Origin of the sequence: Phycicoccus sp. Soil748, assembly GCF_001428025.1 — a bacterium.
Classification (GTDB): Bacteria; Actinomycetota; Actinomycetes; order Actinomycetales; family Dermatophilaceae; genus Pedococcus.
Genome location: NZ_LMSC01000001.1, coordinates 1 through 57,671, shown reverse-complemented (window position 1 = coordinate 57,671; position 57,671 = coordinate 1). Strand labels below are relative to the sequence as shown.

Below are 57,671 nucleotides of genomic sequence, written 5' to 3'. Positions count from 1 at the left end.
CGAACACGTGGGAGGTCGTCGACGGCAAGGTCAACGCGTTCGAGGGCGGCTACGCCGCATACGTCCTCGCGAAGGCCGAGCGCGAGCGGATGGCCCAGGTGACCGCCGAGCGGCGCGACAACCTGCTCCGCAAGGAGCTCGCCTGGCTTCGTCGCGGGGCGCCCGCCCGCACCTCAAAGCCCAAGTTCCGCATCGAGGCCGCCAACACCCTGATCGCCGACGAGCCGCCGCCCCGCGACGACGTGGAGCTCATGCGGTTCGCGACGACGCGCCTCGGCAAGGACGTCGTCGACCTCCTCGACGCCACCGTCGCGCTCGGCGACCGGGTGCTCCTCGACCGGATCACGTGGCACCTCGCGCCGGGTGAGCGGGTCGGCATCGTCGGCGTCAACGGCGCGGGCAAGTCGACGCTGCTGCGCGCGGTCGCCGGCCAGCTGCCGCTCGCCTCGGGCAAGCGCAAGCAGGGCGTCACCGTGCGCCTCGCCTACCTCACGCAGGAGGTGCGCGAGCTGGAGCGGTATGCCGACTGGCGCGTCATCGAGGCCATCGAGGACGTGCGCAAGTACGTCCGGCTCGGGGCCAAGGAGGTCTCCGCGTCACAGCTCGCCCAGCGGCTCGGCTTCACCGGCGGCCGCCAGCAGACGCGGGTGTCCTCCCTCTCGGGTGGCGAGCGGCGCCGGCTCCAGCTGACCCGGCTGCTCATGGACGAGCCCAACGTCCTGCTGCTCGACGAACCCACCAACGACCTCGACATCGAGACGCTGACCTCCCTCGAGGACGTCCTCGACGGCTGGGCCGGCACGCTGCTGGTCGTCTCCCACGACCGCTACCTGCTCGAGCGCGTCTGCGACCGGCAGGTCGCCCTCCTCGGTGACGGCAGGGTCCGCGAGCTGCCGGGCGGGGTCGAGCAGTACCTCGAGCTGAGGCAGGAGGCGCTCGAGGCGTCGGCGCGCGCCGCCGCTGCAGCCTCGGCGTCCGCCGACACGGCACGCCCCGCTGCGGCAGCGGGCGCCCCCGGCGCCAGCCCTGCGGAGCTGCGGGAGGCGCGCAAGGACATGGCCCGCATCGAGAAGCAGCTCACCCGGCTCGGCCAGCGCGAGGAGAAGATCCACGCGGCGATGGCCGAGGCCGCGACCGACCACGCCAAGGTGCTCGAGCTCAACGGCCAGCTGCGGGAGGTCGTCGACGAGCGCGAGACCCTCGAGCTGGAGTGGCTCGCGGCGGCCGAGGTCGTCGGCTAGGTCCTCCGCCTAGGCCTCGAAGGGCGACAGCAGGCGCCGCAGCATCGCGGCGAGCTGCTCGCGGTCGGCGCCGGACAGCTCGGCGAGCAGCGCGCGCTCGCGGTCGAGCAGGTCGGCCATCGCGGCGTCGACCGCCTCCTGACCCTCGGGGGTGAGGCGGACGATGACGCCGCGGCGGTCGTGCGGGTCGGGGCTGCGGCCCACGAGGCCGCGACGCTCGAGCCGGTCGACGCGGTTGGTCATGGTGCCGCTGGTGACGAGCGTCTGGCGGATGAGCTGGCCGGGGGAGAGCTCGTAGGGGTCGCCCGCGCGGCGCAGGGCCGACAGCACGTCGAACTCCCATCCCTCGAGGTGGTGCAGGGCGAACGCCTGCGCGCGGTCGAGGTCGAGCCGCCGCGCGAGGCGGGACACGCGGGAGAGCACCTGCAGCGGTGCGACGTCGAGGTCGGGGCGCTCGCGACGCCAGGCGTCGACGATGCGGTCGACGTCGTCCGGCGGGGGAGCGGCGCCGGCGCCTCGAGGGGTCATGGCCCAACTGTACCCATCATCAAGTATCTTGATATCAAGATAAATCGGTGGCAGCATGGCGGCATGAACACGACCTGGGACCCGACGCAGTACGCCAAGTTCGCCGACCACCGCGGCCGTCCGTTCGTCGACCTCCTGGCGCGGGTGGGGGCGAATGAGCCCGCCCTCGTCGTCGACCTCGGCTGCGGCAACGGTCCGCTGACCCTCGGGCTGGCGGACCGCTGGCCCGGTGCGCGGGTCGTCGGCGTCGACCACTCACCCCAGATGCTCGCCGCTGCAAGGTCGCTCGACACGGCCGGGCGGGTCGAGTGGGTGGAGGCCGACCTCGCCGACTGGGACCCGGCGAGCCTGGGGCAGGCCCCTGACGTCATCGTCACCAACGCCACCCTGCAGTGGGTGCCCGGCCACCTCGAGCTCGTGCGGCACTGGGTCGAGGGGCTGGCACCGAACGGATGGTTCGCCATGCAGGTCCCCGGCAACCACGACGCACCGTCGCACGCCCTCATGCGGGCGACTGCCGCGGACCACCCCGCCGCCGACCGACTCGCGCCGGCACTCCAGCGGCTCGCGGTCCTCGACCCCGCCGACTACGTCGAAGCGCTGGGAGCCCTCGGCCTGGAGGTCGACGGATGGGAGACCACCTACCTCCACGTGCTCGATCCCCTTGCGCAGCAGGACAACCCGGCTCTGGAGTGGGTCCGTGGCACCGGCCTGCGACCGGTCCTGGAAGTGCTCACCGACGACGCGGAACGCGCCGCCTTCCTCGCCGACTACGACGCCAGGCTGCGCGCCGCCTACCCGCGCACGGCCATCGGGGTCGTGTTCCCGTTCCGGCGCGTCTTCGCCGTGGCGCACCGCCCGTCGGCTCCGCGGGCCTGAGCCGGGCTGCTACCTGGAAGCGGTGAGGCGCGGCTTGTTCTCCAGGTTGGCCAGGCCGTTCCACGCCAGGTTGACCAGGTGCGCGGCGACGTCGGCCTTCTTCATCTTGGGGGAGTCCAGCCACCACTGACCCGTCAGCGCCACCATGCCGACGAGCATCTGGGCGTAGAGCGGGGCGGTCCTGGGGTCCAGCTTCCGGCGCTTGAACTCCGCCGCGAGGATGTGCTCGACCTGGCTCGCCACGTCGGAGATGAGGCTGGCGAACGACCCGGTCGACTGCCCGGCGGGGCTGTCGCGCACGAGGATGCGGAAGCCGTCGGTCGAGCTCTCGATGTAGTCGAGCAGGGCGCTGGCCGCGCGCTCCAGCGTCTCGCGGCTGCCGAGGTCGGCGCTCAGGGCGCCGGTGATGCCGTCGAGGAGGGCGGCGATCTCCCGGTCGACAACGACGGCGTACAGGCCCTCCTTGCCCCCGAAGTGCTCGTAGACGACGGGCTTGGAGACCCCCGCCTTCGAGGAGATCTCCTCGACGGTGGTTGCCTCGAAACCCTTGTCGGCAAACAGTTTCCGGCCGACGTCGATGAGCTGCTCACGGCGCTGCTTGCCCGTCATCCGGGATCGGGCGCTCGTGCTCTTCTGCTTCTCCGGGGCGTCGGTCACACGGCTCATCATGCCCGCTGCCCTCGGCGGCGGTTGACCGTCCGCACATTGGCTACCCTGTGCTGGTCCCCGTGGGGGCGTTCCCCGGTTGGTCTGCTGGCAGGGCCCGCCTGACTTTGAATCAGGACAAGCGACGTAGGTTCGATTCCTACCCGGGGAGCCGAGCGAGCTGGCGGACGCGGCTCCTACCCGGGGAGCCGAGCGAGCGCAGCGAGCCGGCGCCCGACACCATCACTTCGCCGAGACCCTTGACGGGGCGGCTGCGGCTTCTCAGGATGGGAAGTGCCGTCGAGCAGTGTGCGGCCAGCGCGACTGCTCTGGCCCGGGGGCAGTCGGCTGGGTAGCTACTCGGGTGACCGGGAGCAGCCATGAGCACGACCCACTCCACCCCGCGTGACACGCCCGCGCACCCCGCGCCCGAACGCGCCGCCGACGGGACGACACCGCACCAGCCCGTCGAGCGGGCGCCGCTGAAGAACCTCACCGTCCGCGAGCTCCTGGGGCAGCTGACGCTGGTCGAGGACGAGCTGCGGGCGACGCCGTTCTGGATCAGCCCCGAGGGGAACCGCAGGGTCAACCCCGAGGTCGCCCAGCTGCTCGCCCGTCAGCGCGCCGTCGCCGAGCAGCTGCGCGCCAGGCGGGTCTCGTGGGCGTCGGCGGAGGGCAGTCGCCACCAGTCGGCGGCCTGGCCGCGGCCGCCCTGGGTGTGAGCGGCTGGGTATGAGCCGCCCGGGTGTGAGCCGACCGGGTACGCGCCGCCACCTCCACCACCTGGTGTAGTCCGCGCTCCCACGGAGGTCTGGACCGGTGGCCCGGCTCCAGGAGTCGAATGGTGCCCACGCGCGGGTTCTCGAGAGGTGCCGGACATGAGGTCGACGACGTCGTCAAGGATGCGGCATCTGGCTGCCGGGGTGGTCATGGGCCTGCTCGTGGTCGCGCAGGGGCTGGTGGCGTCCACCAGTGCTGAGGCCGCCCTGCTGGACACCCCGGCGCGCACCTGGGGCGTGGGTCCGGCCGACCCGACCGCGGCCACGGACGGGAGCCCGCGGGTCCTCGCGATCCTGCCGGTGGGCGACCGGATCGTGGTGGCGGGCACGTTCGACAGCGTCATCGACCCGGCGGGCAAGCTCTACCCGGCCAAGAACATCGCCGTCTTCTCCGCCAGTACTGGTGCCGCCGACCTGACCTTCGCCGGGTCCGCCAACAACACGGTGACGAGCCTGGCCACCGACGGCACGAGCACCGTGTACCTCGGCGGCACCTTCGGCGCGGTCAACGGTGAGGTCCGCAAGGGGCTGGCCGCGCTCGACCTGAACGCCGGCGGTCAGGTCCTGGGGTGGGCGCCGACGATCGTGGCCCCCGGGCAGGTCGACTCGCTCACCTACGCCGGCGGTGCGGTGTTCGCAGGGGGCAACTTCGCGGGCATCACGAGCACGGTTGCGGGCACGTCGGCCACCTCGCGCCCCTACCTCGCCAAGGTCGACGGGGTGACCGGAGCGGTGGCCGGCAGCTGGGTCCCCACCCCCAACGACCGGGTACGCAGCGTCACGCCTGCCGTGGACGGCACCGGCCGCCTCTTCGTCGGCGGCGATTTCACGACGGTCTCGGGGCGCGCCTCGACCAACAAGATCGCGGCCGTGGCGCAGGCGGGGACCGGTGCGCTCGACCCGACCTTCAAGGCCGTGGCGAACAGCCAGAAGACCTACTCGCCGGTCTACGACCTCGTCTCCGACGGCACGCGCCTCTACTCGGCTGTCGGCGGCAGCGGCGGTGCCTGCACGGCCATGAGCGCCACCACGGGTGCCCTGGCGTGGAGCGACCGCAGCAACGGCAACCTGCAGTCGGTGCGCCTCTCCGGCGGCCTGCTGTACTGCGGCGGCCACTTCAGCGGCACCGGCTCCTTCGCGGGGCAGGCGCGCCAGAAGCTCGCAGCGGTGACCCCGGCGACGGGTGCCCTGACCGCCTTCGCCCCCAACATCAACAGCAGCCAGGGTGTCTGGGCCATGGCCTCGGACGCGACCCGCGTCTACATCGGCGGCGACTTCAGCTCGGTCTCGGGGACGCCCCAGCCGCACTTCGCCATGTTCATCGACTCCGCGGCCCAGACCGCGCCGCAGGCGCCGGCCGGGGTGGTCGCCGCCGGGGGTGACGCGGTGGTCCACCTGTCGTGGTCGCCGCCGTCGAGCGACGGAGGGTCGGCGCTGACGAAGTACCGCCTGTACCGGGCCACGACCCCCGGCGGGGAGAACCTCGCCAAGACACCTCTGGCCAGCCTGTCGAAGACGACGCTGGCCTACGACGACCTCGCCGTGACCAACGGGACCACCTACTACTACGTGCTCGTCGCGACCAACGCGCTGGGGACCAGTCCGACCTCACCAGAGGTCGTCGCCAACCCGCACCAGGCTGTGGTCCTCACCGCCCCCGGTGCGCCGACGGGAGTGACGGCAGCCGCGGCACCCGGGTCGGTCAACGTGAGCTGGTCGCCCCCGGCGAGCACCGGCGGCACCTCGATCACGCAGTACCGCGTCTACCGCGGCACGACCGCCGGTGGTGAGGACCTGACCACCCCCGTCGCGACGACGACGGGCACGACGGTCGACGTCCCGACCAGCACCGCGGGCCAGACGTACTGGTACGTCGTCACGGCGGTCAACGCGGTGGGCGAGGGGCCGGCCTCGGCCGAGGCGAGCGCGGTGTCCCAGGCCGGGGGGCCGGGGGAGTGCCAGCTGTCGGGCAGCATCGACCCGACGGGGGCGCCGGTGCTCACGTGGACGATCCCCGCGGACGGCGGCTCGCCCATCACCAAGTACGTCGTCCTGCGCGACTCCGTGCGACTCGTCACCCTCTCGGCGACGCCGACCGGGCCCACGACCTACACGGACACGACGCTCACGCCGGGGTCCACCGGCGTCTACCAGGTCAAGGCCGTCAACGCCGTCGGCAGCGGCCCGCTGTCCTCGAAGGTGACGCTGACGGCTCCCTGAACGGCTCGGGCGGCCCGCGACGGCGAGCGTCGGGGCACCCGCGACCGGCGGGTAGCATGAGCCGACCGCCGCACCCGACCAGATCTCTGGAGCCCTCGCGCGTGAACGCCCCCCACGGCACTCCCGGACTCGCCGCCGTCATCGTCCTCGCCGCTGGTGAGGGCACCCGGATGAAGTCCTCCACCCCCAAGGTCCTGCACCGGATCGGCGGACGGACCCTCGTCGGCCACGCCATCGCCGCTGCCCGGGCCGCCGGCCCCGAGCACCTCGCCGTCGTCGTGCGCCACGAGCGCGACCTCGTCGCCGCCCACGTGGCCGAGGTCGACTCCGGCGTCGTCATCGCCGACCAGGACGACGTCAAGGGCACCGGCCGCGCCACCGAGTGCGCGCTCGCGGTGCTCCCCGAGCTCGAGGGCACCGTGCTGGTGACGTACGGCGACGTGCCCCTGCTCGCCGGCGACACCCTGCTCGCCCTGCTCGACGAGCACGTGCGCAGCAGCAGCGCGGTCACCGTCATCACCGCCCACCTCGACGACCCGACCGGGTACGGCAGGATCCTGCGCGACGCCGACGGTGGTGTGGCGGGCATCGTGGAGCAGAAGGACGCCAGCGACGAGCAGCGCGCCATCACCGAGATCAACTCCGGCATCTACGCCTTCGACGCCTCGGTCCTGCGCACCGCGCTCGACGAGGTCGGCACCGACAACGCCCAGGGCGAGAAGTACCTCACCGACGTGCTGGCCATCGCCCGCGAGGCCGGCGGACACGTCAGCGCCCACGTCGTCGACGACCTCTGGCAGACCGAGGGCGTCAACGACCGCGTGCAGCTCGCCCGCCTCGGCAAGGAGCTCAACCGCCGCACCACCGAGCGCTGGATGCGCGAGGGCGTGACCATCGTCGACCCCGACACCACGTGGATCGACTCCGACGTCACCCTCGGCCGCGACACCACGATCCTGCCCGGCACCCAGCTCCTGGGCGCGACGACGGTGGGCGCCGAGGCCGTGATCGGCCCGGACACGACCCTCACCGACACCGAGGTGGGTGACGGGGCCGAGGTCAAGCGCACCGAGGCGCTGCTGGCCGTCATCGGCGCCGGTGCGACGGTCGGGCCGTTCAGCTACCTGCGACCCGGCACCGAGCTCGGTGCGAAGGGCAAGGTCGGCGGCTTCGTCGAGACCAAGAACGCCAAGATCGCCGACGGCGCGAAGGTCCCGCACCTCACGTACGCCGGCGACGTCACCATCGGCGAGGGCGCCAACATCGGCGCCGGCACGATCTTCGCCAACTACGACGGCGTCGCCAAGCACCACACCACCGTCGGCAAGCACAGCTTCGTCGGTTCCAACTCGGTGCTCGTCGCACCCGTCACCGTGGCCGACGGGGCCTACGTCGGCGCCGGCTCGGCGGTGACCGAGGACGTGGAGCCCGGCCAGATCGCGGTGGCCCGCGGCCGCCAGCGCAACATCGACGGCTGGGTCGCCCGGGCCCGCGCCGGCACGAAGACCGCCGAGGCCGCCGCCGCGGCCCCGCACCACACCGAAGACTCCACCGAAGGGCAGGGCCAGGCGTGACCGGCATCCTCAAGACCACCGAGAAGAACCTCATGGTCTTCTCGGGTCGCGCGCACCCGGAGCTCGCGCAGGAGGTCGCCGCGATGCTCAAGACCGAGCTCGTGCCGACCAGCGCCTATGACTTCGCCAACGGCGAGATCTACGTGCGCTACGAGGAGTCGGTGCGCGGGTCGGACGCCTTCGTCATCCAGAGCCACACCGCCCCGCTCAACGAGGCGATCATGGAGCAGCTCATCATGATCGACGCGCTCAAGCGCGCCTCGGCCAAGCGCATCACCGTGGTGCTGCCCTTCTACGGCTACGCCCGCCAGGACAAGAAGCACCGCGGTCGCGAGCCGATCTCGGCCCGCCTGATGGCCGACCTGTTCAAGACCGCCGGGGCCAACCGCCTCATGGCCGTCGACCTGCACACCGCGCAGATCCAGGGCTTCTTCGACGGCCCGGTCGACCACCTCATGGCGCTGCCCATCCTGTCGGAGTACGTGCGCGAGAAGTACGGCCACGAGCAGCTCGCGGTCGTCTCGCCGGACGCCGGCCGGATCAAGGTCGCCGAGCAGTGGTCCGAGCGGCTCGGCGGTGCGCCGCTGGCCTTCATCCACAAGACCCGCGACATCAACCGGCCCAACGAGACCGTCGCCAACCGCGTCGTCGGTGAGGTCGAGGGCCGCATCTGCGTGCTGGTCGACGACATGATCGACACGGCCGGCACCATCACCAAGGCCGCCGACGCGCTCATGGCCGACGGAGCCGCCGGGGTGGTCATCGCCGCGACCCACGCGATCCTCTCGGGCCCGGCGATCGACCGGCTCAAGGCGTGCACGGCCAGTGAGGTCATCGTCACCAACACGCTGCCGATCGACGAGGCGCACGACTTCGACAAGCTGACGACGCTGTCGATCGCGCCCCTCATCAGCCGGGCGATCCAGGAGGTCTTCGAGGACGGCTCGGTGACGAGCCTGTTCGACGGCCACGCCTGAGCACAGGGACGGCCACGCCTGAGGCGAGGACGCCTCAGGCCGTGGCGGCCTTGCGGGCGCGGTAGGCGGCCACGTTGGTGCGGTTGCCGCAGCCCCCGTCGCAGTAGCGCTTCGAGCGGTTCTTCGACAGGTCGACCACGACGTCCTCGCAGTCCTCGGCGGCGCAGACGCCGAGCCGTCCGAGCTCGTCGGCCCGGATGACGTCCACCATCGCCATCGCGGCCTCCACCGCCATCCGCGTCGCCAGGGGTGCCTCCGGCGGCGTGGCGTGCAGGTGCCAGGACCACTCGTCGTGCCGCACGAGCTGGGGGAGTGCGCGGGCCTCGGCCAGCAGGGTGTTGACCACTTCCACGGCGCGGTCGGTGTCGGCGGTCCAGAGCTCGCGCAGCCGGGGCCGCAGCGCCCGTACGGCGTCGAGCTCGGCCTCGTCGTGCGCCCGGGAGCCCGTCCACTGCCACTCCCGCGCGAACGTGTCGAGGTCGTCGGCGGTCGCCAGGTCGTCGGTGTCGGTGGGCAGGGAGGCGGCGGTGTTGACCAGTGCCGCCATGCCGCGCAACGCTGCCTCGGTGTCATGGGCGAACAGCATCTTGACTCCTGACGAGGTAGGTCGCTAGCGTCATGAGTATAAGACGTTTGACTCATGACGAGCGCTTGGGGCGCCAGCTGCGGCGACGGCCCCCGGAAGAAGGACGGAGGGCGGCCATGGTGACACGGTCCAAGGGGTTCGGCCTCTGGTTGGCGCTGGCCTCGGCGGCGACCTTCGGCAGCAGCGGCCCCTTCGCCAAGTCGCTGCTCGTCGAGGGCTGGAGCTCGGGCGCCATCGTCCTGCTGCGGGTCACCGGCGCCAGCCTCGTGCTCGCCGTGCCGACGGTGCTCGCCCTGCGGGGTCGCTGGTCCCTGGTCCGCGAGCACCTCACCACCGTCCTCGCGTACGGCGCCGTGGCCGTCGCCGGGTGCCAGGTCGCCTACTTCTACGCCGTGCAGCGGCTCGACGTCGGGGTCGCCCTGCTGCTCGAGTACCTCGGGGTGGTGCTCGTCGTGCTCGTCGTGTGGGTGCGCACCCGCCGCGCGCCGAGCGCGCTCACGGGGCTCGGCATCGTGCTCGCCCTCGTGGGGCTCGTGCTGGTGCTCGACCTCGGTGGTGCCGTCCGGCCGGACCTGGTCGGCGTCGCCTGGGGACTGGTCGCCGCCGCGGGCCTGGCCACCTTTTTCGTGCTCGCCGCCGAGGACAGCCACCTGCCGCCGGTCGCGCTGGCCGGGCTCGGCATGGGCGCCGGGGCCGTCGTGCTCGCCGTCCTCGGTCTGGTGCACGTGCTGCCCATGCGCTTCGTCGCCACCGACGTCACGCTGCTGGGTGGCCGGGCACCCTGGTGGGCCGCGGTCGGCGAGCTCGCGCTCGTGGCCGCCGCGGCGGCATACCTGCTGGGCGTGACCGCGGCGCGGGTCCTGGGCTCGACGGTCGCCTCGTTCGTGGGCCTCACCGAGGTCCTGTTCGCGGTGCTCTTCGCGTGGCTGCTGCTCGGGGAGCTGCCCGGCCTCGTGCAGCTGCTCGGAGGTGTCGGCATCGTGGCCGGCGTCGTCGCAGTACGGCTCGGGGAGCTCCGGCGCGAGCGCGCCGACAGGGCGACCGCCGCGGCGGACGAGGCGGATTTCCCTCTGCCCTCGGGCGTCGCCTAGACTCTCGGGGTTGCCTCGGCGAGGGACACCGTACGGCGCAGGCCGACGAGTCCGTGATTCGACGCGGTGTGGTCTCCGTGCTGCGCCCCGCGTCGAGGCCCACCGCATCCTCGAGTCCCCACAGGAGTCCCCCGTGTCTGACCACGACCTCAAGCTCGTCGCCGAGAAGCGCACCCAGTTCGGCAAGGGTGCCGCGCGCAAGATCCGCCGCGACCACAAGATCCCCGCCGTCATGTACGGCCACGGCGCCGAGCCCGTGCACATCACGCTGCCCGGCCACGACACCATGATGGCGCTCAAGACCGCCAACGCCCTGCTCACCATCGTCGTCGACGGTGACGAGCAGCTGGCCCTCGCGAAGGACGTCCAGCGCGACCCGATCAAGCCGGTCATCGAGCACGTCGACCTGGTCATCGTCCGCAAGGGCGAGAAGGTCACCGTCGACGTCCCCGTGCACCTCGAGGGCGAGGCCGCCCCCGAGACGGTCGTCACCCTGGACGCCCAGACCCTGCAGCTCGAGGTCGAGGCCACCCACATCCCCGAGAACCTCGTCGTCTCCGTCGAGGGCCTCGAGGCCGGCACCCAGATCAAGGCGTCCGACGTCGAGCTGCCCCGCGGCGCCGCGCTGGTCGTCGACGAGGAGACCCTCGTCGTCAACGTCACCCAGCAGATCTCGCAGGAGGAGCTGGAGTCCGAGCTCGCCGAGGCCGAGGAAGAGGCCGGTATCGAGCGTGAGGAGTCCGAGGAGGCTGCCGAGGGCGGCGAGTCCGCGGAGTCCGCCGAGGCTGCCGAGGGCGAGTCCGCGGAGGCCTGAGCCACCACGCACCACACCACTGCTCCACACCGGAAGGCCGGGTCTACGACGGACCCGGCCTTCCGGCATACTTGCCGCCCGTGAGTGCAGACGGAACCTGGCTGGTCGTCGGGCTGGGCAACCCCGGTCCCAAGTACGCCGGGAACCGCCACAACGTCGGCGCCATGGTCGTCGACGAGCTCGCCTCGCGCCGCTCGACGTCGCTGACCACCCACAAGGCGCGGGCGCTGGCCGCCACGATGCGGATCGGCACGCTGCCGGGCGGCGCACCCGGGCCCCGGGCCGTGCTCGGCGTGCCGCTCTCGTACATGAACGAGTCCGGCGGACCCGTCAAGGCGCTGATGTCGTTCTTCTCCGTCGAGCCCGACCACCTCGTCGTGGTCCACGACGAGCTCGACATCCCGGCCGGCGACGTCCGCCTCAAGCAGGGCGGCGGCGAAGGCGGCCACAACGGCCTGCGGTCGATCAGCTCCTCGCTCGGCACCAAGGACTACATCCGGGTGCGGGTCGGCATCGGCCGGCCCCCGGGCCGCATGGACGCAGCCGACTTCGTGCTGCGCGACTTCTCCGCGACCGAGCGCAAGGAGCTGCCGTTCCTGCTCGGTGACGCCGCCGACGCCGCCGAGATGGTCGTCACCCACGGGCTGCTCGCCGCGCAGCAGCGCTTCCACAGCCCCGTCTGAAGCGGCCGACAGCTCCCTCCGGCGCGGCCAGGAGCCCCGCTCGAGGCTCTCACCTGCAGCGCTGTGCTCTCCGCCGACCGTGTCTAGGCCGAAGACATGAGTGGTCTACGACGCAGGACGTAGTCCGCGTGTCCTGTCCTGACCTCCCTCTCCTCCTGTACCTGTCGCATGCGCTGCGCTGAAAGCATTTCGGTCAACCGGACGGTGAACGCAAGCCGAACCGTGGGGGACCAGCGCAGCACAGGGGAGCGACATGACGGATCTTGCAGGGTCGGACGGAGTTCCTTCGCCGCAGGCTGAGACCGCCCGCTCCGCACCGGAGCCGTCGGCGGTCGAGGCGCCGGCCGAAGGCGTGGCCAGTGGGTCGGAGCTCCAGTCGGGGCTCGAGCCAGGAATGGAGCCGGGGCCCGATGCGGGGCCCCATGCAGGGCCCCAGGCAGGGCTCGAGCCAGAGCTGGACTCGGGGCTCGACTCGGGGCTGGACTCGGGGCTCGAGTCAAGGGACGGGTCGACGCAGGACCCGGTGCCGGAGTCCGCCCTGGACTCGGTGGCCGGGATCGGCACCGAGGGTGCGCGGCGTCCGTGGCACGTGAGCTACACCCGCCACGCCATCGCCGTCGACGCCGTGGCTGCCCTGGTGGCCGGGGTGATCGGCTCCCTCGTGCCCGTGACCCGGTCCTCGGTCGAGACACGCGTGCTCGTCACCCTCGCCCTGCCCCTGCTCTACGTGCTGGCGGTGCTGCTGGCCCACGGCTACGAGCGGCGCTACCTCGGCACCACCGCCAACGAGTACCGCGCCGTGGTGCGGGCGGCACTGGGACTGGTCGGTACAGCCGCCGGGCTGTCGTGGATGTTGCAGGCCGAGTTCACCCGCGGTCTCGTGGTCACCGTAACGCCCGCCCTGCTCCTGCTCGGCCTCTCGGCGCGCCACCTCCTGCGGCGACGGCTCCTGGCACGGCGCATGGCCGGGCGGGACACGGCACGGACGCTGGTGATCGGTGACGTCCGCACCGTGGGCCCGATGATCCGCCAGCTGCGCCGCGCACAGGGCGCCGGGATGGAGGTCGTCGGGGCCTGCGTCTCCGGCATCGTCACCGGCACCGACCGCAGCAGCCTCGTCGAGGGTGTGCCGGTCTTCGGCTACCCCGAGGAGGCGATGGAGGCCATCTCGCTGCTGGAGGCGGAGGTCGTGGCGGTCTCCAGCGACCCGGAGCTGAGTGGCGCCGGCCTGCGCCGCCTCGCCTGGAGCCTCGAGGAGCGCAAGGTCGACCTCGTCATCGCCCCCGGCCTGTTCGAGGTGGCCGGTCCCCGCCTGAGCATCCGCCCGACAGCGGGTATGCCGCTGCTGCACGTCGAGCGGCCGGCGATGTCCGGGGCCCGCCGGGCGTGCAAGCGGGTGGTCGACGTCTGCGCGGCGAGCGCGTTCCTCCTGCTGACCTTCCCGCTGACCCTCGCCATCGCCCTCCTCATCCGGTGGGACTCCCCGGGGCCGGTGATCTTCCGCCAGACCCGGGTCGGGGCGAAGGGCAGGACGTTCAACATGCTCAAGTTCCGCACGATGTGCACCGACGCCGAGAAGAAGCGGGCCGAACTGCTCGCCTTCCAGGGCGCCGATGCGGGCAACGACATCCTCTTCAAGATGCGCCGCGACCCCAGGGTCACCCGCGTCGGTCGCGTCCTGCGGCGGTTCTCCGTCGACGAGGCGCCCCAGCTCGTCAACGTCCTGCGCGGCGAGATGTCGCTGGTGGGCCCGCGGCCACCGCTGCCGGAGGAGGCGGCCCGCTACGAGCCCGACGCGGCCCGCCGGCTCCACGTCCAGCCCGGGCTGACGGGGCTGTGGCAGGTCAGCGGCCGCAGCGACCTGCCGTGGGACGAGTCGCTGCGCCTGGACCTCTGGTACGTCGACAACTGGTCGCTCGTGCTCGACCTGCAGATCCTGACCCGCACCCTCCGAGCCGTCCTCAAGGGACAAGGGGCCTACTGATGACCGCACTGACCGACCACGGCGTGACCGCGCTGGCCGCGCTCGACGACCACCGGCTCGCGAGGGCCCTGGCCGACGCCGCCGGTGAGGTCCTGCTGGCCCTGCGCAGCCGCGCCGACGACGGGGTCGACCCCGCGCAGCTCAAGGCCGACGGTGACCGGCAGTCGCACCTGTTCCTCATGGACCAGCTGGCGGCCGCCCGGCCCGACGACGCGGTGCTCAGCGAGGAGGGCAAGGACGACCCGGTCCGCCTCCGCGCCGAGCGCGTCTGGATCATCGACCCGCTGGACGGCACCCGCGAGTTCGGCGAGGTGCCGCGCGACGACTGGGCCGTGCACGTCGCCCTCTGGGAGCGAGGCGACCTCGTCGCCGGTGCGGTCGCGCGTCCCGCTCGGGGAAGCACCCTGGCCACCGACGACCTGCCCGGGCCACCGGGCCCCGGCGTGCAGCCGTCCGGTCGGCTGCGCCTGGCTGTGAGCCGCAGCCGCCCGCCGGCCTTCGTGGCCCGGCTGGCCGAGCGCCTCGACGCCGAGCTGGTGCCCATGGGCTCGGCCGGCATCAAGGCCACCGCCGTCGTCGACGGCACCGTCGACGCGTACGTGCACGCAGGTGGCCAGTACGAGTGGGACTCCGCGGCCCCGGTGGCGGTGGCGCGGGCCGCGGGCCTGCACACGAGCCGGATCGACGGGTCGCCGCTCGAGTACAACCGCGAGGACCCGCTGCTGCCGGACCTCCTGATCTGCCGGCCCGAGGTGGCCGACCACCTGCTCACCGTCATCAGCGAGCTGAACAACGAGGGGAACTTGACGTGAACACCAGCACCGGCCCGGACTACCAGCTGAGCCAGCTCGACATCCTCGAGTCCGAGGCGATCCACATCATGCGTGAGGTCGTGTCGGAGTTCGAGCAGCCCGTCCTGCTGTTCTCGGGGGGCAAGGACTCGATCGTCATGCTGCGCCTGGCGCAGAAGGCCTTCTTCCCGGCGCGCATCCCGTTCCCGGTGCTGCACGTCGACACCGGCCACAACTTCGAGGAGGTGCTGGCCTTCCGCGACAAGCGCGTCAAGGAGCTCAGCCTGCAGCTCATCGTCGCCAGCGTGCAGGAGGCCGTCGACAACGGCCGGGTGTGCCTGCCCCCGGACGGCACCCGCAACCGGGTGCAGACGCCGGTCCTGCTCGAGGCGCTCGACAAGCACCAGTTCACCGCGATCTTCGGCGGCGCCCGGCGCGACGAGGACAAGGCCAGGGCCAAGGAGCGGATCTTCTCCTTCCGCGACGACTTCGGCCAGTGGGACCCCAAGAACCAGCGACCGGAGATCTGGAACCTCTACAACAGCCGGATTCACGCGGGGGAGAGCATCCGCGTCTTCCCGCTCTCCAACTGGACCGAGCTCGACATCTGGCACTACATCAAGCGCGAGCAGATCGAGCTGCCGTCCATCTACTACGCGCACGAGCGCGACGTGTTCGAGCGCCAGGGCATGCTCTACGCCGTCCACGAGCACAAGGCGCCCAAGCCCCACGAGCAGGTGTTCCGGGCCAAGGTGCGCTACCGCACCGTCGGCGACGCCAGCCTCACCGCTGCGGTCCTCTCGGACGCCGACACCATCGACAAGGTCATCGCCGACGTGGCGTCCACGCGGATCACCGAGCGCGGGGCCACCCGTGGCGACGACAAGTTCAGCGAAGCAGCCATGGAGGACCGCAAGCGTGAGGGGTATTTCTAAGATGGACATCCTGAGATTCGCCACTGCAGGGTCGGTGGACGACGGCAAGAGCACCCTCATCGGCAGGCTGCTGTACGACACCAAGACGGTGTTCAGCGACCAGATCGACGCCGTGGAGCGGGTGAGCCGCGAGCACGGGGACGAGCACGTCAACCTCGCGCTGCTCACCGACGGCCTGCGCGCAGAGCGCGAGCAGGGCATCACCATCGACGTCGCCTACCGCTACTTCGCCACGCCCAAGCGGAAGTTCATCATCGCCGACACCCCGGGCCACGTGCAGTACACGCGCAACATGGTGACCGGGGCCTCGACGGCCGACCTCGCCCTCGTCCTCGTCGACGCCCGCAAGGGCGTCCTGGAGCAGAGCCGGCGGCACGCGTTCCTCGCCACCCTGCTGCAGGTGCCGCACATCGTCCTGTGCGTCAACAAGATGGACCTCGTCGACTACTCGCAGGAGGTCTACGACGAGATCAACGCCGACTTCACCGCGTTCGCCGCCAAGCTGCGGGTGCCGGACCTGACGATCATCCCGATGTCCGCCCTCGCCGGCGACAACGTCGTGACGAGGTCGACGAACATGCCCTGGTACGAGGGTGGCAGCCTTCTGCACCACCTCGAGAGCGTGCACGTCGCCAGCGACCGCAACCTCATCGACGTGCGCTTCCCGGTGCAGTACGTCATCCGCCCGCAGTCCGACGACTGGCACGACTACCGCGGCTACGCGGGCCAGGTCGCCGGTGGGGTGCTGCGCAAGGGCGACGAGGTCATGGTGCTGCCCTCCGGATTCACCAGCCGGATCAAGTCGGTCGAGACGGCCGACGGCGAGGTGGACGAGGCGTTCCCGCCGATGTCCGTCACGGTCCGGCTCGAGGACGACATCGACGTCTCGCGCGGTGACATGATCTGCCGCCCGACCAACATGCCGACGGCCTCCCAGGACATCGACGCGATGGTCTGCTGGATGGACGAGACGGCGCCGCTGCGGGTCGGTGGGAAGTACCACATCAAGCACACGACCCGGACGGCACGCACCATCGTCAAGGGCCTGAGCTACCGGCTCGACGTCAACACCCTCCACCGTGACGAGGAGGCGCAGACGTTGGGGCTCAACGACATCGGCCGTATCCAGCTGCGCACCACCCAGCCACTCATGTGCGACGCGTACGGCCGCAACCGGACCACCGGCGGGTTCATCCTCGTCGACGAGGCCACCAACCGGACCGTCGCCGCCGGCATGATCTCCGAACCCGCGATGTAGGAGTGACATGAACAGCCAGGGCAACGAGGCCCCGGTGGACAGCGGGGACCACATCGCGTGGTCCCCGCTGCACATCGCGATGGTGGGCCAGAAGGGGCTCCCCGCCACGTTCGGGGGTATCGAGCACCACGTCGAGAACATCGGCGCCCGCCTCGTCGAGCGCGGGCACCGCGTGACCGTCTACTGCCGCAGCACCTACTCCGAGGTCGTCGTGGAGGAGCACCGCGGCATGAAGCTGGTCGCCGCACCGACGATCGGCACCAAGCACCTCGACGCGATCGTGCACAGCGCCACGTCGACGGGCAAGGCCCTGTCGGCGGGGGCGGACGTCGTGCACTACCACGGCATCGGCCCGGGCCTGCTCGCGCCGATCCCGCGGTTCCTGTCGCGGTCCTCGGTGGTGATGACCGTCCACGGGCTTGACCACCAGCGGGCCAAGTGGGGCACCGCCGCGCAGGCGGTCCTCGGTGCCGCGCACTGGATGAGCGGACGGGTGCCCGACGAGCTCGTCGTGGTCTCGCGCGACCTGGNCCCGCGGGTGGGCGCCGACCTCCTCGAGCCGTTCGGCCTGCAGCCGGGCCGGTACGCCGTCTGCGTGGGCCGGCTCGTGCCGGAGAAGCGGGCGGACCTGCTGATCAAGGCTTTTCGGCAGGTGGGGGGCGACCACCGGCTCGCGATCGTGGGCGACTCCTCGTTCTCCGACGACTACTCGCGGCACCTGCGCGACCTCGCAGCCGACGACCCGCGCGTGGTCTTCACCGGCTTCGCCTACGGCGCCACCCTGGCGGCGCTCTACCAGCATGCAGGCGTCTTCGTGCAGCCGTCGGCCCTCGAGGGCCTGCCGCTGACGCTGCTGGAGGCGGTCTCCTACGACAGCCCTGTCCTGGTCTCCGACATCCCCCCGCACCTCGAGGTCGTGGGGAAGGGGTCCTCACGGCACCGGACGGTGCCGGTGGACGACCTCGAGGCGCTGACCACGGCCCTGCGCCAGATGCTCCTGGCGGACCGAGCGCCCGACCCCGTGGCCGACGAGCTCCGGTCGGCGGTGGTGTCGCACTACTCGTGGGACACCGCCGTCATCGAGCTCGAGCAGATCTACCTCAGGTCACTCGCGAAGCGCCGGGGCTCGCCCGGGCGCCACCACGGCCCCCACCAGGGGACCAGCCGTGCCGATGACATCGTCCTCCAGAAGGGATCCCGATGAAGAAGCACCAGCTCGTGGTGGGCCTGGCGGTCTCCGCCCTCACCGTGGCCGGCGCCGTCGCGCCGGCCGCTGCGTCCAGCCCCGCCGCCGTGACGTCCCTGGGCGCCGCGGCCCCGCCGCCGTCACTGACCTACACGCCGGCACCCGGTTGGTGGTCCACCAACGGCCGGGTCAACGACATCAAGGTCGTCGGCGGCCGGGTCTACCTCGCCGGCGGTTTCGACTACACCGGCCCGACCACCGGTCACGGGGTCGCCGTCAACCGCACCGACGGCACCGTGCTCCCGGCGTTCCCGAAGATCGACGGCGTCGTGCGCGCGGCGGTGCAGGACGGCAAGGGAGGCTGGTACCTCGGCGGCGACTTCGCCAAGGTCGGCTTCCGCGTCAGGGGAAACGTCGCCCACGTGCTCGCCGACGGCACGGTCGACGCGACCTTCGGACCCAAGGTCCAGGGCGGCACCGTCAACGCGCTGGCGCTCACCCCGACCGGCCTGGTGCTGGGCGGCACGTTCACCGGGATCGACTCGATGGCGGCCACCCGGCTGGCCAAGGTCGACGCGGTCAGCGGTGCCCGGGTCACCTGGAACGCCTCTGCCAACAACACCGTCCGCGCCCTCGCCTCTGCAGACGGCAAGGTCTACGTCGGCGGCGACTTCACCACGCTGAGCGGCTCGACCCGGTCCCGGCTCGGCCGGGTCAGCGAGGCGACGGGTGCCATCGACACGACGTTCGCCGGCTCCGCCGGTGGCGTGGTCCGCGCCCTGGCCGTGGACACCACGAACGCACGGCTGGTCGCCGCCGGTGACTTCACGACCGCTGCTGGGGGAGGCTCCTCGACCACGCGCCAGCGCGTCGCCGCCTACGCCCTGTCCAACGGCGCCCTCAGCACCTTCACGGCCAACGCCAACGCCTCGGTGCAGGCGCTCGCGGTGGGACCGACCGGCCAGCTCTACCTCGGTGGTCTCTTCACCACCGTCGGCACGACCGCGCGCGGCTACCTCGCCGAGGTCTCGCCCACGGGTGTCGTCGGACCGCTGAACGGTGCCTTCACCGAGTGCAACGCCCCCCACTCCACCAAGTACGCGCACGGCATGGTGCCGTGCACGCCGGAGGTCTCGGCGCTGACGGTCGACGCCGGGGTGCTGTACGTGGGTGGCCGCTTCGGGAAGTCCGGCGGGCAGCCGCGCCACGACGCGGCCGCATACAGCCTCGACACCGGGGCGCTGAACGGCTGGAACCCCGTGGCCAGTGACCGCCCGCTCGCGATCTCCGCTGGTGCGGCTGGTGGCCCGGTCTTCGTCGGCGGTGAGCTGGTGAGCGTGAACGGCTTGGTGCGCAAGGGAATTGCTGCCCTCGACGCGCAGACGGGTGCTGGCATCAGCTCGTTCAACGCCGACACCGACGAGTTCGTGGAGGCCATGGTGCCGTCGACCGACGGCAGCCGGATCTACCTCGCCGGCCAGTTCACCACCGTCCAGGGACAGGCGCGGCCGAGCGTCGCCTCCATCATCACGGCGACCGGCCTGGTCGACCCCGCGTTCCACCCGGCGTTCAACAAGGGCGCGCTCACCCTCGCCTACGCCCAGGGCTCGCTCTGGGTGGGTGGCAAGTTCACCAAGGTGTCCAAGGTCGCCCGCGCCCGGGCGGTCAAGCTCGACGCGGCCACCGGTGCCGTCGACACCGCCTGGGTGGCCAACACCAGCGGCCCGTCGGGTGCGCTGCGGGCCAACGGGATGGTCCAGGGGATGGAGGTCTCGCTCGACGGGTCGACGGTCTTCATGGGTGGCCCGTTCACCACGGTCAACGGCACGACCGTCCCGGGTGGCCTCGCCGTCGTGAGCGGCACCACCGGCGCCCTCGGGCCCAAGCAGCTCGGCGGCGTCCAAGGGTGCGGCAGCGTCGGCCCGTGGATCAACCGGCTCTACCTCAGCGCGGACGGCCAGCGGCTGTACGGCGGGGACGTGTGCCCCGACTACATCTACCAGTGGGACGCGGTGAACCTGTCCAGTGCCACCAACCCCACCGGGCTGATCTGGCGCAACCTGTGCAACGGCGGCATGCAGGGCCGGTTCGAGGTCAACGGCCACTTCTACTACGGCACCCACGGCGGTGACCGCGGCAACGGCGGCCGCTGCCAGGCCTACCCGGGTGGCCCGAACGTGGCCCAGCAGCGCTACTTCGTCTTCGACTCCGCGACGGGCACGCTGCAGCCGGACGCCCCCGACTTCGACACCGCGATGGGCGTCTGGTCCTTCGCGGCCACCGACGCGGGGCTCCTGGTCGGCGGCGACTTCACCTTCGCCGGCAACCGCAACAACGTGCAGCAGGGCCTGGCGTTCTTCTCCGGGACCCCCTGAGGCGCCGGCCCCGCAGTCCACACCGAGGTGGTGGCAGACCGTCGACTTCCGCGAGGAAGAGGGCGATCTGCCACCACCTCGGTGACTGTGGAGGCATCACCCCGCTTCGTGCGAGAGTCGGCGAACCGGGGTTTACAGCGAGTAGCCCCAGCGGGCGAGGGGCTCGGCCAGGACGTCCTCGACGTCGGCGAGCTGCTTGGGAGTGAGCTCCTCCCGGTACGCCTGGCTGCGGCCGGAGGTGATCTGCTGGCGCTCGAACCCCGCCTGGAACTCGGGGCTCCAGTCCAGGCCGAGGAACTCGAGCATCTGCTTGCAGGTGGCCACAGGGTCGAGCAGGAAGTCCTCGTAGCGCACGTCGAGCCACTGGTCGGCAGGCGTGAGGGCGCGGGCGTCCTCGTAGGCCGCCATCAACATCTTCCACGCCAGCGCCGCGAGGACGGGGAAGGACCGTCGGTGGTCCACCCACTCCTGCTGCAGGTCAGCGGGCAGCGGGCCGTAGATCCACTTGTCGGGACCCTTCCAGCCGTCCCACCAGCCCATCTGGAGCCATGAGCTCGCGACGGCGCGTCCGTCCCTCACGACGTTGACGACCTTGAGGTCGGGCACGGCCTCCCGCAGGAAGCCGACGCGCGGCCAGCCGGTGAGGTGCTGCACCATCACGTCGCAGCCCTGCGCTCCCTTGCGGTGCTCGAAGAAGTCGACGACGCGCGGTCGCAGGTGGGGGGTCATGTCCTCGGCCAGCAGGTCACGGCAGGGGGTCGAGAAGCCCGACATCACGTGGCGGTCGAAGAGCTGGTAGCCCTCCGACGGCGCCACACGCATCCGGCCGCGCTGGAACAGCGCCCCCTCGGCGAGGGCCCGCATGCCCGCCGGGCGCTGGCCGCCGAGCCGGTAGAGGCGGCCGTTGTGGCGACCGCGGAGGTTGAGCCGGGGCAGCTTGTCGTCGATCCCGGAGATGAAGCCGGTCGCGGGATGGCGCGACAGCGTCTCCTGGACCAGTGTCGTGCCACTGCGGCCGGTACCGGTGACCAGAGCCAGCATGATGTCCTTTCTCAGCGCGCCCGGCCCGCCGAGGTGGCCGAGCGGCTCACCACACGACGGACCGTCCGCGGGCGCGGCGGGGTACGGGTGTCGAGCGGGTAGCGGAACCGGCGCAGGCCGGGAGCCGTGAGGAGGGTGACGACCGCACGGTCCCGCCGCGACATGGCCGTGCGCCACTGGTCGTCGGCCCGCAGCGTGATCTCGCCCGTGTCGTGGCGGTTGGGGTTGCCGGCGACCGAGTGGGTCGGCGCGAGCTGGACCCGGTCGGGCGCGAGGAACGGGAGGTCGGCCGGGTCGGCCCCGACCATCGCGGCGACCCGACCGAGCTGGCCGACGGGGTCGGCGATGAGGTCCTCGTAGCGCACGCGGCACACCCGCTGGTCGCCGTCCCTCCACAGACGCAGGGCCGTGAGGTTCCAGACGGTCCACAGCACCGAGCTCTTCCACGTCTCCTGCCGTTGCATCTGGGCACCTACGGCGGTGTCGCGCGTCGGCTTCGACCGCAGCCAGGAGAAGGCGGTGGCCCGGGGGTCCCGCACGAGGTGCAGGACGTAGAGGTCGATCCCGGGCTGCTGCCGCAGCAGCAGGCCGTAGGGGGGCAGCTTCGAGCCGTCGATGACGAGGTCGGCCCCGGTCTGGTCGGCGATCGCGCGGTAGAGGTCGGTGACCGCGATGTCGTCGGGGTGGGCAGGCAGGGCGCGCCGGCCGAGGGCGTCGCGCAGCAGGGCGCCGGGCAGCCGTGCCATGCGCAGCCGCCCGAGCAGCCGGCGCCCGATCGCGGGCTCGTCGCGCTCGCTCCCGGCGTCCGCCCGCAGCCGCGCCATCACCGCGGTCCACACGGGGCAGGCGCTGAACGGCTGACCGCAGCCGCACAGGTGGTCCTGCTCGACCCCGCGCTGCCACAGGTAGCGCAGCTCGCCCGCGGCGAAGGCGCCCGGCAGCTGCCCGAGGATGTTGCTGACGACGGTGGTGCCGCTGCGCCCGCTCCCGGCGAAGTACAGGACGCGGACGGGCGGGTGCTCCTGCGGCGTCACGAGGCTCCTTCGAGGGTCTGGGCGCCGGCCTGCCACGACGTCGCACCGGCCGCGACCGGTTCGCCGCGGTAGATGGCGTCCAGGCGGCGCAGGTGCAGCTGCGGGTCGAACTCCTCGGCCAGCCGCTGCCGTCCGGCCCGGCCCATCGCGGTCGCCGTGGTCGGGTCGGTGCGCAGCCGCAGCATGGCGTCGGCCAGGGCGTGCGGGTCGTCGTGGGCGACGACCAGGCCGTCGACGCCGTCGCGCACGAGCTCGGGCATCCCGCCGAGGTCGGTGACGACGGCCGGCACCTCCGCGGCGTAGGACTCCAGGATCGTCATGGGCTGGTTCTCGTGCCACCGCGACGGGACGACCGTGGCGATGGACCCGGCCACGACCTCCCGGAGCCGCTCCTTGTCCAGGCGCCCGTGGAAGGTCACCTGCGCCGGTGCGACCTGCCTGGCGAGGACCGTCAGGTCGTCGCGCGCCGGGCCGTCACCGGCGATGTGGAGGTGGACCGTCGGGGGAAGCAGGGCCATCGCGCGGATGAGCGTGTCCACACCCTTCTCGGGGGACAGGCGGCCGGCGAAGACGAACCCATCCCGGTGCGCCGCAGGCATGACTGGCGCCACCTCGACGAAGTGGTTGAGCACCGCCAGCCGCTCGGGCGCCAGGCCCGTGCGCGCCATCACCCCGGCGAGGAACCGGCTGGGGCTGATGAAGACGTCGACGGGGCCGTAGGCGCGCATGGCCCGGTGCACCGACGACTCGAGCGACAGCAGGGTGCTCGCGGCCAGGGAGTCGCCCTTGCACCGGCGCCGGGCGGCGTTGAGGGCGCTGCCCCCCACACACGCGTCGCAGAGGCTTCCGTGGTCGAGCATCTGGTAGCTGGGGCAGGCCAGCTTGTAGTCGTGCAGCGTCATGACGCTGCGGACCCCGGCGCGCCGCACCGCGGCCAGCACCGAGGGGGACAGCTGGTGGTAGATGTTGTGGAGGTGCACGACATCGGGCTGGAAGCGCTCGACTGCCCGCGCCATACCGCGTGAGCTCGACGGCGACCACACCATGCGGGCACCGGCGGCGAGGCCGGCGAGGCCTCCTGGTGCGGGCTCGAGCTCGACGTGCGGGGGGAAGGTGTCGGCCAGCGGCAGGTCCGGCAGGTTGTCCGGGTGCGCCATGCCGAACAGCTCGACCTCGTGGCCCGCGCGGCGCTGCAGCTCCACCACGTCGAGCATGTACCCCTCGGCCCCCCCGCGGCGGTACAGGAACTTGTTGACGTGCAGGATCCGCACCCTCGACTCCCTTCCCCTCGTACGGCTCGTCGACGCCGGACGCCTCTCGAGCACCACGCCGATTCTTGTCTCCCGCACGGGCGCCGGAGTACGTCGTTTGCACGGGTCCGTTGCACCCCACCTGCAGGTCCACCTCGTCTCCGGGCTGATGAATGGTGGAGGGGCGGTGTCGGGGATGGGCGGAGATCGGTGGAGTCGTGAAGCGGAGTGCAAGGGCCACGGCCACGAGGACGATCCGTCGCGCCCTGACGTGGCAGCCGAAGCGGCAGGGCGACGGCCCCCTCGAGGTGGCACAGCTGATCAGCCCCCTGCGCTACGACGTGCTCGTGCGCGCCCAGTTCTTCGAGTTCCTGACCCACCGCCCCGCCGGCGAGACCGCCGACCGGCTCGTCGCGGACGCCTGGGAGGAGCCGTACGCCGTGTGGTTCCGCGAGGTCGCGATGGCCCGGTTCCGGCCGTGGGTGCTCAAGGATCCCGTGGCCCTGCGGTCCAACTTCGCCGAGCGTGTGCTCGCGAGCCGCGACCTGCTGAAGTCGTTCGACACCAACGGTTTCGATGCGCGGACGCCGGTCACCCTGCGGATGACCACAGGCGTTCAGGCCACGGACACCGGCGCACGGATGAGCCGGACCGTCCACGTCGGGGACGGCGGCCACCGGCTCGCGCTGCTGCTGCAGAGCGGGTCGGCCCTGCAGCCGCACATGTACCGCCTGGACCCCCGTCCTGTGCCGCTCATCGACAACACCGCGGTCCTCCTCGGGCCGCTCGGCCTCAGCGACGCCCAGTACTGCGCCTTCGTCGAGGCGGGCTACGGCCGCCACGGCTTCCGGGACGTCCACACGCTGCTCGCCGCCGTCGCCGCGGAGGACGCCGTCGCGGGTTCCGAGCTGCGCAGCGTGCTCGAGGCCCACGCCCGCGCACCGCGGCCGGTGGTGTGACGTGACCGGCACCCCGACCCCGCACGCGGACCAGGCTTGGCTGCCCTACTACGTGGGCAAGGTCCGCCGACACCTGCACTGGGCCCGGACCGAGGGCATCGGCCGACTCGTCGAGGAGGACCGCCTCGACCCGAGGGAGCGCATCGGCACGGCCCTGCGCAAGGCGCGGTGGCGCCGCGCCCACGGCGTCCCGCCCGGTGCAGCGCGACCGGTCTACGTGGTCGGACTCCAGCGCTCGGGCACCAACATGATCATGCGCGGGGTCGACCAGGCCCCCGAGGTGGACGTCTGCAACGAGAACGACCGCCGGGCCTTCTCGCGGTTCAGGCTGCGCCCGGACGAGACCCTCGTGTCGGTCGTGCGGTCGAGCCGGCACCGCATCGTGCTCGTCAAGCCGCTGTGCGAGTCGCACCGCGTCGACCAGCTCCTCGCCCTCCCGGGTCTCCCGGCGGGCCGGGCCGTCTGGGTCGTCCGCGACCCCGAGGACCGGGCGCGCTCGGAGGTCTCCAAGTTCGGCGACTCCAACCTGCAGGCGCTCCGGCAGGTCGCGGCAGGACACGGCGACGACATCTGGCAGGGGCAGCGGCTGCCCCGCGCGTCCGTGGACCTGGTGCGGTCCTTCGACCTGGAGACGATGACCCGGGAGACGGCCGCGGTGCTCTTCTGGGTGGTGCGCAACCAGCTGTGGTTCGACCTGGGCCTGGACCGCCGGCCCGACGTCATGCTGGTGTCCTACGACCGGTTCGTGGCCGACCCGCACGGCCAGATGCGCCGGCTCTGCGCGTTCATCGACCTGCCCTACCGCCCGGTGCTGTGCTCCCACGTGACGCCACGCACGAGCCACGGTTCCGCAGCCCTGCCGATCGACCCCGACGTGCGCCGCCTCGCCCGCGGCCTGCTGGCCCGGCTCGACGAGGCAGCCGTCCGCGCCCCGGGCACCGCTGCGACGCAGGCCCCGGTGCCGGCCGGGGGCGAGGGATGAGCCGTCGCCTCCGCACGGTCCGGGCCAGGGCGGCAGCGGCCCTCGTCGCAGGTGTCGCCGTCGTCGGGCTCGTGGGGTGCACGGCGCCCACCAGCGGCGACCAGTCCGTGGACACGGGCACCGCCGCGACGTCGACCGGACCGGCCTGGGGGACGTCCGGACCTTCGGGGAGCACCACCGGAGCGACGGGTCAGGCGACGCCGATGGGTGCCAAGTGGGACTGGGGACGCTTCACCGAGTTCGGGCCCTTCCTCAAGTCGGTGTCGGGGGGCACCACCTACTACGAGGTCGTGTGGTGCGACGTCGAGAAGAAGCAGGGGAGCCCCGACTGGTCCTCGCTGGACCGGATCGCGACCCGGAGCCGGGAGATCGGCACCACCCTCATGCTCAAGCTGCGGGTGGGCCGGTGCTGGGCCACGTCCGGTGACGCCCAGTACCAGCGTGGCAGCAAGGCCAAGACCGAGTCGGCCATGCCCACGGACCTCGGCGCCTACAAGGCCTGGGTCCAGGCTGCCGTGACGCGCTACTCCAAGCTCGGCGTCCACGAGTACGCGATCGAGAACGAGATCAACTCGGCGAGCTTCTGGGCGGGCACGCCGCAACAGTTCGAGACCCTGGCCCGGGCGGCCTCGGGTGAGATCCGGGCCAGCGACCCCGAGGCCAAGGTGGTCGACGCGGGCCTGAGCAGCACCAGCTACGGCTACGGCATCGCCGACTGGCTCCTGAAGCAGGGCAGGGACGCAGACGCGCTCTCGGCCTGGAACGCCTACTTCGAGCGTCGCATCGGCACCCGTGGCAACCAGATCGTCGCGGTGCACACGCGGGCCGACCTCGAGACCGCGCTGAAGTCGGAGCAGGGGGTGCGCAACCTCGTCTACCTCGACCTGATGCGCCAGCTCGCGGCCAGCAAGGTGACCGACGTGCGCCAGATCCACTTCTACGAGAAGTACTCCGCGGTGCCGACGCTCTTCGCCTACCTGAAGTCGCACACGCCGTACGGCACGCCGATCCAGGCCTGGGAGGTCGGCAGCTTCGACAAGAGCGGCGCCACCACCGACGACGCGACCAAGAGCGAGGAGGTCCTCAAGACCATGAGCCTCGTCCTGGCCGAGGGCGCCACCGTCGCGGTCTGGCTGCCGCTCGCCTTCGACCCGGGCGGCCGCAACGGTGACGAGCCGCGCTACGGCCTGCTCGAGCCCGACGGCCAGGTGCGCCAGGCCGGGCGGATCTTCCAGGCCATGGTGGAGGCCTCCCGGGGGGCCAAGGTCGTCAAGATCTCGGTCGCAGGCATGACGGGGGTGGGGTTCGACCGTGGCGGCACGGCCACCGCCTTCGTCTGGTCGGACGGGCACGCCGTCGTGCAGCTGCCGGACGGCGGCAAGGCCGCCTCGGTCGAGTCGCTCGACAAGCCCACCGCCGGCGCCACGACCACCCTCGGCGCCACGCCGCAACGGCTGACCCTCCCCGTACCCACCGCGACCTTCCTCAAGGAACAACGATGAGCGACCAGAGGCAGAGCCTGCTGTTCGTCGGCGGCCTGCACCGCAGCGGGACCACACCGCTCGCCAGGGCCCTCGCCACCCACCCCGAGATCAGCGGGCTGTCGGGCACCGGGGTGCGCGAGGACGAGGGCCAGCACCTGCAGCGGGTCTACCCCAAGGCCAAGGTGTACGGCGGCTCCGGCCGGTTCGCGAACGACCCGCGGGCGCACCTCACCGAGGACAGCCCGCTGGTCAGTGCCGAGAGCGCAGCGGCCCTGCGCCGAACGTGGGACCCCTACTGGGACCTCGACCGGCGCTACCTGCTGGAGAAGTCGCCACCCAACCTCGTCATGGGGCGGTTCCTGCAGGCCCTCTTCCCAGGCGCCCCCGTCATCGTCGTCATCCGCCACCCCGTGGTCGTGGCGCTGTCCAACAAGAAGTGGCGCAAGGCCGTCTCGTCGGACCCGCGCAAGTTCGAGACCATCAGCGGCCTGGTCCAGCACTGGCTCACGGCCCACCGGACGTTCCTCGCCGACGCCCCGCACCTGGCGCCGCTGCACGTCCTGCACTACGAGGACCTCGTGGCCGACCCGGCCGGCGAGCTGGGTCGCGTCGAGGCCTTCCTGGGCCTGTCCTCGCCCATCGACGCGAACACCATCCGGGTCGGCGCCAGCCAGCCCTACGAGCGCACCTGGGACGACTGGAGGGCCTCCTGGTGGCGCCCCGGCCACTGGCAGCGCCGTCTCGTCGAGAGCCGGTTCGGCGACGACCTGGCGTCCTTCGGCTACGGGCTGGACGACCTGTCGAGGCACGACGTGGGCGTGGGGCCGGCGTCAGCCGTCCCCCACCCCCCGCGTCTCACCCAGGCCTGAAGAGAGGAACCGCCGTGCGCCACCGCCCACTGCTCACCGTCCTCGCGACCTGCGCCCTCGTGGCGGCAGGCGTCCTTCCGGCGCGGGCCAGCGTCGGCACCACCGTCGCCAGCCCCTGCGCACAGCCCAACGGCAGGGTCGCCGCCATGGCCGTCAGCGGGCGGACCCTCTACGTCGGCGGCAGCTTCACGAGCGTGCGCGACCGCGCCGGCGTCCTGCAGCCGCGGGCACACCTCGCCGCGGTCGACGCCAACACCTGCGACCTCCTCCCGTGGCGGGCGGACACCGATGCCGACGTCTACGCCCTCGAGGCGTCCGCGGGCGTCGTGTACGCCGGCGGCGCGTTCACCCACGTAGGCGGCGTCGCACGGGCCAGGCTCGCGGCCCTGGACGCGACCGCGAAGGTGCTCTCCTTCGACGGGGCGCTCGACAAGCCCGTCCGGGCCCTGGACGCGGTCGACGGCTCGCTCTACGCCGGCGGCGACTTCCTCAAGGCCCAGGGCGCCACGCGCACCCGTCTGGCTGCGTACGACCTCGCCACCGGCGCCGTCCGCGGCAGCTGGACCCCGGCAGCCAACGGGGCCGTGACGAGCGTCGAGGGCCGACCCGGGGCGGCGCAGGTCTACGTCGGCGGGAACTTCACCGCCGTCAGCGGCTCGTCCCAGCCATACCTCGCGCTCCTGGCCACCGCCGACGGTGCCGTGGACGAGGGGTTCAGCCCGTGGGCCGGCTACGACCAGGCCCCGTTCCCGCTGATCGACCTCGCCGCCGACGGCCGGGGGCTCTACGCCGGTGGTGGCGGCTCCGGCGGGCACCTCGTCATCTGGAACCTCGACGGCACGCTGCAGCGACCGGTCTACCAGACCGACGGCGGGGTGCAGACGGTCGCGGTCGACGGCGACTCCCTCTACGTCGGCGGGCACTTCACCAACTACTGCGTGGGCAACACCGGGGCCGGCCACCCGTACATCTGCACCACCCCGCTCTCGCGGCGCAAGGCCTTCGAGGTCCGGCTGTCGACGGGCGAGCTCACCAGCTGGGCGCCCAGGTTCAACAGCCCGCACGGCGTGCTGACGGAGGCCGTCGACCCGGTCACCCACGGTCTCTGGACCGGCGGTGACTTCACCAAGATCGGCACCAAGGCCGTCACCCACCTGGCCGACTTCAGGCCGTAGCGCCACTGGTCTTGCACCACCACATCACCAACCCAGGGGAGATCCAATGAAGGTCAAGTCACTCGCGCTCACGTCAGCCCTCGCGCTGGCGTCGTCGGCGCTCGCCGTCGCAGGCGGGGCCGGCACAGCGGCAGGGGCCAACCCGCCCAGAGCCGCCGCAGCCGTCGCCCCCACCGTGTCCGCACCGTGCGGCACGGGCGCGACGGCACCGACGACGTACACGCACGTCGCCCTGATCATGTTCGAGAACAAGCCGCTCAAGAAGATCGTCGGCAACACCACCGACGCGCCCTACCTCAACTCGCTCATCAAGGCCTGCAGCTACAGCAAGAACGACCTGTCGCTGTCGACCACGAGCCTGACGAACTACATCGCCCTGACGTCCGGCTACAAGGGCTGCAGGACGGCCGACAGCAACGGCGTCTGCACCAGCGAGCTGGAGATCACCTCCAACAAGGACACGACCGTCTGGCCCCAGGCCTCGAAGAGCATCTTCGAGCTCATGGGCAACGACGCCGTGGAGTGGGGCGAGTCGATGACGACGAACTGCCAGCTCAAGAGCAGCGGCGACTTCGTCATCAACCACACGCCGTTCCAGTACTACACGCGGACGCAGGCGACGCTGTGCAAGGCGAACGCCCGGCCGTTCCCGGCCAACGCCGCGGACACACTGTCGGCCAAGTTCAACCTGATCATCCCCAACAAGCCGCACATCATGCACCTGGTGCCCAACACCACGGTCAGCCAGCGCATCCAGAACGGCGACAACTGGGCGAAGACGTTCATCCCCCAGCTGCTGAGCTCGGCGGCGTACCAGTCCGGGAACACGGCGATCATCATCACGTGGGACGAGGGCAACGGCAGCAACTTCTACGTGCCGCTCATCGTCATCACGCCGTCCACCCAGGCCGGTGGCGTCTCGTCGGTCGCCTACAACCACTACTCGGTGCTCAAGGGTGTCCAGCAGATGGTCGGGTCGGCCTCGCCGCTGCTCGGCCACGCCGGCGACGCGGGGGTCGGTTCGATCCGGGACGACGCGGTCTTCAGGATCAAGCCCTGACGGACACCGCGCACGGATGAGGCCCCCTCCCTTCGGAGGGGGCCTCGCTCGTGTGGTGGACCGGCGGTGGGCGGCCGCCGCAGCCAGCGGCGCCGCAGCCGCGCGCCCGCCATCCGCGCCACCTCGCTACTGGTAGCCGAGCTCGCGCAGGGTACGTCGCGCCGTGAGCTGGAAGAGCAGGCGCATGAACGGGTCCAGCTCCTTGCGGTAGGTGCCGACGCGGGAGGAGTAGACCGCCGCGTCGGTGCCCTCGCCGGCCCGGCGCGACGTCGCCTGCGCGTGGTAGCGGGCGGGCACGTCGTGGGAGTGCGACTCGAAGTCGAGCATCCCCGGCTCCCACGGCTCGCCCAGGAAGTCCATGAGGGACCGCAGCGTCGCCTCCTGGTCGGTGACCAGGTCCTCGTACCGGAGCTCGTGGTACTGGTGCGCCGGGAGCGCCACGCCCCCCGCCCTGGCCTGGGCGATGTAGCGCGGCCACTTCACGGACGACTTGACGCACGACCAGTACCCGAAGCGCTTGCGGTGCGACACGGCGACGTCACGGCCGTCACGGATGACGTGGACGATCTGCGCGTCGGGGAAGAGTCGCAGGATGAAGTCGAGCTTCATGGCGTAGCGCGGGCTCTTGTCTGCCCAGCGCTCCTTGCCCCGACCTGCGGCGTAGTCGGACTGGATGCCGCCGAAGAAGCCCGCGATGCGGCTCAGCCACTCCTCCTGGCTGAAACCGTACTGCGACAAGCGTTTCCAGTCCGACCCGACGATGCGCTCCATGTCCTCGAGGAACCGCGTCTCGGGCCCACAGCTGATCCGTGAGTGCGAGTCGAGGATGAGGCGCAGCATCGTCGTGCCGGACCGCTGGCAGCCGACGACGAAGATCGGCGCGGTCGAGGTGCGGGGGAGCGACGACTCGGACTCGGACGTGCGGGTCTCGGGTTCGGAGATCGACATGGTGGTCGCCCGTCAGCTCCTGTTGGCCGGCCGCGGCACGGACGGCCCGGTGACGTTGTCCGCCCCGGTCTTCGCGCCGTTCGTGCTGCCGTTGGCGACCCCGTTCGTCGCAGCCGTGGCACCGTTGCTGGCGGCGCTCGTGCTGCCGTTGGTGGCGGCGCTTGCGGTCCCGTGGGGGGCCGGTGCGGCCGCCGTCCCGTGGGGTGCCGTGGCGGAGGGCGTGGACGCCTCGGTCGCCGCCGGCTGCACGGACACCTCGGAAGCGTCCTCGACCGTTGTCGCGGTCCCCGCCGCCTCTAACTCGCGGGCGCGACGGTTGCGGGCCAGCATCTCGAGGGCCAGGACCAGCACCAGGGCGAGGAAGAACGCTGCAGCGCCCACCGATGCCGTGGTGGTCAGGACCACCGGCACCCGGTCGACGGTGTGGGCCCCACCGATGAACACGATCTTGGTCGGGTCGGCGTTGGCGAGCTGGACGGTCGCGGTCGACAGCTTGGCGTTGGCCGCGTCGAGGCCGGCCACGGCGGTGTCGCGCGCCGTGGTGAGCGTCGTGAACTCGTTGAGGATGGGCCCGAACTTGGCCAGGTCGGCCCTCGCCGAGGCGATCGGGCTGCCCAGCGCCGCGGCGCCGACCGAGTTGCCGGCGGCCGTGAGCGACGCCTGCTGCTGCACGAGGCTGTTGACCCGGGCGAGCTGGGCCTCGTAGGCCTTCTGCGGGTCGGCCATCGAGTACTTGGCCGTGAAGGTGCCGATGGCCGTGCTGGCGTCGTCGACGGCCTTCTTGGCGGCCTCGACGCGGCCCTGCGCCGACTGCACCTGGCTCTCGAAGAGCGTGCGCAGCGTCGCGGTCGTCACGCCGTTGAGCACGGGCACGACGGTGTCCTTCTTGGTGGTCGTGTAGGTGACCGCCAGGCTCGCGCTGGTGAGGCGCTGGGTGACCACGAGCCCGTCGTTCAGGGTGGCGGTGCCGACCCCGGTGTCCAGGGACACGAGGCGTCGCACCACCGGTCCGGACGCCGTCGCCTCGAAGGCGGAGACGAACTGGTTCACGCCCTGGGCGCCCGTGTACTGCGAGTCCAGGCTCCCCACGAGGGCGGGCGGGTCCACCACCGCGGTCGCCGTGTAGGACGGCGGCTGGCTGAGCAGGAGTCCTGCCGTGGCCACCATGCTGATGAGCGGCAGCAGGATGACGAGCGCCAGCCGGCGCCGGGCTGCCTTGAGGAAGTCGATGATCTCCACGGTTATGAGTCCCCTCGGGTGGTGGTGTCGGACCACGTGAACCCCACGCCGGGCAGCTTCGCCAGGCGGTCGTTCCACGGCCGGTAGTGGTGGTCGAGCTCGCGCGCCAGGTCATCGCTGATGTCCAGCGGGCGGTGGGTGGGCTTGAGGCGGTCGAGGCCGTCCAAGGTCACCGGTGAGAGGCCCAGGTGGGCCCAGACACGGTCCAGCTCACCGTGGGGGTCGGTGAACATCGACTCGCTGCGCAGGACGAGCACCTGCGCCGGGTCGAACAGCGCGTAGAGGCGCTCGAGCTGTTCGGCGTAGTGCCCCCGTCGCAGGTAGGCGTGGTGGCGGTGCGAGAAGCTCTCGTACGAGGGGTCCCGGCGCAGCCGCTCCTCCTCGCCGGCGAGGCGCTCGTCCTCGAGGCGCAGCGCCTCCTCGAACGGCTGGTCCTCGTAGCCCTGCTGGGTCTCGTACTGGTGGTGCGACCAAGCGCGCGCGACGGGCTCGCGCAGGCTCACCACGAGGCGCACGTCGGGGAGCTCGCGCGCGATCCACTCCGGAGCAAGGGGGTGGAACATGTAGTAGGGGCTCGCCTCGCCGGTGAGCCGCTGCCCGCTCGTCGCAGGCGGGAAGCAGGAGAGGTACCAGGACCACCCCCGGCCGTGGTTCACGTCGAAGTAGTGCGTGCCCTTGCTGCTGCGGCAGGGCGCCACCTCGGGGTGCTGGTTGATGTAGTGCGCGATGGAGGTCGACCCACCCCGCTTGGTGCCCACCACGAGGTATCCCGGCACCATCCCCGTGCGCCGCGGCAGGGCCGCACGCAGCGGAGCGAGGACGCGGCCGGCGGCTCTGCGAGTGTTCATCCTGCCTCTTTCCCCGTGCTGCGGGGAGGGGGCGTCGACGACGCCTGGGCCCGCCGGGAAAACGATAGTTCCGCCGTCCTCCCGAGAAGCGGGATTGATTGGTTTCACAGGCGATTCCGATCTTTCGGATGATCCAGGGAGGGCGTTCGTGCAGTCCTGCGCGGTATCGCAGGATTCGCCCCCGGAGAGCGGTGCGGGGTGCGAGGATGTGGGCGGGGCACGACCGACGACGTGATGAGGGGTTCCTGCCATGCGACGCAACACACTGGTGACCACGGCACTGGCCGTCTGCCTCCTCGCGGGGTGCGCTTCGGGGGACGGGACGGCACCGCCGACCACGACCTCCTCGAGCTCCTCCACCTCGTCCACGACGACGTCCCCGAGCTCGACGACCTCGTCGTCCTCCTCTGCCGCGGTGCCGACCACGAACCCGGCCCTGGCTGCCGCGCTCAACACGCTGGCGGCACGGTCGCGGGTGCTGAAGTCCAACGCCACGCTGGACGCGCTCAGGACGTCGTCCACGGCGGGCACGGCGTCGGCACGCAACGGCCTCAAGGCAGTTCGCGCCGCGGCATACCCCATCGAGACCCGCAGCTGCTCGCGCATCGCGTCCGGGCTGAGCCTGACCCGCTGGGGCTCGGCCAAGGCCTCGGCCGCAGGCGCGAAGGTGCCGGCCGCAGCCGCCACCCGCAGGTCGCAGATCGCGGCGCTGCGGTCGGCCACTGCCGCCGTCGCCAAGCTCGCGTCCTCGCAGCCGGCGGGCGCCTCCCCGACCCCGGCCGAGATCGGCGCGGCGGTGAAGGCGGCCACCGCGCAGGCGTCGGCGGAGACGACGTCGCTCAACACGCTCGTGGCAGGGGTGTCGGACAACACCGCGAGATCACGCGACATGGCAGCCACGGCGGCGTCGATCTTCGCGAAGGTCTGCTGAGGAGCGCTGCCCTCGTCGCTGCCGAGGCGTTCGCGTGGTGCGGCGGTCATGCCCGTCCCTCCACGGCCCGGCGACGGAATGCCTTGCCCCGCAGCAGCGATCGCGTGAGCGCCTTGTCCTCGGCATCGAGTCCCAGCGCAACCAGGGCGCCGAAGAACACGACGACGACGGCTGGTGCCGCCACGAGCAGGACGTCGGTCCACGTGGCCACCCAGCGGCTCACCAGCCAGGCCGCCCCGACCGCCGGGACGGTCGCGGCGGCGACCTTGCCCAGCCCCGCGCCGGCGGCGTGGATGCCGACGACGAGCTGCGCCTGCAGCACCTTGACGACGTTGGCCGTGACGAGGCTGGCACTCCATGCGATGGCCGCCCCCACGACGCCGTAGCGGGGGATGAGCACGAGGTTGAGGACGATGTTGAGGACCAGGACGCCGACGTTGTCCAGCATGTTGAGCATCACGCGGCCGGACATGTTGAGCACCGTCCCGCACGGCCCGGCGGCAGCGCTGACGAGCTGTCCGAGCGCGAGGATCGCGGTAACGGCCGCGGCGCTGCGGTAGCCGCGCCCGAAGTAGCCGAGCAGCTGCTCGCTGAAGGCGACCAGGAGGATGAACGAGGGCATCGACAGCACGAGGATCCAGCGGGCCGCGCTGCCGTAGGCCCTGGCCGCCTCCTCGCGCTGGTCGGTGTGCACGAGGTGGGCGAGGTGCGGGGTGAACGACGCGTTGATGGGCGCCATCACGAACACCGCGAGCATCACCAGCCGCGTGGCCACGTTGTAGGCACCGACGTCGTGCTGTCCGCGCAGGGCGCCGAGCAGCAGGGTGTCGACCCAGATGAGCCCGGTGGCGGCCAGTGCCGAGACCCAGCTGACCATGGAGAACCCGAAGATCTCGCGCACCTCGTAGCGGGCCGGCACCCGCGGCACGGGGCGCAGGCGCTTGCGGAGGGACAGCAGCGCCAGGATCGCGCTGGCCCACGACGAGATCGCCAGCGCCCACAGCGCGCCATCGACCCCGAGGCCTGCGGCCAGCGCCAGCGCCGTCAGGACGAGTCGCGCCACGGGGTCGACGATGCGGCCGATGACGGTGAAGGGCACCTGGGTGCGCCACCCCTGTGTGGCCGCGAGCGCGGCGTCGGAGATGGTCGCGGCCGGCAGGGTCAGGCCCACCAGCCGGATACCGGTGGTGAGCCCTTCGTCGCCGAGGGCCGGTGCCAGCCAGGGGGCCGACAGGGCGAGGGCGGCGCCGATGACCACGGAGGCGGCGACGGTCAGGCCCAGGCCGAGGCGTACGGTGCCGCGCAGCCGCCGCGCGTCGTCGTCGGCGACGTGCATGGCGACGAAGCGCGTCATCGCCGAGCGGAAGCCGGCCAGCGACAGCAGGCCGAGGAGCGACAGCAGCGCGAAGCACGAGGCGTAGCGCCCGACCTCGCGCTCGCCGAACCCCGCGAGGACCGAGATGATCGCGAAGAGCGACAGCTGGTTGCACACGGCTCCGACGAGGTTGAGGCCCCCGCCGCGGCCCATGCGGTTGATGGTCGAGCGCGACGGCTGCGCGCGCTCGAGCCGGCCCCTCGCCTCGGTGGTCACGACGACGACGCCGCCTGGCTCGCGTGGGCGGATGCCGGCGCGCTGGTGCGGCCCGCCGGGTAGAGCCCGTCGACGCGCCCCGTCACGGGGTTGCGCCGGGCGATGTACGAACCCGCAGCCGAGAACGTCGCGAGGTACCACAGGCTCACGACGTTGGACATGACGTTGGCGCCCGCGCTGCCGAGCAGGAAGCAGACGGCGCACCCCAGTGCGCCGGTGGCCACCGCGTGCTCGAACGTGCCCCGGACCGAGTTGCGGATCGCGGCGATCCCGTTGCGCAGCAACAGTGCGTGCATCGCGAGGTAGGCGAGGAGGCCGGCGATGCCGGTCTCGACGTAGGCGCGGATGAAGTCGTTGTGCGGCTGCTTTGCGGCGTCGGTCTGGTACTGCGTCATGTTGAGCCCGATGCCGGTGACCGGGTTGCTGTTGGCCAGCGGCAGCACCTCGGTCCAGTACTTCAGGCGCCACTCCAGGCTGTTGCCGGTCTCTGGACCACCGGGCAGCTGCTGCTGGGTGTCGGTCACGGTGGCGAAGCGGGCGCCGAGCCCGGGCACCAGCGCGACGGCGAGCAGGGCGGAGGCGGCGAACCCGACGAGCACTCCCTTGCGCCGTTGCACCACGGCGACGAGGACCACGCCGACGACGGCGGCGAGGATGGCGCCCCGGGTCAGCGTCATGAGCAGGAACATCGACGACAAGCCGAGCAGCGGCACCATGGCATAGCGACTGCGGCGCGAGAGCGACGGGTAGATCGCCACCCCGAACACGACCATGAAGGCCAGGTAGCGGGCGAAGGTGTTGGACTGCAGGAACGGCCCGGTGATGCGCGTGAAGCTGCCCTTGACCTCCGAGGGAGGGCTCCCGAAGACCATGAGCGCCAGGGTGTAGCCGAGGGGGAAGAGCAGGCCGGCGTAGGCGGCGTACAGCACCTTCTCGAGCGTCCGTCGGTCGACGATGACCTGCTCGAGGACGATGAACATCATGACCCAGGAGAGGATGCGCATGGCCTCCATGGCCGACGCTCCCGGCACCTCCGAGGAGATGACGCTGACCGTGCCCGCGGCCACCAGGCTGAGCAGGGCGATGCGCAGCGGCGAGCCCTTGAGCCGGCGCCCGTCGGAGTACTGCGCGAGCAGCCACAGCATGGAGGCGACCAGGAACAGCAGGGCGACGATGCTCGACGGGTCGAGGCCGCGCGAGGCGTTGTTGGTGGCGGTGTTGCCGGCCGAGGCGCCGGAGAGCTTGATGACGTCGAGGCTGGACCGGACGCCGAGGAGGAGCAGGACGAAGGGCGCGAAGCGCGTGAGCGCGAGGACCGCGACGCCGATGCCGACGACACCGACGAGCGGCAGCACCACCAGGCTCTTGTTGTCGCCACCGGCGGACAGGCCGGAGACCATGGCTGCAGCGCAGATCAGGACCGCGGCCCCGACCGTCGCGACCCTCCCGCCGAGGGAGGTGGGCAGCGCGGACGACCGCGGCCGGCGGTGGCTGCCGGCGCCGGGGTGGGTGGCGGGTGAGGCGCTCATGACGGCTGCCGTTCCGGGACGGGGGTGCGGGCGAGGCGGTGCCGGCGACTCGCCAGCGCGGGGAAGCCGTGCCGGTGCCGGACGACCATCCAGGCCGCGGGGGCAGCGAGGGCGAGGGCGAGGAGCGCGAACGCCGTCGTGACGGTGGGGACGCCGAGGAGCTTGAGCGACGACGCGAGCAGGACGAAGGCGAGGACTCGGCGGACCAGGCCGCCGGGCGCACGGGAGGAGACCCGGGCCCCGATCCAGGCGCCGGGCACGCTGCCGAGGATGAGCGACGCCGTGAGCGCCAGCTGGAAGTCGCCGAAGAAGATGTGCCCCAGGGCCGCCGACATCACGAGCGGCACAGCCTGGACGAGGTCGGTGCCGACGAGGGAGTTGGCCTTGAGCGTCGGGTAGAGAGCCATGAGCGCGATGATGATGAGCGATCCCGAGCCCACCGACGTCATGCCGACCACGAGGCCGCCGACCACGCCGATGGCCACCGTCGGGAGGATGCGCGGCGTGACCCGCGGCGGGCCCACCGGTAGCGGGTCGGCGGTGCCGTCGCGTCGCGCGGCCCGCTCGAGCAGGCGCATGTAGGCACGGACCGCCAGTCCGGTGGCGGCGATGAGCAGGGCCACGCCGAGGGCCACCTGCACCACGTGCTGGAGCTGCTCGCCGTCACCCAGCATCCGCATGACCAGGACGCCGCCGAACGCTGCCGGCACGGAACCCACCACGAGCCACTTCACCAGGCCGAGGCTGACCGTCCCGCGGCGCAGGTGGACGACCGACCCGACGGGCTTCATCACCGCGGCGGCGACGAGGTCGCTCGACACGGCCGTCAGCGGTGGCACGTTGAAGAACAGGACGAGGACGGGCGTCATCAGGGCGCCGCCGCCCATGCCGGTGAGGCCGACGACGATGCCGATCCCGAAGGAGGCCGCCACCATCAGGGGGTCGATGTTCATTCGCGTTCCTCCGAGAGCCAGCCACCCTCGATGAGGGTGTCGAGGACCATGCGCGCGGCCTGCGGCCGCTCGGTCCGGGAGGTGTCCACCCGGAGGTCGGCATCCACCGGCACGTCGTACGGCGCCGAGATCCCGGTGAAGTGCGGGACGGTGCCCTGGCGCGCGGCGGCGTACAGGCCCTTGAGGTCGCGCCGTTCGCACTCCTCGAGGGGGGTGGAGACGTGGACGAGCAGGAAGTCGCCCACGCACTCGGCCATCGCGCGCACCTCGGCACGCACCGTGGCCGCCGGGGCGATGGGGGAGCAGATGGCGATGCCGCCGTGCCGCGCGACCTCGGCTGCCACGTAGCCGATCCGGCGGACGTTGAGCTCGCGCGAGGCCTCGTCGAACCCGAGACCGGACGACAGCAGCTGCCGCACGCGGTCGCCGTCGAGGAGGGTGACGGTGCGGCTCGAGTGGGTCGCCACCCAGTCCGCGACGTCGCGTGCCAGCGTCGACTTCCCCGAGCCGGAGAGGCCGGTGAACATCACGACGAGCCCGCGGCGCGACCGGGGCAGGCGCCACGCGTGGAGGAGCTCGTGGGTGGTCTCGGGAAAGCCCTCGAGCCCCGCCTCGTCGTGGCCGTCGAGCAGTGCCGCCCTGGCCTGTCGCCAGGCCTGCGCGCTCGGGGCCGGGGCGTCGTCGAGCAGGAGGCGGACGTCCACCGCACGCAGCCGGGCGGCGACCCGACGGGCGAGCCCGGTGTCGCTGCGGGCGTCGCGCCCCTCCAGGGGGACGGTGAGGATGTCGGCAGAGGTCCCCAGCTCGGCGACGAGCGCCTCCGCGAGCCGCAGCAGCGTGGCCGTGCCCACGCGGTCGTGCCGGTCGCTCTGCTCCATGACCAGGACCACCGGCCGGTCGACGCCGGCGGCCCAGGCGGACAGGGCGGCGACGTCGGCGGTCGTCGCGGGCCGGCCCATCACGAGGACGGGCCGGTGGTGCAGGCTTTCGAGGTCGAAGTCCACCTCGGGGTGCGACGCGGCCCGTGACTCGCGGGTCCGCAGCGGGCGGGGGAGCCCGGTGAGGGCTACGTCGCTGCCCTCGACCGTGGTGAGCGACTCCAGCAGGGCGAGCGGTGTGTGCTCCTCGTCGCGCAGCACCAGCCGGCCGCTCGCGAGGGCCCGCTGGGCGGCCTCCGCCGTGGGCAGGACCAGGGTGACCTCCCCGGCCCTGCCCCGCACGGGGTCCGCAGCGCGTTCGGCGAGCGGCCCGCCGAGCACCTGGCCGCGGGGCAGCACGCCGGCCAGCCCGAGCAGCAGGTCGTGCACCAGCGCCGGTGGCAGGGTGAGGTCGGGCAGGTCGCCCAGTGGTGGCGCGGGTGGTGGTGGCGTGGTCGCCTCGGGTGTGACGGCCCGGCCCGGCGGGGTCTGGCGGTCGGAGACGAGCGTCATGAGCCCGCTCCCGCAGGCCGGAGGGCGCCGGCAGCCGCGGCGCGGGGTGCGCCACTGCTCTGGTTCGGTCCCATGTCCACCACCCCTGCGGACGCCACTGCGTCCGAGCTCGATACCTCTGCTCCACCGGTCCTCGCGACGTCCCTCCCGCCGCCGCAGGAGCTGCTTCCTGCGTGTCCCGCTCGGTGGGCCGAGAGCGCTCGAACGAGGTGCGCGCCGGTCCACCACCTGCGCGTCAATCCTCTGAGGAGCGGTCCAGCGGTGGCTCATCCAAAGGGATGAGCGTGTGGCCCACCGGCCGCCCGAGGTCCTCCGCCGAGCACCCTGTCGGGCGCGGTGGTTAGGGTTGGAGACACCCCATCGGCAGCTGCCGTGGGGCGTTCGTGCTGTACCCAGCCGTGAGCAGGAGCCCTCCATGACCCTCGCCCCGCTGCTCGACGCGCTCACCGCCGACCCCGGCGTGGCCCGCGCCCTCGCCGCAGCCCGCGCCGGTGAGCCCACCGTCGACATCTCGGCGCCCACCGGTGCCCGGGCCGCCCTCGTGGCGGCGTTCGCCAAGGAGGCCGGGCGGCCGCTGCTCGCCGTCACCGCCACCACGCGGGAGGCCGAGGACCTCGTGTCGGCCCTGGGCTGCTTCCTCGACCACGAGCGGGTGGCCGACTTCCCCGCGTGGGAGACCCTGCCCCACGAGCGGCTGAGTCCCCGCAGCGACACCGTCGGCAAGCGCCTGGCCGTCCTGCGCCGGCTGCGCCACCCCGATCCCGACGACCCCACCTACGGCCCCCTCGACGTCGTCGTCGCCCCCGTCCGCGCGGTGCTCCAGCCCGTCGCCCGCGGGCTGGGCGACCTGCGACCGGTGGCCCTGCGCGCCGGCGACGAGGCACCCCTGGAGCAGGTCGTCGAGGACCTCGCGGCGGCTGCCTACTCCCGCACCGACCTGGTCGAGCGCCGTGGCGAGTTCGCCGTGCGCGGCGGCATCCTCGACGTCTTCCCGCCGACCGAGGACCACCCGGTCCGGGTCGAGTTCTGGGGCGACACGGTCGAGGAGATCCGCTGGTTCAAGGTCGCCGACCAGCGCAGCCTCGAGGTGGCCGAGCACGGCCTGTGGGCACCCCCGTGCCGCGAGGTGCTGCTCACCGAGTCGGTTCGCGCCCGCGCGGCAGCGCTCGTCGAGCAGCTGCCCGGCGCCGCCGACCTGCTGACCAAGCTGGCCGAGGGCATCGCGGTCGAGGGCATGGAGTCCCTCGCCCCGGCGCTGGTCGACGGCATGGAGAGCGTCCTGGACACCTTGCGCGAGGGCACGGCCGTGGTCGTCTGCGACCCCGAGCGCGTGCGCACCCGCGCCCACGACCTCGTCGCCACCAGCCAGGAGTTCCTCGACGCCGGCTGGGCCAACGCCGCTGCCGGCAACGCCGTGCCGATCGACCTGCAGGGCCTGCTCGGCACCGCCTCGTTCTGGAACCTGTCCGACCTTCGCGCGCACGCCCGCGAGTCGGGGATGCCGTGGTGGGACCTGGGCCCGTTCGTGGCCGACGAGGAACTCGCCGACGACGACGCCGTGGTCGTCAACACCGGTCTCGAGGAGGTGGCGCGCTATCGCGGGTCCACCCCCGAGGCGGTCGCCGACCTCCAGCGCTGGGTGGGTGACGGCTGGCGCGTCGTGGTGGTCACCGAGGGCCCCGGTATGGCGCGACGCGTCGCCGAGGTGCTCGCCGGCGAGTCGGTGCCCGCCCGCCTCGACGCCGACCTCGGCGACCTGACGGACGGCATGGTGCACCTGACCACCGGGTCCGTCGGCTCGGGGTTCCTCGCGCCCGGCAGCCGGTTCGCGCTGGTCACCGAGACCGACCTGACCGGCACCCCCGGCCAGGGCGGCTCGACCAAGGACATGCGCAAGATGCCCTCGCGGCGGCGCAACCAGGTCGACCCGCTGCAGCTGAAGCCCGGCGACCACGTCGTCCACGAGCAGCACGGCGTCGGCAAGTTCGTCGAGATGGTGCAGCGCAAGGTCGGTGACGCGACCCGCGAGTACCTCGTCATCGAGTACGCCCCGTCCAAGCGGGGACAGCCCGGTGACCGGCTCTTCGTGCCCACCGACCAGCTCGACCAGGTCACGCGCTACGTCGGGGGCGAGATGCCGGTCCTGAGCAAGATGGGCGGCTCCGACTGGAAGCAGACGAAGTCCAAGGCCCGCCGCTACGTCAAGCAGATCGCCGCCGAGCTCATCCAGCTCTACAGCGCGCGGATGGCGACCTCGGGCCACGCGTTCGCGCCCGACACCCCGTGGCAGCGCGAGCTCGAGGACGCCTTCGCCTACGTCGAGACGCCCGACCAGCTCAGCTCGATCGACGAGGTCAAGGCCGACATGGAGCGCACCGTGCCCATGGACCGCCTGATCTGTGGCGACGTCGGCTACGGCAAGACCGAGATCGCCGTGCGGGCCGCGTTCAAGGCGATCCAGGACGGCAAGCAGGTGGCAGTCCTCGTGCCGACCACCCTGCTGGTGCAACAGCACTTCCAGACGTTCTCCGAGCGCTACGCGCAGTTCCCCGTGACGGTCAAGGCGCTGTCGCGCTTCCAGTCCGACAAGGAGGCGAGGGAGACGATCGCGGGACTGGCCGACGGCTCGGTCGACCTCGTCATCGGCACCCACCGCCTGCTGTCCAAGGAGATCCGCTACAAGGACCTCGGCCTGGTCGTCATCGACGAGGAGCAGCGGTTCGGTGTCGAGCACAAGGAGCAGCTCAAGGCGCTGCGCACCGCCGTCGACATCCTCGCGATGTCGGCCACCCCGATCCCGCGCACGCTGGAGATGGCCGTCACCGGCATCCGCGAGATGTCGACCCTGGCCACGCCACCGGAGGAGCGCCACCCGGTGCTCACCTACGTCGGGGCCTACGAGGAGAAGCAGATCGTCGCCGCCATCAAGCGCGAGCTGCTCCGCGAGGGACAGGTGTTCCTCGTCCACAACAAGGTGTCGAGCATCGAGCGGGCCGCTGCCCGGATCCGCGAGCTCGTGCCCGAGGCCCGCGTCGCCACGGCCCACGGCAAGATGGGCGAGCACAAGCTCGAGCAGGTCGTGGTCGACTTCTGGGACAAGAAGTTCGACGTCCTCGTCTGCACGACGATCGTCGAGACCGGCCTCGACATCTCCAACGCCAACACGCTGATCGTGGAGCGGTCCGACGTCCTCGGCCTCTCCCAGCTCCACCAGCTGCGCGGTCGTGTCGGCCGAGGGCGCGAGCGGGCCTACTGCTACTTCCTCTACCCGCCGGAGAAGCCGATGACGGAGACGGCGCACGACCGCCTCCAGACCATGGCCAGCCACACCGACCTCGGCGCGGGCATCCAGATCGCGATGAAGGACCTCGAGATCCGCGGCGCGGGCAACCTGCTGGGCGGCGAGCAGTCCGGCCACATCGCCGGCGTCGGGTTCGACCTCTACGTCCGGCTCGTCGGCGAGGCCGTGGCCGAGTTCCGCGGCGACGGCGAGACCGCGCCGACCGAGATCAAGATCGAGCTGCCCGTCGACGCCCACCTGCCCCACGACTACGTGCCGGGGGAGCGGCTGCGGCTCGAGGCCTACAAGAAGCTCGCCAGCGTCGTCGACGAGGCGCAGCTGGGCGAGATCGAGGCCGAGCTGGTCGACCGCTACGGTCCGTTGCCCGAGCCGGTCCGCAACCTCATGGAGGTGGCCCGGCTGCGCACCGTGGCGCGGGCTGCCGGGGTGGGGGACATCTCCGTGCAGGGGAACTTCGTGCGGTTCGGCCCGGTCGACCTGCCGGAGTCCGCCCAGCTCCGGCTGCAGCGGCTCTACCCCAAGTCACTGGTCAAGGACACGGTGCATACGATTCTCGTGCCGAAGCCGATGACGGCGAGGGTGGCTGGCAAACCGCTGCGTGACACGGCAGTCTTGCAGTGGGCCAGCGACCTGATCCGCGCCGTCATGCTGGGCAGCGTCGCCGACGCCGCCCGGGTGGGCACCCGCGAGGGTGCGGTGCCGGCCCGGTGAGCGTGCACCTGTTGAGCACCTTTGTGAGCTTGGAGAGAGGGAAGTCGTGAAGGCATTTCGCGTCCTGCGTGGGTCGCTCGTGGCCGGGGTCGCCGTCGTCGTGCTGGGGGTGTCGGGCTGTGCGTCCGCCGACACCGCTGCCGTCGTCAACGGCCAGCGGATCACCGAGCAGGAGGCCCAGGAGGCGTCGCGGCAGATCCTCGAGGCGCAGCCCGACTCCGGCATCAGCACCGCCAACGCAGTGGCGAGCCTGGTCATGGCCCAGTTCATCAACACCGTCGCCGACGGCTCCGGCAAGGGGCTGTCGGACTCGGCCGCCCGCCAGGCCGTGGCCGCGATCGAGGACCCCTCGCCGGCCACGCTGCAGCTCGTCCGGGCCAGCCTGGCCTTCAACCAGATGACGAGCGAGGAGAAGGGCAGGGCGGTCGACCTCGCCTCCAAGGCCAAGATCACCATCAACCCGCGCTACGGCACGTTCGACCCCAAGAAGATCAGCTTCGACGCCAGCACCCCCAACTGGATCAAGGCCGAGCCCTCCGCCGCACCGCAGGGCTGACCACCCGGTGGCCCGGCGCCTGACCCTGCTCGTCGGCAGCCCGCGCATCGCCCCGGGACTGCTCACGCGTGCGGCGTGGCAGGCCCTCGACGCAGCGCAGGTCGTGCTGGCCCGCGACCCCGAGGAGCCCTTCGCCGACGCCCTCGTGCAGGCCGGCCTCGAGGTCGAGGCGGNGGTCTGGGTGGCCTCCCCCGACGGTGACCCCGGCCTCACCGACGCCGTCGCCTCCGAGGTCTCGCGCCTCGGCGACCCGCCTGAGGTCGAGGTGCTCGTCGGGTCGTGGGACGTCCCGGGCTCACGCCTCCTCGACGTCGTCGCCGTGATGGACCGGCTCCGCTCGCCCGGCGGCTGCCCATGGGACGCCGAGCAGACGCACGAGTCCCTGGTGAAGTACCTCATCGAGGAGGCGCACGAGGCGGCCGAGGCGATCGCGTCCGGCGACCTCGACCACATCCGCGAGGAGCTCGGCGACGTGCTGCTCCAGGTGGCGTTCCAGTCGCGGGTCGCGCAGGACGACCCCGTGGCGCCGTTCGACATCGACGACGTGGCGGGCGTGCTCGTCGACAAGCTCGTACGGCGCCACCCCCACGTGTTCGCCGACGGCGGCGCCTCGACCCCCGGTGAGGTCGAGGTCGCCTGGGAGCAGATCAAGGCGCAGGAGCGGGCGGCCAAGGCGCAGCACGGCGGCGGCGAGGCGGGGCACGAGGGGCTGCTGCACGGCATACCGAGCTCGCTGCCCGCCCTGCTCGCGGCGGAGAAGGTGGTGGCGCGATGGGAGCGCTCCGGGCGTGGGCCGCTCCCTGTCGGGCACGGCCTCGGCCACGAGCTGCTGGCGCTCGTGGCCCGGGCGAGGACCCAGGGCCTGGATGCCGAGGCAGAGCTGAGGGGGGCTGTCGCGGCGCTCGCTGCCACTCAGCCGCAGATCGACTGAGTGGGACGCCCCGGCAGGTAGCTGCGCCACTCGGCGACGGTGAGGTCGCGGCCGGCGGTGAGGCAGGCCGCCCGCACCCACTCGGCCGGGTCGAGGTCCCAGGTGTGGACACCGCCCTGGTCGTCGGCGACGTGCAGTCGTCGCCCGTCGTCGGAGAAGGCCACCGAGGCTGCGTCCGGGACCTTGATCGACCCCTGGAAGGTGCCACTGCGGTCCCACCACCCGACCTGTCCCTCGTTCGTCGTCGCCACGCGGCTGCCGTCCGGGGACCACACCACCGAGTACCCGGGGAAGGGAGGCACCGCAGCCGGCTGGGCCAGCCACCGTCGCCTCGCGGTGTCGACGATCCCCACCTCACCGCTGGAGGTGCCGACGAGGGCCCTGCCCCCCCGTGGTGCGAAGGCGATGGTGGCGCGGTCGCCGCCGTAGCCCAGGGGCGGCTCCACCACGCCGTCGACGTAGTCCACGACCCGGGTCTGGTCGCCGAAGGTGACGACGGTGCGCAGGTCCGGGCTGGGCTCGAGGCCCTGGACCGGCGGCGTCCTGCCGCCCTCCTTCGACGAGGTCACCTGCACGGGCTCGTGCACCGGCGCGAGGGTGCGCCCGTCGAGCACGTGCAGGCGGCCGGTCGTGCTGCCGACGAGCAGGAACCGGCCGTCGAGGGACCAGAACGCGATGCTCGCGCCCTCCGTCGCGCCCGTCGGGCCCGGTCGCGTGGTGCTGCCCTCCGCCTGGACCAGGGTGTGGGACGCGAGGTTGCGGCCGGTGGTGGCGTCCCAGATGCCCACCGTGCCATCACCCGTGGTGACGTTGAAGTGTCTGGAGTCCGGGCTCCAGGCGAGGTCGATCCAGCTCCGCTGGCGCAGCCTGACGTCGATCAACGGTCCCAGCGCCCCCGTGGCCCCGTCCCGCACCTGGACCGCGGCAGGGGAGCCCCACACGTAGCCGATCTTGCGGCGGTCGGGTGAGAAGCGGATGACCGCGGGCGCTTCGCGCGCGAGGGCCTCTCCCGGGTGCGTGCGCAGGAAGCTCCGATCACCGTCGAGGTCCCAGGCGAGCAGGAGGCCGCTCTGCTCCACGGTGTAGAGGGTCCTGGCGTCAGGGCTGAACCCGAGCGAGGCGCCGGACGGGTCCTCGTGGCGCAGCAGCTCGCGCGGCTGTCCGCCGGACAGGTCCCACGCCACAACCTCCTCCCCGGCGGAGGCCAGCCGACGGCCGTCCCGGGAGAAGGCCAGGGCGTCGGTCCGACCGTGGCCACTGAGGACCGCCCGGGTGGTGAGACTGTGCGTGTCGAGCAGCGCGACCTCGTCCCCGGCGCCCACCGCCAGCGTGCGCCCGTCGGGGTGCAGGCGCAGCTGGTCGCCGACCTCCCGGACGTCAAGGTCGGCCGCGTCCAGCATTACCGGTCCCCTGCCTCCGGCGAGGTCCACCACCCGCACGTGCCCACCTCCGGCGCCGTAGAGCGTGCGACCGTCGTCGGACACGACGGGTGAGTGGTCCTGGTCCCCGAGCTGCACGAGGGCGGCGGGCCTTCCGGGGGCGGTCAGGTCCCAGACCACGGTCACCGGTGGGGCTGCGCCCTCGCGGTGCAGCAGGCCGACGACGAGCCACCGGCCGTTGGGGCTGAACGACAGCTCCTGCTGCGCGTAGCGGTTGGACGGGACGCCACCGAGCTGGACGCTGCTCACGGCGCCGCGCTCGTCGAGCAGGGTGACCGCAGGTGGGTCGGAGGCTTCCCCGGTCAGCTCAGGCATCAGGGAGGCCGCGTACAGGTGGCCGTCCGGGCTCGACACGAGGCCCGGTCCGCGGACTTGGGGGTCGTGGTGCAGCTCCTGAAGGGTGCTCCCGTCGAACAGGGCCACCCCGTCGAAGGGCATCGCCAGGGCCACCTGGCCGGTCGCGGGATTCACCGTGAGGTTCACGGCCGTGCCGGTGCGGTGGGTCCGGAGCAGCTGGTGGGCCCGGTCGAGCGTCGCGAGCAGGTTCGTACGGGTGTCGACCGAGTCGTGGAGCCGGACCCCGGCTGCCGACAGCAGCAGGGAGCGGTCGAGGTCTGCCGCCCGCAGGCCCTCGGCACCCAGTCGACGCGCGTCGGCGGTGAGTGCCTGCTCGTCCGCGGCCACGGCCTGCTGGTCCGCGCGGTTCGCGGCGTTCTTCGCCAGGGCGCCTGCGACGATGGCCACGGCGAGAAGGACCGCGACGGTGGCCAGGCCTGCCCGCAGTCGTTGGTTCGACCTGCGCTCGGTGCGCACCTGGGCCTCGGTGGCCTCCTGCTCTGCGGTGTGCAGCCGGTCGGACGCGTCCAGGAAGTCCTGCTCCACCGCTGACAACGAGGGGTGGGTCCGTTCGCGCCACTCCTGCGCCGCGGCCCTGCGGACACCGCGGTAGAGCTCGCTGTCGGGACGGCCAAGCCCGTCCCAGCTCGTGGCCGCGAGGGTGAGCTGGCGCACGATGCGCAGTCCGTCGACGTCGTCGTCCAGCCAGGACCGCAGCCTCGGCCACGCCACGGCCAGGGTCTCATGAGCGATCTCGACGGTGTCGCCGTCGGCACTGAGCAGGCGCGCCGACACCAGCCGCTGCACCACCAGGCTGTGGTCCTCGTCGGTCTCGACGGCCCGGCGCGGCAGCCGCTGTCGGACCGGCTTGCCCGAGTCGTCCCGCCCCACCAGTCGGACCATGAGGTCCCGGAGGACCCGTCGCTGCGCCGCGGTGAGCTCCCCGAAGAGGCTCTCCGCGGAGTGCGAGATGGCACCCTGGATCCCACCGGTGGACTGGTATCCCGCGACGGTGAGGGTCTGCCCCTCCCGGCGACGCCAGGTCTGCCTCAGCACGTGCGAGAGCATCGGCAGGGCCGACGGCTCCCCTGCCACCTCACGGACGAGCAGGTCGACGAGCCCGGGTTCGAGCCGGAGCCCGGCCTGCTGTGCGGGCCCCTCGATGGCCAACCGGAGGTCGGGTGGGGTCATGGCTCCCAGGAGGTAGAGCCCGCGCTCGACGAGCCGGGCGAAGTCGGGGTGGGTGGCGAGCTCGCCGAGCCGGTCCGCGCGCAGCGACACGACGAGGAGACACCGGCCGTTGTCGGCGATCTCGCCGAGACGGTCGAAGAACTCGGCTCGGTCGGGCGAGTCGGAGTCGGCGTTGAAGGCCTCTTCGCACTGGTCGACGACGAGGGCATCGAGGGCAGCGAGGTCGACCGCCTCGAGGGAGATCAGGGGATCGACGCCCGGTGTCATGACCGTCACTCGTCGGCCGTCGGCCGTCAGGGCCGCTGCGACGCCGGCGCGGACCAGGGAGGACTTGCCGCAGCCGGACGGCCCCACGACGGCCAGCGCCCCCGTCCCGTCCAGTCGCCGGAGGCACGCCGCGGTGTCGGGCCGACGTCCGAAGAAGCCGGGCGCATCGTCGATGTCGTAGGCCGCGAGCCCCAGGTAGGGGCACTCGGTGCTCGTCGGTGGGACGGCCGGCGGCGGCAGCAGAGCGGGGTCCTGCCGCAGGATCCCCGTCTCCAGGTCGGTCAGGTCTCGACCGGGGTCCACGCCGAGCTCGTCGACGAGCAGGGCCTTGGCGCGCTGCAGGGTCTGCAGCGCGTCACCCTGGCGCCCGGCCTGGTACTGCGCCAGGGCCAGGAGACCCCAGCGGCGCTCCCGCTGCGGCTCCTCGGCCACGAGCCGGACTGCCTCGCCGAGGACGTCCTCGTAGCGGCCGACCCTGAGCAGGGCCTCTGCGTGCAGCTCCTCGGTGTCGCGCCACAGCTCCGTGAGCTGCTCGGCGGCGATCCGCCCCGGAGCCCAGTCGGCGAGGTCGACCAAGGGTTCGCCCCTCCACAGCCCACGCGCCAGACCGGTCACGTACAGGGCGCGCTCGGGGTTCCCGTCGGCCAACAGGTCGCGAGCCCTGGACACCAGGTGCTCGAAGTAGAGGTGGTCCAGCTCGTCCCGGTGCATGAGCAGCCGGTACCCGCGCGGAGAGGTCTGGATCGCGTCGGCACCGACGGCCTTGCGCAGGCGGACGATGCACCCCTGGACGACCTTGTGCCACGTCTCGGGCACGTGCTCGCCCCAGAGGCAGTCGGCCAGGGCCTCGGGGCTCACGTCCGTCCCGGGCCGGACGGCCAGGGCCTGCAGGACCACCCGGTCACGCTTGCCGAGGGTCGTGCGACCGCCGTCGACCTCGAGGGAACCGAGCAGCGCTATGCGCACGCTCATGACAGTGGTCCTGCGCAGGACGTGCGTCAACCGGTTTGCGAACCGGTCGTCATGCGCTGCCCGTCGCCGAAAACCGCTGGAGCACAACGGCACTCGACGTTATGCGGACGTACGGGAGGATGCTGCCAAAGGCCTCATGCCCTCCGATGCACCCACACATCGGCGGTTACCCGTCCTCGGCCGACCACGTCTGGTGCCAGACCTGACACCGGACTGACACCGGTCCGGAGCCGCCCCGGAACCGGTCCGTGCCACAACGGTCGTGGACACCCCGTCCGGCACGACACGACCACCCACGAAGAGGACAGGACCATGTCGCACACCACCAACATCCGCCGGGCGGCCTCCATCGCCGGAGCCACCGGCCTCGTAGCCCTTTCCATGGCCGGGCCGGCCAGCGCCCGCCCGGACCCCGGGAGCGGCAGCCCGGGCGAGCAGCACTGCACCACCTCCTGCTTCGAAGGAGGGACGGTCGGCGGCTCCTCCGGCGTAGGGACGGTCCTGACCGTCAACGACAACGGCGTGCAGGTCCTGCAGATCGGCGCCGGGCTCCTGGCCGGCGTCGCCCTCGCAGGTGCCGGGATGGCCGTCGTCTCGCGGCGCAGCCACGCCCACGCGGCGCACCCGGCCTGAGTCGGGACCAGGCGGCCCGCGGCCCGGTGCCCTCGGCGCCGGGCCGCCGGCTGCCGCGCTCCGACCAGTGGCCGCTGCGGCGGGGGCTCCCGGTCAGGGCAGGTTCGGGAGGGGCACGTGCCGACCCGTGCCGCTGTCGATGAGCGCCGCCCGCACGGCGCGGCCCTCGAGGGGGAGCACGTCGAACGCGTGGACGGCGGCCGTCGGCAGCAGGTCCTGGCTGGTCCCGGTGGTGAGGCTGCAGTGCGGCACCCAGCGCCCCGGCCGGTAGTGCCAGTGCAGGTCGGCGCCGGTGCCAGTGACGGCCTCGACGACCGCCTCCTGCCGCGCGAGCAGAGCGGGCGTGACTGCGGGGAGCAGGGCGGCTCGGCCGCGGGGGAAGAGCCCGACGGTGTCGAAGCGCAGGGCCAGCGGCGGCCCGTCGGGCAGCGCATCCACGGCGGCGGCCACGCGGTCCTCGTCGAACGTGCGCAGCACCGCATACGAGACGTGCGGCACGTGGCGGCGGTGGGTGTGCGTCAGCAGGGTCGGGATGCCGGCCGCCTCGAGCCCCGACCAGAGCCGGCGGACGGCGTGGTCGGTGTCGGGGTCGAGCAGCAGGCAGACCGCGAGTGCCACGGGTGCAGTCTGGCCGTGGAGTGGAGCGCGTGGCTACTTGCTTGATGTTCCAAGCAAGCCTTAGAGTTTCAAGCATGGGACTGACCGAGCGCGAGCGGGAGATCGTGGACCTCCTGCGGGCCGAGCCGCTCCTCGACGCCGCTGCCCTGGCCGAGCGCACCGGGTCCACCCGGGCAGCCGTCTCCGTGCACCTGTCCAACCTCACCCGCAAGGGCGCGATCCTCGGCCGGGGCTACCTCGTGCGGCCCGAGACCAGGTCCGTGGTCGTGGTCGGCGGGGCCAACATGGACATCAAGGCGCACTCGAGCCGCGCGGTCGAGCTGCACACCTCCAACCCCGGTGCGACCACCAGCACGCCGGGTGGGGTGGGGCGCAACATCGCCGAGAACCTCGCGCGGCTGGGCAGCCCGACCCACCTCGTCGCTCCCATCGGCCGCGACGCGTTCGGCGAGGAGGTCCTCGAGGCCACCCGTGCGGCAGGGGTGGTCGTCGACCACGTGGTGGCTACCCCCGAGGCGACCGGCACCTACCTCGCGGTGCTCGACGCCTCGGGCGAGCTCGTCGTGGCCGTCTCCAGCATGCGCGCGACGGACCTGCTGACCGTCGCCCAGCTCCTGCGCTCGCGGGACCTCATCGGCCACGCCGACCTGGTGGTGCTCGACGGCAACGTCCCCGCGGAAGCCGCCACGTGGGTCCTCGACCAGGCGGCTGCCGGTGGCGTACCGGTCGTGGTCGACCCCGTGAGCGTCGCCAAGGCGAGGCCGCTGGCCACCGTGCTGTCCCCCGAGCGGCCCGTGCTCGCCCTCACCCCCAACCTCGACGAGCTCGGCGCGATCGTGGGGGAGCCGGTCGCGCAGGCCCGGCCAGCGATCGCCCGGGCTGCGCGGCAGCTCCACGAGCGCGGCGTCGAGCACGTGTGGGTCCGCCGCGGCGTCCGCGGCAGCCTGCTCAGCTCACGCGAGCCCGGCGGCCGCGTCGCCGTGACCGTCATGCCCGCGCCCGGCGCGGAGGTCGTCGACGTGACGGGTGCGGGCGACTCGATGACGGCGGCGTTCGTGCACGCGCTGCTGCGCGGGGACTCCCCGGTCGACGCCGCACGGTTCGGCCAGGCGGCCGCCGCCCTCACCGTGGCGAGCGACCGGACGGTGCGGCCCGACCTCACCGCCCGTCTCGTCGACGCCGAGCTGCGTACGGCGCAGGGCTCCTGACGCCCGCGCCGAACCGGTCCGCCCACGACCCCGCCCCAGCCACGACCCCACCCCAGCCACACCACACCACAACCACACCAGACCAGACCAGACCAGGAGAACCGATGACCACGCCCCACCCCGCACTGCGCCTCTCGACCGAGGTCGCCCAGGCCCTGGCCGCAGGCCGCCCCGTGGTGGCGCTGGAGAGCACCATCATCAGCCACGGCATGCCCTACCCGCGCAACGTCGCGATGGCCGTCGAGGTGGAGCAGATCATCCGCGACGGGGGTGCGACTCCCGCCACGATCGCGGTCCTCGACGGCGTACCGCGCATCGGCCTGGACCGCGACGAGCTCGAGACCCTCGCCACCCACCCCGACGTCGCCAAGGTGAGCCTGCGCGACCTCCCGTACGTCGTGGCCCGCAAGGCGCACGGCGCGACCACGGTCGCCGCGACCATGCGGCTGGCTGCGCTGGCGGGGATCCGGGTCTTCGTCACGGGCGGCCTGGGTGGCGTGCACCGTGGCGCCGAGACCTCCTTCGACATCTCCGCCGACCTCACCGAGCTGGGCCAGACCGACGTCGCCGTCGTGTCGGCCGGGGTGAAGTCGATCCTCGACATCGGGCTCACCCTGGAGAAGCTGGAGACCCTCGGGGTGCCGGTCGTCGTCCACGGCAGCGACGAGTTCCCGTCGTTCTACTCCCGCTCCAGCGGCCACGCGGCGCCCCTGCGCGCCGACTCGGCCGACGAGCTGGCAGCGATGATGCAGGCCAAGTGGGACCTCGGCCTGCACGGCGCCCTCGCCGTGGCCAACCCCGTCCCCGTCGAGGACGAGATCCCGGCCGACGAGATCGGCGTCCTCATCGACCGGGCGCTCGCGGAGTGCGACGAGCGCGGGATCCACGGCAAGGACATCACGCCGTTCCTGCTCGGGCGCATCGTCGAGCTGTCCCAGGGCCGCTCGCTCGACACCAACATCGCCCTGGTGCGCAGCAACGCCCGCCTCGGCGCCGCGCTCGCCGTCGCATACCAGCGCGTCTCCTGAGGCTGGAGGACCTGGTCGCAGAGCACTGGTCACGGCCGGCCCGGCTCCGATTCGCAGGGTGAGGAAGGCTGTTGGCAGACTGGTCAGGCCGCGTTACCTTCGGGGCATGGACTCCGGGGTGGCCTCGTTGGTCAGCGGGTTCGGCGGGGCTGGGCTGGGGGCGCTCATCGGAGGCGGAGCGTCTTGGCTCACCATGCGCCATCAAGCTTCACTGGACGCGCATCGCCGCAGGATGGACAGGCTTGACGATGCTGCTGCAGAGCTCTCCCGGGCCGCGAACAGGGTCTGGACGGAACCAGACGGGCGGGCCGTCGCCCAGCTTCAGGAGCTGGTGCTCCTGGCCATGGGGCGCGCGCACGTTCCCAGTCCTGCTCTTGCGCAGAACCTCTCGAAACTCGTTCTACTTTTGGGTCGCGGCCGCAGTGCGGACGAGCTGAGGGAGGGAGCGCTGCGAATCTCGCTCGAAGTCAGCGCTTGGCTTGGTGATCCGGAGCGCTACGAGCGCCGGGGTGGAACTATCACCGCTGCCGAGACCGGGGATGCGTGACAGCACGGACGCGACCCACGCGCAGCACCCCGCCGTGCGCCGTCCGGCCTGCGGGTCGGTCGCCGACGGGGGGGCGGGCAGCGGGTAGCCTCGTGACGTACCCCTGTCCGGCACCCAGTTCAAGCACCGATGGAGAAGTCTGTGGCCACCATTGACGCAGTAGGCGCCCGCGAGATCCTCGACTCCCGGGGCAACCCCACGGTCGAGGTCGAGGTGGCCCTCGACGACGGCACCATCGCCCGGGCCGCGGTGCCCTCTGGCGCCTCCACGGGCGCGTTCGAGGCCGTCGAGCGCCGTGACGGCGACAAGAAGCGTTACCTCGGCAAGGGTGTCGAGCAGGCGGTGGACGCGGTCCTCGACGAGATCAACCCCAAGCTCGTCGGCTACGAGGCGAGCGAGCAGCGCATCATCGACGGCGTCATGCTCGACCTCGACGGCTCCGACAACAAGGGCAAGCTGGGCGCCAACGCGATCCTCGGGGTGTCCCTGGCCGTCGCCCGTGCCGCCGCGGAGTCCTCGGGCCTGCCGCTGTTCCGCTACGTCGGTGGCCCCAACGCGCACGTGCTGCCCGTCCCGATGATGAACATCCTCAACGGTGGCAGCCACGCCGACTCCAACGTCGACATCCAGGAGTTCATGATCGCCCCCATCGGCGCGGGCTCCTTCAAGGAGGCGCTGCGCTGGGGCGCGGAGGTCTACCACTCGCTCAAGGGCGTCCTCAAGGAGAAGGGCTTGGCCACCGGCCTCGGCGACGAGGGCGGTTTCGCCCCCAACCTCGAGTCCAACCGCGCCGCCCTCGACCTCATCCTCGAGGCCGTCGAGAAGGCCGGCTACGAGGTGGGCACCCAGATCGCCCTCGCCCTCGACGTCGCCGCCAGCGAGTTCCACAACGAGGACGGCACCTACCAGTTCGAGGGTGTCGCGAAGACCTCGGCCGAGATGGTCGACTACTACGCCGACCTCGTCGACTCCTACCCGCTGGTCTCCATCGAGGACCCGCTCGACGAGGAGGACTGGGACGGCTGGAAGGCCATGACCGACCGCCTCGGTGAGCGCGTCCAGATCGTCGGCGACGACCTCTTCGTCACCAACCCCGTGCGCCTGCAGCGCGGCATCGACTCCCGCACCGCCAACGCGCTCCTCGTCAAGGTCAACCAGATCGGCTCGCTGACCGAGACCCTCGACGCCGTCGACCTGGCCCACCGCAACGGCTACCGCTGCATGATGAGCCACCGTTCCGGCGAGACCGAGGACGTCACGATCGCCGACCTCGCCGTCGCCACCAACTGCGGCCAGATCAAGACCGGTGCCCCCGCGCGCTCCGAGCGGGTCGCCAAGTACAACCAGCTCCTGCGCATCGAGGAGGAGCTCGACGACGCCGCCCGCTACGCCGGCGCCGGCGCCTTCCCGCGCTTCACGCCCAAGGCCTGAGCCCGGCACGACCGGACCGGCAGACACGACCGAGGGGACCCATGGCAGGCACGGGACACGGCACGAACGGGCAGGGCAGGCAGCCCGCCCGTCGTCCGTCCGCACCCCGCTCCGGTGCAGGTGCACGGGGTACGGCGCGAGGCACCTCCGCGCGCCCCGGCGCCGGCCCGGGCCGGTCGCGTGCCACGGCCTCGGGTGCCGTCCGCAAGGCGGCGTCCGCGCAGGTCGCCACCGAGCGCAAGGCCTCCCGTGCCGTGCTGCGCGGCGTGGTGCTGGCCTCGATCGTGGTCCTGCTGGCCGTCATGCTGGTGCCGACGCTGCGCTCCTACCTGCGCCAGCAGGGCGAGATCGACGCGCTGCGCGGACAGGTCGGCGACCAGCGCTCGCAGGTCAGCGACCTGCAGAAGGAGCAGGCCCGCTGGAACGACGACGCCTACGTCCAGCAGCAGGCCCGTGAGCGGCTGAAGTTCGTCAAGGTCGGCGAGAAGTCCTACACCGTCATCGACGGCAAGCCCTCCGCGAAGGCGCTCCCCGGCGTGGCCAAGGCCCCCGCCGCCTCGAGCGACCACCCCTGGTACGGCCAGCTGTGGGAGTCGGTGAAGGTGGCCGACTCCGGACCCGCGGCGACCGGTACCGCCCCGTGACCGAGCAGCCCGGCACTCCCGCGGACGCACCCACCCAAGCCGACCTCGACGCCGTCGACGCCCAGCTCGGCCGCGTCCCGCGCGGCGTCGTGGCGGTGGCGCACCGCTGCCCGTGCGGACGGCCCGACGTGCTCACCACTGCGCCGCGGCTGCCCGACGGCACGCCCTTCCCCACGACCTTCTACGCCACGTGCCCCAAGCTGACCGGTGCCATCTCCACGCTCGAGACGAGCGGGCTGATGAAGGAGATGACCGAGCGGCTGGGCGCCGACGAGGAACTCGCCGCACGGTATGCCGCCGCGCACGAGGACTACCTCACCCGCCGATCCCGGCTCGGCACCGTCGCAGAGATCGAGGGCACGTCGGCCGGCGGCATGCCGACCCGCGTCAAGTGCCTGCACGTGCTGGTGGCCCACTCGCTCGCGGCCGGGCCGGGGGTCAACCCCCTCGGCGACGAGGCGCTCGCGCTGCTCGGCGACTGGTGGGCCGCGGGCTCGTGCGTCCCCGACGCGGCCGGCCCCCAGACGTGACCCACGACGTGACCCGAGTGACCCGCGTCGGCGCCGTCGACTGCGGCACCAACTCGATCCGCCTGCTCGTCGCGGACGTCGACCCCGGCACCGGCGCGCTGACGGACGTCCTGCGCCGCATGGAGGTCGTACGGCTCGGCCACGGCGTCGACCGCACCGGCCGGATAGACCCCGAGGCCATGCGACGCACGCTGTCCATGGCGGCCGAGTACGCCGCGCAGTGCCGCGAGCTCGGGGCCTCGGCCGTGCGCTTCGTGGCCACCTCCGCCTCCCGCGACGCCGACAACGCCGACGAGTTCGTGGCCGGGGTGCGCGACGCCTTCGCCCACTACGGCACCGCCCCGGAGGTCGTCTCCGGCGACGAGGAGGCGGCGCTGTCCTTCCGTGGCGCCACGGGCGACCTGCGCGCGGCCGGCATCCCCGGCCCCTACCTCGTCGTCGACCTCGGCGGCGGCTCGACCGAGCTCGTGCGCGGGGAGTCGACGGTGGAGGCGGCCAGGTCGGTCGACATCGGCTGCGTCCGCCTGACCGAGCGCCACCTGCACTCCGACCCGCCCTCGGAGGCGGAGCTCGCTGCGGCCACCCGCGACGTCGACGACGCCCTCGACCTCGCCGCCGAGCGCGTCCCGCTCGAGGGCGTCGCGACGCTGGTCGGCCTCGCCGGCAGCGTCACCACCGTGACCGCGCACGCCCTGCACCTGACGGAGTACGAGCCCGGCCGCATCCACCTCGCCGCGCTCACCCCGGCCGAGATGGTGGCAGCCTGCGACTCCCTGGTCCACCTGCCCCGCGCCGAGCGGGCCGCCCTGGGCTTCATGCACCCCGGCCGGGTCGACGTCATCGGCGCCGGTGCGCTCGTCTGGCGCGAGATCGTCCAGCGGCTCGCCGGCCTCGGGGTCGAGCGTGTGGTCGCCTCCGAGCACGACATCCTCGACGGCATCGCGCTGTCCGTGGCCGACGCAGACGCGACCACCTCTCGGGGGCCGGCCGCATAACCTTCGACCTCTCCTTCTCGTTGGCGTGGTGAGGCACATCACGCAGCGAAGGGTGGTGAGGTCCGGTCGACCAGCGCACCCGACCGGTGCCGGGGCACGGCGACGCCGACCCCGGGCGGCTGCGGGCTGCCCCGCTGCCGACCACACCACGGTCGCCGCTCGGGCCCGCGACCGGTGGCCTGGCGCGGTTGGGTGACCGGACGTACGGCGTGGTCTTCCTCCTCGTCGTCGGGCTGCTCTGCTCGCTGTCCGTCGCGGCGTACGGCCACGCCTTCACCCGCGTCGTCCGCGTGACGCTCGAGACCGACCGGATCGGCTCGCAGTTGCAGGAGGCCTCCGACGTCAAGCTGCGAGGGGTCATCGTGGGGGAGGTGCGTTCGATCGAGGTGACTGCGAGGGGGGCGCGGTTGGGGTTGGCGTTGAAGCCGGAGATGGTGGGGATGGTCCCGGCGGGTGTGTCGGCG

General features: G+C 72.3%; 48 protein-coding genes, 1 tRNA gene and 1 pseudogene (1 of these 50 running past the window's edge). 35 read left to right on the top strand and 15 right to left on the bottom strand.

Annotation, left to right across the window (positions count from 1 at the left end; translation table 11 throughout):
* Positions 1 to 1,241, top strand: the 3' portion of a protein-coding gene (locus ASG70_RS00250) for an ABC-F family ATP-binding cassette domain-containing protein (RefSeq protein WP_056881865.1). It extends 589 nt beyond the left edge of the window; 1,241 of the gene's 1,830 nt are visible here — the last part of the coding sequence; its start codon lies off the left edge, out of view; the stop codon is at positions 1,239 to 1,241.
* A gap of 9 nt (positions 1,242 to 1,250) precedes the next feature.
* Here the strand turns inward: ASG70_RS00250 and ASG70_RS00245 are convergent, their stop codons facing one another.
* A complete protein-coding gene (locus ASG70_RS00245) occupies positions 1,251 to 1,769 on the bottom strand; it encodes a MarR family winged helix-turn-helix transcriptional regulator (RefSeq protein ID WP_056881864.1) in 519 nt (172 codons plus the stop codon).
* Positions 1,770 to 1,832: 63 nt separating this feature from the next.
* Here ASG70_RS00245 and ASG70_RS00240 point away from each other — a divergent pair, with 63 nt between their 5' ends.
* Entirely contained in the window at positions 1,833 to 2,648 is an 816-nt protein-coding gene (locus tag ASG70_RS00240) for a methyltransferase domain-containing protein (protein WP_056881863.1), read from the top strand.
* 9 nt (positions 2,649 to 2,657) lie between these two features.
* Here ASG70_RS00240 and ASG70_RS00235 read toward each other — a convergent pair whose 3' ends face one another.
* On the bottom strand, positions 2,658 to 3,257 hold the full coding sequence (locus ASG70_RS00235; protein ID WP_200949163.1) for a TetR/AcrR family transcriptional regulator: 600 nt from the start codon (positions 3,255 to 3,257) through the stop codon (positions 2,658 to 2,660).
* A 129-nt stretch (positions 3,258 to 3,386) separates the two neighbouring features.
* Between ASG70_RS00235 and ASG70_RS00230 the strand changes: the two genes are divergently transcribed.
* From ASG70_RS00230 to ASG70_RS00210, 5 genes are all read left to right on the top strand, one after another.
* A tRNA-Gln gene (locus ASG70_RS00230) sits at positions 3,387 to 3,465 on the top strand.
* Between the two features lie 208 nt (positions 3,466 to 3,673).
* Positions 3,674 to 4,015 carry a hypothetical protein gene (locus tag ASG70_RS00225; protein WP_056881861.1) on the top strand — a complete coding sequence of 114 codons (342 nt, stop codon included), beginning with the start codon at positions 3,674 to 3,676 and terminating at the stop codon, positions 4,013 to 4,015.
* Between the two features lie 156 nt (positions 4,016 to 4,171).
* Positions 4,172 to 6,292: a fibronectin type III domain-containing protein gene (locus tag ASG70_RS00220; protein ID WP_156399746.1), complete on the top strand. Its 2,121-nt coding sequence runs from the start codon at positions 4,172 to 4,174 to the stop codon at positions 6,290 to 6,292.
* Positions 6,293 to 6,348: 56 nt separating this feature from the next.
* Entirely contained in the window at positions 6,349 to 7,866 is a 1,518-nt protein-coding gene (glmU, locus tag ASG70_RS00215) for a bifunctional UDP-N-acetylglucosamine diphosphorylase/glucosamine-1-phosphate N-acetyltransferase GlmU (RefSeq protein WP_082589830.1), read from the top strand.
* Positions 7,863 to 8,843 (top strand): ribose-phosphate diphosphokinase, encoded by a 981-nt coding sequence (locus ASG70_RS00210; RefSeq protein WP_056881859.1) that lies wholly within the window; start codon positions 7,863 to 7,865, stop codon positions 8,841 to 8,843. The genes glmU and ASG70_RS00210 overlap by 4 nt, the downstream gene beginning before the upstream one ends.
* A gap of 34 nt (positions 8,844 to 8,877) precedes the next feature.
* Here the strand turns inward: ASG70_RS00210 and ASG70_RS00205 are convergent, their stop codons facing one another.
* A complete protein-coding gene (locus tag ASG70_RS00205; RefSeq protein WP_056881858.1) occupies positions 8,878 to 9,429 on the bottom strand; it encodes a CGNR zinc finger domain-containing protein in 552 nt (183 codons plus the stop codon).
* A 116-nt stretch (positions 9,430 to 9,545) separates the two neighbouring features.
* Here ASG70_RS00205 and ASG70_RS00200 point away from each other — a divergent pair, with 116 nt between their 5' ends.
* The 10 genes and pseudogenes from ASG70_RS00200 to ASG70_RS00160 all read left to right on the top strand — a co-directional run bounded on the left by ASG70_RS00200 (position 9,546) and on the right by ASG70_RS00160 (position 20,546).
* Positions 9,546 to 10,520: an EamA family transporter gene (locus ASG70_RS00200; RefSeq protein WP_056881857.1), complete on the top strand. Its 975-nt coding sequence runs from the start codon at positions 9,546 to 9,548 to the stop codon at positions 10,518 to 10,520.
* Between the two features lie 133 nt (positions 10,521 to 10,653).
* Positions 10,654 to 11,334: a 50S ribosomal protein L25/general stress protein Ctc gene (locus ASG70_RS00195; RefSeq protein WP_056881856.1), complete on the top strand. Its 681-nt coding sequence runs from the start codon at positions 10,654 to 10,656 to the stop codon at positions 11,332 to 11,334.
* Between the two features lie 80 nt (positions 11,335 to 11,414).
* On the top strand, positions 11,415 to 12,017 hold the full coding sequence (gene pth / locus ASG70_RS00190; protein ID WP_056881855.1) for an aminoacyl-tRNA hydrolase: 603 nt from the start codon (positions 11,415 to 11,417) through the stop codon (positions 12,015 to 12,017).
* 352 nt (positions 12,018 to 12,369) lie between these two features.
* Positions 12,370 to 14,001 (top strand): sugar transferase, encoded by a 1,632-nt coding sequence (locus ASG70_RS00185; protein ID WP_235531272.1) that lies wholly within the window; start codon positions 12,370 to 12,372, stop codon positions 13,999 to 14,001.
* A complete protein-coding gene (locus ASG70_RS00180) occupies positions 14,001 to 14,813 on the top strand; it encodes a 3'(2'),5'-bisphosphate nucleotidase CysQ (protein ID WP_056881853.1) in 813 nt (270 codons plus the stop codon). The genes ASG70_RS00185 and ASG70_RS00180 overlap by 1 nt, the downstream gene beginning before the upstream one ends.
* The gene (gene cysD / locus ASG70_RS00175; protein ID WP_056881852.1) at positions 14,810 to 15,727 is read left to right on the top strand and encodes a sulfate adenylyltransferase subunit CysD; all 918 of its coding nucleotides are present in this window, start codon (positions 14,810 to 14,812) and stop codon (positions 15,725 to 15,727) included. The genes ASG70_RS00180 and cysD overlap by 4 nt, the downstream gene beginning before the upstream one ends.
* A 1-nt stretch (position 15,728) precedes the next feature.
* The gene (cysN, locus tag ASG70_RS00170; protein WP_056881851.1) at positions 15,729 to 16,985 is read left to right on the top strand and encodes a sulfate adenylyltransferase subunit CysN; all 1,257 of its coding nucleotides are present in this window, start codon (positions 15,729 to 15,731) and stop codon (positions 16,983 to 16,985) included.
* 7 nt (positions 16,986 to 16,992) lie between these two features.
* Positions 16,993 to 17,515: pseudogene (locus ASG70_RS20270) on the top strand (glycosyltransferase); the annotation flags it as partial.
* An 8-nt stretch (positions 17,516 to 17,523) separates the two neighbouring features.
* Entirely contained in the window at positions 17,524 to 18,189 is a 666-nt protein-coding gene (locus ASG70_RS20265) for a glycosyltransferase family 4 protein (RefSeq protein ID WP_369818855.1), read from the top strand.
* Positions 18,186 to 20,546: a delta-60 repeat domain-containing protein gene (locus ASG70_RS00160; RefSeq protein ID WP_056881849.1), complete on the top strand. Its 2,361-nt coding sequence runs from the start codon at positions 18,186 to 18,188 to the stop codon at positions 20,544 to 20,546. The genes ASG70_RS20265 and ASG70_RS00160 overlap by 4 nt, the downstream gene beginning before the upstream one ends.
* A gap of 132 nt (positions 20,547 to 20,678) precedes the next feature.
* Here ASG70_RS00160 and ASG70_RS00155 read toward each other — a convergent pair whose 3' ends face one another.
* Genes ASG70_RS00155 through ASG70_RS00145 form a run of 3 tightly spaced genes read right to left on the bottom strand, consistent with a single transcriptional unit; the run spans position 20,679 to position 23,892 of the window.
* Positions 20,679 to 21,587: a sulfotransferase gene (locus tag ASG70_RS00155; RefSeq protein WP_056881848.1), complete on the bottom strand. Its 909-nt coding sequence runs from the start codon at positions 21,585 to 21,587 to the stop codon at positions 20,679 to 20,681.
* 11 nt (positions 21,588 to 21,598) lie between these two features.
* On the bottom strand, positions 21,599 to 22,621 hold the full coding sequence (locus tag ASG70_RS00150) for a sulfotransferase (protein WP_056881847.1): 1,023 nt from the start codon (positions 22,619 to 22,621) through the stop codon (positions 21,599 to 21,601).
* Positions 22,618 to 23,892, bottom strand: a complete 1,275-nt coding sequence (locus ASG70_RS00145) for a glycosyltransferase (RefSeq protein ID WP_056881846.1) — start codon at positions 23,890 to 23,892, stop codon at positions 22,618 to 22,620. Before ASG70_RS00145 ends, ASG70_RS00150 begins: the two co-directional genes overlap by 4 nt.
* Positions 23,893 to 24,089: 197 nt before the next feature.
* Between ASG70_RS00145 and ASG70_RS00140 the strand changes: the two genes are divergently transcribed.
* The 6 genes from ASG70_RS00140 to ASG70_RS00115 are packed head-to-tail and all read left to right on the top strand — an operon-like array spanning position 24,090 to position 30,400.
* A complete protein-coding gene (locus tag ASG70_RS00140; protein WP_056881845.1) occupies positions 24,090 to 24,830 on the top strand; it encodes a hypothetical protein in 741 nt (246 codons plus the stop codon).
* 1 nt (position 24,831) lies between these two features.
* Positions 24,832 to 25,812: a sulfotransferase gene (locus ASG70_RS00135; protein ID WP_056881844.1), complete on the top strand. Its 981-nt coding sequence runs from the start codon at positions 24,832 to 24,834 to the stop codon at positions 25,810 to 25,812.
* Entirely contained in the window at positions 25,809 to 27,314 is a 1,506-nt protein-coding gene (locus ASG70_RS00130; protein WP_056881843.1) for a hypothetical protein, read from the top strand. The genes ASG70_RS00135 and ASG70_RS00130 overlap by 4 nt, the downstream gene beginning before the upstream one ends.
* Positions 27,311 to 28,165 (top strand): sulfotransferase, encoded by an 855-nt coding sequence (locus tag ASG70_RS00125; RefSeq protein ID WP_056881842.1) that lies wholly within the window; start codon positions 27,311 to 27,313, stop codon positions 28,163 to 28,165. The genes ASG70_RS00130 and ASG70_RS00125 overlap by 4 nt, the downstream gene beginning before the upstream one ends.
* Positions 28,166 to 28,179: 14 nt before the next feature.
* On the top strand, positions 28,180 to 29,340 hold the full coding sequence (locus tag ASG70_RS00120) for a delta-60 repeat domain-containing protein (RefSeq protein WP_056881841.1): 1,161 nt from the start codon (positions 28,180 to 28,182) through the stop codon (positions 29,338 to 29,340).
* Between the two features lie 46 nt (positions 29,341 to 29,386).
* A complete protein-coding gene (locus tag ASG70_RS00115; protein WP_056881840.1) occupies positions 29,387 to 30,400 on the top strand; it encodes an alkaline phosphatase family protein in 1,014 nt (337 codons plus the stop codon).
* 126 nt (positions 30,401 to 30,526) lie between these two features.
* On the opposite strand, the gene ASG70_RS00110 is transcribed toward ASG70_RS00115, so the two are convergent.
* Genes ASG70_RS00110 through ASG70_RS19445 form a run of 3 tightly spaced genes read right to left on the bottom strand, consistent with a single transcriptional unit; the run spans position 30,527 to position 33,435 of the window.
* Entirely contained in the window at positions 30,527 to 31,348 is an 822-nt protein-coding gene (locus ASG70_RS00110) for a sulfotransferase (protein ID WP_056881839.1), read from the bottom strand.
* 12 nt (positions 31,349 to 31,360) lie between these two features.
* Positions 31,361 to 32,587: a hypothetical protein gene (locus ASG70_RS00105; RefSeq protein WP_056881838.1), complete on the bottom strand. Its 1,227-nt coding sequence runs from the start codon at positions 32,585 to 32,587 to the stop codon at positions 31,361 to 31,363.
* A 2-nt stretch (positions 32,588 to 32,589) separates the two neighbouring features.
* On the bottom strand, positions 32,590 to 33,435 hold the full coding sequence (locus ASG70_RS19445) for a sulfotransferase (RefSeq protein WP_162253873.1): 846 nt from the start codon (positions 33,433 to 33,435) through the stop codon (positions 32,590 to 32,592).
* 250 nt (positions 33,436 to 33,685) lie between these two features.
* Here ASG70_RS19445 and ASG70_RS19440 point away from each other — a divergent pair, with 250 nt between their 5' ends.
* Entirely contained in the window at positions 33,686 to 34,366 is a 681-nt protein-coding gene (locus ASG70_RS19440; protein WP_056881836.1) for a hypothetical protein, read from the top strand.
* Between the two features lie 46 nt (positions 34,367 to 34,412).
* Here the strand turns inward: ASG70_RS19440 and ASG70_RS00090 are convergent, their stop codons facing one another.
* Genes ASG70_RS00090 through cysC form a run of 4 tightly spaced genes read right to left on the bottom strand, consistent with a single transcriptional unit; the run spans position 34,413 to position 39,869 of the window.
* Complete coding sequence (locus ASG70_RS00090) at positions 34,413 to 35,957, bottom strand: flippase (RefSeq protein WP_056881835.1); 1,545 nt, start codon at positions 35,955 to 35,957, stop codon at positions 34,413 to 34,415.
* The gene (locus ASG70_RS00085; RefSeq protein WP_056881834.1) at positions 35,954 to 37,486 is read right to left on the bottom strand and encodes an O-antigen ligase; all 1,533 of its coding nucleotides are present in this window, start codon (positions 37,484 to 37,486) and stop codon (positions 35,954 to 35,956) included. Before ASG70_RS00085 ends, ASG70_RS00090 begins: the two co-directional genes overlap by 4 nt.
* Entirely contained in the window at positions 37,483 to 38,439 is a 957-nt protein-coding gene (locus ASG70_RS00080; RefSeq protein ID WP_056881833.1) for a sulfite exporter TauE/SafE family protein, read from the bottom strand. The genes ASG70_RS00085 and ASG70_RS00080 overlap by 4 nt, the downstream gene beginning before the upstream one ends.
* Positions 38,436 to 39,869 (bottom strand): adenylyl-sulfate kinase, encoded by a 1,434-nt coding sequence (gene cysC / locus ASG70_RS00075; protein ID WP_056881832.1) that lies wholly within the window; start codon positions 39,867 to 39,869, stop codon positions 38,436 to 38,438. The genes ASG70_RS00080 and cysC overlap by 4 nt, the downstream gene beginning before the upstream one ends.
* A gap of 415 nt (positions 39,870 to 40,284) precedes the next feature.
* Between cysC and mfd the strand changes: the two genes are divergently transcribed.
* The 3 genes from mfd to ASG70_RS00060 all read left to right on the top strand — a co-directional run bounded on the left by mfd (position 40,285) and on the right by ASG70_RS00060 (position 45,368).
* Entirely contained in the window at positions 40,285 to 43,881 is a 3,597-nt protein-coding gene (gene mfd / locus ASG70_RS00070) for a transcription-repair coupling factor (RefSeq protein ID WP_056881831.1), read from the top strand.
* A 46-nt stretch (positions 43,882 to 43,927) separates the two neighbouring features.
* On the top strand, positions 43,928 to 44,437 hold the full coding sequence (locus ASG70_RS00065) for a hypothetical protein (protein ID WP_056881830.1): 510 nt from the start codon (positions 43,928 to 43,930) through the stop codon (positions 44,435 to 44,437).
* 322 nt (positions 44,438 to 44,759) lie between these two features.
* On the top strand, positions 44,760 to 45,368 hold the full coding sequence (locus ASG70_RS00060; protein ID WP_235531288.1) for a MazG family protein: 609 nt from the start codon (positions 44,760 to 44,762) through the stop codon (positions 45,366 to 45,368).
* Here ASG70_RS00060 and ASG70_RS00055 read toward each other — a convergent pair.
* Complete coding sequence (locus ASG70_RS00055) at positions 45,350 to 49,573, bottom strand: BTAD domain-containing putative transcriptional regulator (protein WP_056881828.1); 4,224 nt, start codon at positions 49,571 to 49,573, stop codon at positions 45,350 to 45,352. The genes ASG70_RS00060 and ASG70_RS00055 overlap by 19 nt on opposite strands.
* Before the next feature lie 312 nt (positions 49,574 to 49,885).
* Here ASG70_RS00055 and ASG70_RS19095 point away from each other — a divergent pair, with 312 nt between their 5' ends.
* A complete protein-coding gene (locus ASG70_RS19095; protein ID WP_056881827.1) occupies positions 49,886 to 50,206 on the top strand; it encodes a hypothetical protein in 321 nt (106 codons plus the stop codon).
* Positions 50,207 to 50,299: 93 nt separating this feature from the next.
* On the opposite strand, the gene ASG70_RS00045 is transcribed toward ASG70_RS19095, so the two are convergent.
* On the bottom strand, positions 50,300 to 50,824 hold the full coding sequence (locus ASG70_RS00045) for a 2'-5' RNA ligase family protein (protein WP_056881826.1): 525 nt from the start codon (positions 50,822 to 50,824) through the stop codon (positions 50,300 to 50,302).
* Positions 50,825 to 50,898: 74 nt separating this feature from the next.
* Here ASG70_RS00045 and ASG70_RS00040 point away from each other — a divergent pair, with 74 nt between their 5' ends.
* From ASG70_RS00040 to ASG70_RS00005, 7 genes are all read left to right on the top strand, one after another.
* A complete protein-coding gene (locus ASG70_RS00040; RefSeq protein ID WP_056881825.1) occupies positions 50,899 to 52,032 on the top strand; it encodes a carbohydrate kinase in 1,134 nt (377 codons plus the stop codon).
* 104 nt (positions 52,033 to 52,136) lie between these two features.
* Positions 52,137 to 53,060 carry a pseudouridine-5'-phosphate glycosidase gene (locus ASG70_RS00035; protein ID WP_056881824.1) on the top strand — a complete coding sequence of 308 codons (924 nt, stop codon included), beginning with the start codon at positions 52,137 to 52,139 and terminating at the stop codon, positions 53,058 to 53,060.
* 688 nt (positions 53,061 to 53,748) lie between these two features.
* On the top strand, positions 53,749 to 55,038 hold the full coding sequence (eno, locus tag ASG70_RS00025) for a phosphopyruvate hydratase (protein WP_056881822.1): 1,290 nt from the start codon (positions 53,749 to 53,751) through the stop codon (positions 55,036 to 55,038).
* Between the two features lie 41 nt (positions 55,039 to 55,079).
* Positions 55,080 to 55,682, top strand: a complete 603-nt coding sequence (locus ASG70_RS18695) for a septum formation initiator family protein (RefSeq protein WP_082589817.1) — start codon at positions 55,080 to 55,082, stop codon at positions 55,680 to 55,682.
* Positions 55,679 to 56,212 carry a DUF501 domain-containing protein gene (locus ASG70_RS00015; protein WP_056881821.1) on the top strand — a complete coding sequence of 178 codons (534 nt, stop codon included), beginning with the start codon at positions 55,679 to 55,681 and terminating at the stop codon, positions 56,210 to 56,212. Before ASG70_RS18695 ends, ASG70_RS00015 begins: the two co-directional genes overlap by 4 nt.
* Before the next feature lie 17 nt (positions 56,213 to 56,229).
* Positions 56,230 to 57,207, top strand: coding sequence for a Ppx/GppA phosphatase family protein (locus ASG70_RS00010; RefSeq protein ID WP_056882055.1), 978 nt, complete (start codon positions 56,230 to 56,232; stop codon positions 57,205 to 57,207).
* Positions 57,208 to 57,395: 188 nt separating this feature from the next.
* On the top strand, positions 57,396 to 57,671 hold a 276-nt coding region (locus tag ASG70_RS00005; RefSeq protein ID WP_235531271.1), incomplete at its 3' end, for an MlaD family protein.

Excerpts from the sequence above, each read along its gene's own strand:
- ASG70_RS00245 (WP_056881864.1), bottom strand. The coding sequence starts at position 1,769 with ATGACCCCTCGAGGCGCCGGCGCCGCTCCCCCGCCGGACGACGTCGAC.
- ASG70_RS00130 (WP_056881843.1), top strand. The coding sequence starts at position 25,809 with ATGAGCCGTCGCCTCCGCACGGTCCGGGCCAGGGCGGCAGCGGCCCTC.
- mfd (WP_056881831.1), top strand. The coding sequence starts at position 40,285 with ATGACCCTCGCCCCGCTGCTCGACGCGCTCACCGCCGACCCCGGCGTG.
- ASG70_RS00085 (WP_056881834.1), bottom strand. The coding sequence starts at position 37,486 with ATGAGCGCCTCACCCGCCACCCACCCCGGCGCCGGCAGCCACCGCCGG.
- glmU (WP_082589830.1), top strand. The coding sequence starts at position 6,349 with ATGAGCCGACCGCCGCACCCGACCAGATCTCTGGAGCCCTCGCGCGTG.
- ASG70_RS00225 (WP_056881861.1), top strand. The coding sequence starts at position 3,674 with ATGAGCACGACCCACTCCACCCCGCGTGACACGCCCGCGCACCCCGCG.
- ASG70_RS00035 (WP_056881824.1), top strand. The coding sequence starts at position 52,137 with ATGACCACGCCCCACCCCGCACTGCGCCTCTCGACCGAGGTCGCCCAG.
- ASG70_RS00155 (WP_056881848.1), bottom strand. The coding sequence starts at position 21,587 with ATGCTGGCTCTGGTCACCGGTACCGGCCGCAGTGGCACGACACTGGTC.
- ASG70_RS00125 (WP_056881842.1), top strand. The coding sequence starts at position 27,311 with ATGAGCGACCAGAGGCAGAGCCTGCTGTTCGTCGGCGGCCTGCACCGC.
- cysN (WP_056881851.1), top strand. The coding sequence starts at position 15,729 with ATGGACATCCTGAGATTCGCCACTGCAGGGTCGGTGGACGACGGCAAG.
- ASG70_RS00240 (WP_056881863.1), top strand. The coding sequence starts at position 1,833 with ATGAACACGACCTGGGACCCGACGCAGTACGCCAAGTTCGCCGACCAC.
- ASG70_RS00110 (WP_056881839.1), bottom strand. The coding sequence starts at position 31,348 with ATGTCGATCTCCGAACCCGAGACCCGCACGTCCGAGTCCGAGTCGTCG.
- ASG70_RS18695 (WP_082589817.1), top strand. The coding sequence starts at position 55,080 with ATGGCAGGCACGGGACACGGCACGAACGGGCAGGGCAGGCAGCCCGCC.
- ASG70_RS19440 (WP_056881836.1), top strand. The coding sequence starts at position 33,686 with ATGCGACGCAACACACTGGTGACCACGGCACTGGCCGTCTGCCTCCTC.
- ASG70_RS00205 (WP_056881858.1), bottom strand. The coding sequence starts at position 9,429 with ATGCTGTTCGCCCATGACACCGAGGCAGCGTTGCGCGGCATGGCGGCA.
- cysC (WP_056881832.1), bottom strand. The coding sequence starts at position 39,869 with ATGACGCTCGTCTCCGACCGCCAGACCCCGCCGGGCCGGGCCGTCACA.
- ASG70_RS00055 (WP_056881828.1), bottom strand. The coding sequence starts at position 49,573 with ATGAGCGTGCGCATAGCGCTGCTCGGTTCCCTCGAGGTCGACGGCGGT.
- ASG70_RS00060 (WP_235531288.1), top strand. The coding sequence starts at position 44,760 with ATGGACCGGCTCCGCTCGCCCGGCGGCTGCCCATGGGACGCCGAGCAG.
- ASG70_RS19445 (WP_162253873.1), bottom strand. The coding sequence starts at position 33,435 with ATGAACACTCGCAGAGCCGCCGGCCGCGTCCTCGCTCCGCTGCGTGCG.
- ASG70_RS00180 (WP_056881853.1), top strand. The coding sequence starts at position 14,001 with ATGACCGCACTGACCGACCACGGCGTGACCGCGCTGGCCGCGCTCGAC.
- ASG70_RS00115 (WP_056881840.1), top strand. The coding sequence starts at position 29,387 with ATGAAGGTCAAGTCACTCGCGCTCACGTCAGCCCTCGCGCTGGCGTCG.
- ASG70_RS00040 (WP_056881825.1), top strand. The coding sequence starts at position 50,899 with ATGGGACTGACCGAGCGCGAGCGGGAGATCGTGGACCTCCTGCGGGCC.
- ASG70_RS00160 (WP_056881849.1), top strand. The coding sequence starts at position 18,186 with ATGAAGAAGCACCAGCTCGTGGTGGGCCTGGCGGTCTCCGCCCTCACC.
- ASG70_RS00200 (WP_056881857.1), top strand. The coding sequence starts at position 9,546 with ATGGTGACACGGTCCAAGGGGTTCGGCCTCTGGTTGGCGCTGGCCTCG.
- ASG70_RS00220 (WP_156399746.1), top strand. The coding sequence starts at position 4,172 with ATGAGGTCGACGACGTCGTCAAGGATGCGGCATCTGGCTGCCGGGGTG.
- ASG70_RS00080 (WP_056881833.1), bottom strand. The coding sequence starts at position 38,439 with ATGAACATCGACCCCCTGATGGTGGCGGCCTCCTTCGGGATCGGCATC.
- ASG70_RS00235 (WP_200949163.1), bottom strand. The coding sequence starts at position 3,257 with ATGACGGGCAAGCAGCGCCGTGAGCAGCTCATCGACGTCGGCCGGAAA.
- ASG70_RS19095 (WP_056881827.1), top strand. The coding sequence starts at position 49,886 with ATGTCGCACACCACCAACATCCGCCGGGCGGCCTCCATCGCCGGAGCC.